Source organism: Bradyrhizobium sp. 26S5 (assembly GCF_036923295.1).
Lineage (GTDB): Bacteria > Pseudomonadota > Alphaproteobacteria > Rhizobiales > Xanthobacteraceae > Bradyrhizobium > Bradyrhizobium septentrionale.
Map to the genome: position 1 here is coordinate 227,960 of NZ_CP145948.1, position 56,310 is coordinate 284,269.

General features: G+C 64.7%; 56 protein-coding genes and 1 pseudogene (2 of these 57 only partly in view). 30 read left to right on the plus strand and 27 right to left on the minus strand.

Annotated elements, in window-relative coordinates; all coding sequences use genetic code 11:
• Window positions 1-211 carry the 3' end of an MFS transporter gene (locus tag V5279_RS01060; protein WP_338701772.1) on the plus strand. 1,055 nt of this gene lie to the left of the window's left edge, so the window shows 211 of its 1,266 coding nt (coding positions 1,056-1,266); its start codon lies off the left edge, out of view; the stop codon is at window positions 209-211.
• 101 nt (window positions 212-312) lie between these two features.
• Here the strand turns inward: V5279_RS01060 and V5279_RS01065 are convergent, their stop codons facing one another.
• Window positions 313-1,917, minus strand: coding sequence for a diguanylate cyclase (locus tag V5279_RS01065; protein WP_338694327.1), 1,605 nt, complete (start codon window positions 1,915-1,917; stop codon window positions 313-315).
• Window positions 1,918-2,107: 190 nt separating this feature from the next.
• Window positions 2,108-3,001 carry an amino acid ABC transporter substrate-binding protein gene (locus tag V5279_RS01070; protein ID WP_338694328.1) on the minus strand — a complete coding sequence of 298 codons (894 nt, stop codon included), beginning with the start codon at window positions 2,999-3,001 and terminating at the stop codon, window positions 2,108-2,110.
• A gap of 206 nt (window positions 3,002-3,207) precedes the next feature.
• Between V5279_RS01070 and V5279_RS01075 the strand changes: the two genes are divergently transcribed.
• Together V5279_RS01075 and V5279_RS01080 are read left to right on the plus strand one after the other, a co-directional pair.
• On the plus strand, window positions 3,208-3,846 hold the full coding sequence (locus tag V5279_RS01075) for a GntR family transcriptional regulator (RefSeq protein WP_338694329.1): 639 nt from the start codon (window positions 3,208-3,210) through the stop codon (window positions 3,844-3,846).
• A 57-nt stretch (window positions 3,847-3,903) separates the two neighbouring features.
• On the plus strand, window positions 3,904-5,274 hold the full coding sequence (locus V5279_RS01080) for an FAD-dependent oxidoreductase (protein WP_338694330.1): 1,371 nt from the start codon (window positions 3,904-3,906) through the stop codon (window positions 5,272-5,274).
• A 106-nt stretch (window positions 5,275-5,380) separates the two neighbouring features.
• On the opposite strand, the gene V5279_RS01085 is transcribed toward V5279_RS01080, so the two are convergent.
• The 5 genes from V5279_RS01085 to V5279_RS01105 all read right to left on the minus strand — a co-directional run bounded on the left by V5279_RS01085 (window position 5,381) and on the right by V5279_RS01105 (window position 10,801).
• Window positions 5,381-6,625 carry a hypothetical protein gene (locus V5279_RS01085; protein WP_338694331.1) on the minus strand — a complete coding sequence of 415 codons (1,245 nt, stop codon included), beginning with the start codon at window positions 6,623-6,625 and terminating at the stop codon, window positions 5,381-5,383.
• A gap of 135 nt (window positions 6,626-6,760) precedes the next feature.
• On the minus strand, window positions 6,761-7,576 hold the full coding sequence (locus tag V5279_RS01090; RefSeq protein ID WP_338694333.1) for a hypothetical protein: 816 nt from the start codon (window positions 7,574-7,576) through the stop codon (window positions 6,761-6,763).
• A gap of 241 nt (window positions 7,577-7,817) precedes the next feature.
• Window positions 7,818-8,612 (minus strand): crotonase/enoyl-CoA hydratase family protein, encoded by a 795-nt coding sequence (locus tag V5279_RS01095; RefSeq protein WP_338694335.1) that lies wholly within the window; start codon window positions 8,610-8,612, stop codon window positions 7,818-7,820.
• Between the two features lie 274 nt (window positions 8,613-8,886).
• Window positions 8,887-9,801, minus strand: a complete 915-nt coding sequence (locus tag V5279_RS01100; RefSeq protein WP_338694337.1) for a phosphoribosylaminoimidazolesuccinocarboxamide synthase — start codon at window positions 9,799-9,801, stop codon at window positions 8,887-8,889.
• An 82-nt stretch (window positions 9,802-9,883) separates the two neighbouring features.
• Window positions 9,884-10,801 carry a pirin family protein gene (locus tag V5279_RS01105; RefSeq protein WP_166212595.1) on the minus strand — a complete coding sequence of 306 codons (918 nt, stop codon included), beginning with the start codon at window positions 10,799-10,801 and terminating at the stop codon, window positions 9,884-9,886.
• 289 nt (window positions 10,802-11,090) lie between these two features.
• On the opposite strand from V5279_RS01105, the gene V5279_RS01110 reads away from it, so the two are divergent.
• The 4 genes from V5279_RS01110 to V5279_RS01125 all read left to right on the plus strand — a co-directional run bounded on the left by V5279_RS01110 (window position 11,091) and on the right by V5279_RS01125 (window position 15,009).
• Window positions 11,091-11,666 carry a GNAT family N-acetyltransferase gene (locus tag V5279_RS01110; RefSeq protein WP_338694341.1) on the plus strand — a complete coding sequence of 192 codons (576 nt, stop codon included), beginning with the start codon at window positions 11,091-11,093 and terminating at the stop codon, window positions 11,664-11,666.
• 31 nt (window positions 11,667-11,697) lie between these two features.
• Complete coding sequence (locus V5279_RS01115) at window positions 11,698-12,756, plus strand: helix-turn-helix domain-containing protein (RefSeq protein WP_338694342.1); 1,059 nt, start codon at window positions 11,698-11,700, stop codon at window positions 12,754-12,756.
• A 308-nt stretch (window positions 12,757-13,064) separates the two neighbouring features.
• Window positions 13,065-14,492 carry a serine hydrolase gene (locus V5279_RS01120; protein WP_338694344.1) on the plus strand — a complete coding sequence of 476 codons (1,428 nt, stop codon included), beginning with the start codon at window positions 13,065-13,067 and terminating at the stop codon, window positions 14,490-14,492.
• A 226-nt stretch (window positions 14,493-14,718) separates the two neighbouring features.
• Entirely contained in the window at window positions 14,719-15,009 is a 291-nt protein-coding gene (locus V5279_RS01125) for a DUF1330 domain-containing protein (RefSeq protein WP_338694346.1), read from the plus strand.
• A gap of 955 nt (window positions 15,010-15,964) precedes the next feature.
• Here the strand turns inward: V5279_RS01125 and V5279_RS01130 are convergent.
• Entirely contained in the window at window positions 15,965-17,335 is a 1,371-nt protein-coding gene (locus tag V5279_RS01130; protein ID WP_338694348.1) for an MmgE/PrpD family protein, read from the minus strand.
• Window positions 17,336-17,482: 147 nt separating this feature from the next.
• Between V5279_RS01130 and V5279_RS01135 the strand changes: the two genes are divergently transcribed.
• A complete protein-coding gene (locus tag V5279_RS01135; protein WP_165126966.1) occupies window positions 17,483-18,622 on the plus strand; it encodes an FUSC family protein in 1,140 nt (379 codons plus the stop codon).
• Between the two features lie 7 nt (window positions 18,623-18,629).
• Here V5279_RS01135 and V5279_RS01140 read toward each other — a convergent pair whose 3' ends face one another.
• The 10 genes from V5279_RS01140 to rpsT all read right to left on the minus strand — a co-directional run bounded on the left by V5279_RS01140 (window position 18,630) and on the right by rpsT (window position 31,543).
• On the minus strand, window positions 18,630-19,286 hold the full coding sequence (locus V5279_RS01140; RefSeq protein WP_338694353.1) for a 2-hydroxychromene-2-carboxylate isomerase: 657 nt from the start codon (window positions 19,284-19,286) through the stop codon (window positions 18,630-18,632).
• A 3-nt stretch (window positions 19,287-19,289) separates the two neighbouring features.
• Window positions 19,290-19,763: a DUF2867 domain-containing protein gene (locus tag V5279_RS01145; protein ID WP_338694355.1), complete on the minus strand. Its 474-nt coding sequence runs from the start codon at window positions 19,761-19,763 to the stop codon at window positions 19,290-19,292.
• Window positions 19,764-19,773: 10 nt separating this feature from the next.
• Window positions 19,774-21,171: an MATE family efflux transporter gene (locus tag V5279_RS01150; RefSeq protein ID WP_338694357.1), complete on the minus strand. Its 1,398-nt coding sequence runs from the start codon at window positions 21,169-21,171 to the stop codon at window positions 19,774-19,776.
• A 150-nt stretch (window positions 21,172-21,321) separates the two neighbouring features.
• A complete protein-coding gene (murA, locus tag V5279_RS01155; RefSeq protein ID WP_166300917.1) occupies window positions 21,322-22,614 on the minus strand; it encodes a UDP-N-acetylglucosamine 1-carboxyvinyltransferase in 1,293 nt (430 codons plus the stop codon).
• Between the two features lie 186 nt (window positions 22,615-22,800).
• Complete coding sequence (gene gyrB, locus V5279_RS01160; protein WP_166300920.1) at window positions 22,801-25,236, minus strand: DNA topoisomerase (ATP-hydrolyzing) subunit B; 2,436 nt, start codon at window positions 25,234-25,236, stop codon at window positions 22,801-22,803.
• Window positions 25,237-25,465: 229 nt separating this feature from the next.
• Window positions 25,466-26,602: a DNA replication/repair protein RecF gene (gene recF / locus V5279_RS01165; RefSeq protein WP_338694363.1), complete on the minus strand. Its 1,137-nt coding sequence runs from the start codon at window positions 26,600-26,602 to the stop codon at window positions 25,466-25,468.
• Window positions 26,603-26,675: 73 nt separating this feature from the next.
• Window positions 26,676-27,041 (minus strand): endonuclease domain-containing protein, encoded by a 366-nt coding sequence (locus V5279_RS01170; protein ID WP_338701774.1) that lies wholly within the window; start codon window positions 27,039-27,041, stop codon window positions 26,676-26,678.
• 78 nt (window positions 27,042-27,119) lie between these two features.
• A complete protein-coding gene (gene dnaN, locus V5279_RS01175; protein WP_338694365.1) occupies window positions 27,120-28,238 on the minus strand; it encodes a DNA polymerase III subunit beta in 1,119 nt (372 codons plus the stop codon).
• A 365-nt stretch (window positions 28,239-28,603) separates the two neighbouring features.
• Window positions 28,604-30,034: a chromosomal replication initiator protein DnaA gene (dnaA, locus tag V5279_RS01180; protein WP_029079416.1), complete on the minus strand. Its 1,431-nt coding sequence runs from the start codon at window positions 30,032-30,034 to the stop codon at window positions 28,604-28,606.
• A gap of 1,242 nt (window positions 30,035-31,276) precedes the next feature.
• A complete protein-coding gene (gene rpsT, locus V5279_RS01185) occupies window positions 31,277-31,543 on the minus strand; it encodes a 30S ribosomal protein S20 (protein ID WP_229183203.1) in 267 nt (88 codons plus the stop codon).
• Window positions 31,544-31,901: 358 nt separating this feature from the next.
• Between rpsT and V5279_RS01190 the strand changes: the two genes are divergently transcribed.
• From V5279_RS01190 to V5279_RS01200, 3 genes are all read left to right on the plus strand, one after another.
• Entirely contained in the window at window positions 31,902-32,219 is a 318-nt protein-coding gene (locus V5279_RS01190; RefSeq protein WP_029079418.1) for a hypothetical protein, read from the plus strand.
• A gap of 131 nt (window positions 32,220-32,350) precedes the next feature.
• Window positions 32,351-33,010: a peptide-methionine (S)-S-oxide reductase MsrA gene (msrA, locus tag V5279_RS01195; protein WP_338694372.1), complete on the plus strand. Its 660-nt coding sequence runs from the start codon at window positions 32,351-32,353 to the stop codon at window positions 33,008-33,010.
• Window positions 33,011-33,138: 128 nt separating this feature from the next.
• On the plus strand, window positions 33,139-33,888 hold the full coding sequence (locus V5279_RS01200; protein WP_166212553.1) for a polysaccharide biosynthesis/export family protein: 750 nt from the start codon (window positions 33,139-33,141) through the stop codon (window positions 33,886-33,888).
• Window positions 33,889-34,005: 117 nt separating this feature from the next.
• On the opposite strand, the gene V5279_RS01205 is transcribed toward V5279_RS01200, so the two are convergent.
• From V5279_RS01205 to V5279_RS01215, 3 genes are read right to left on the minus strand one after another with little or no spacing between them, the layout of a single operon-like run.
• Window positions 34,006-34,680, minus strand: coding sequence for a dienelactone hydrolase family protein (locus V5279_RS01205; protein WP_338694374.1), 675 nt, complete (start codon window positions 34,678-34,680; stop codon window positions 34,006-34,008).
• A 57-nt stretch (window positions 34,681-34,737) separates the two neighbouring features.
• Window positions 34,738-35,079, minus strand: coding sequence for a hypothetical protein (locus V5279_RS01210; protein ID WP_338694376.1), 342 nt, complete (start codon window positions 35,077-35,079; stop codon window positions 34,738-34,740).
• Window positions 35,080-35,100: 21 nt separating this feature from the next.
• Window positions 35,101-35,886: an alpha/beta fold hydrolase gene (locus V5279_RS01215; protein ID WP_338694378.1), complete on the minus strand. Its 786-nt coding sequence runs from the start codon at window positions 35,884-35,886 to the stop codon at window positions 35,101-35,103.
• A 287-nt stretch (window positions 35,887-36,173) separates the two neighbouring features.
• Here V5279_RS01215 and V5279_RS01220 point away from each other — a divergent pair, with 287 nt between their 5' ends.
• From V5279_RS01220 to V5279_RS01235, 4 genes are all read left to right on the plus strand, one after another.
• The gene (locus V5279_RS01220) at window positions 36,174-36,665 is read left to right on the plus strand and encodes a (2Fe-2S)-binding protein (protein WP_026192016.1); all 492 of its coding nucleotides are present in this window, start codon (window positions 36,174-36,176) and stop codon (window positions 36,663-36,665) included.
• Entirely contained in the window at window positions 36,662-38,953 is a 2,292-nt protein-coding gene (locus V5279_RS01225) for a xanthine dehydrogenase family protein molybdopterin-binding subunit (protein WP_338694382.1), read from the plus strand. The genes V5279_RS01220 and V5279_RS01225 overlap by 4 nt, the downstream gene beginning before the upstream one ends.
• Before the next feature lie 258 nt (window positions 38,954-39,211).
• Entirely contained in the window at window positions 39,212-40,309 is a 1,098-nt protein-coding gene (locus V5279_RS01230) for an HD-GYP domain-containing protein (RefSeq protein WP_166300954.1), read from the plus strand.
• Between the two features lie 120 nt (window positions 40,310-40,429).
• Entirely contained in the window at window positions 40,430-41,719 is a 1,290-nt protein-coding gene (locus V5279_RS01235; RefSeq protein WP_338694385.1) for a cytochrome P450, read from the plus strand.
• 16 nt (window positions 41,720-41,735) lie between these two features.
• Here the strand turns inward: V5279_RS01235 and V5279_RS01240 are convergent, their stop codons facing one another.
• Both V5279_RS01240 and V5279_RS01245 read right to left on the minus strand, forming a co-directional pair.
• A complete protein-coding gene (locus V5279_RS01240; protein ID WP_338694387.1) occupies window positions 41,736-43,316 on the minus strand; it encodes an AMP-binding protein in 1,581 nt (526 codons plus the stop codon).
• Window positions 43,317-43,491: 175 nt separating this feature from the next.
• Window positions 43,492-43,902 carry a VOC family protein gene (locus V5279_RS01245; protein ID WP_029079428.1) on the minus strand — a complete coding sequence of 137 codons (411 nt, stop codon included), beginning with the start codon at window positions 43,900-43,902 and terminating at the stop codon, window positions 43,492-43,494.
• Between the two features lie 206 nt (window positions 43,903-44,108).
• On the opposite strand from V5279_RS01245, the gene V5279_RS01250 reads away from it, so the two are divergent.
• From V5279_RS01250 to V5279_RS01315, 14 genes and pseudogenes are all read left to right on the plus strand, one after another.
• Entirely contained in the window at window positions 44,109-45,080 is a 972-nt protein-coding gene (locus tag V5279_RS01250; RefSeq protein WP_338694391.1) for a tripartite tricarboxylate transporter substrate binding protein, read from the plus strand.
• 102 nt (window positions 45,081-45,182) lie between these two features.
• The gene (locus V5279_RS01255; RefSeq protein WP_029079430.1) at window positions 45,183-45,473 is read left to right on the plus strand and encodes a DUF3551 domain-containing protein; all 291 of its coding nucleotides are present in this window, start codon (window positions 45,183-45,185) and stop codon (window positions 45,471-45,473) included.
• Window positions 45,474-45,580: 107 nt separating this feature from the next.
• Window positions 45,581-46,048 (plus strand): metalloregulator ArsR/SmtB family transcription factor, encoded by a 468-nt coding sequence (locus V5279_RS01260; protein WP_338694392.1) that lies wholly within the window; start codon window positions 45,581-45,583, stop codon window positions 46,046-46,048.
• Window positions 46,033-46,395 (plus strand): annotated as a pseudogene (locus V5279_RS01265) (SRPBCC family protein); the annotation flags it as partial. The gene V5279_RS01260 and the pseudogene V5279_RS01265, both read left to right, overlap by 16 nt.
• Window positions 46,396-46,421: 26 nt before the next feature.
• A complete protein-coding gene (locus V5279_RS01270) occupies window positions 46,422-47,159 on the plus strand; it encodes a thioredoxin family protein (RefSeq protein WP_338694393.1) in 738 nt (245 codons plus the stop codon).
• A gap of 174 nt (window positions 47,160-47,333) precedes the next feature.
• A complete protein-coding gene (locus V5279_RS01275) occupies window positions 47,334-47,690 on the plus strand; it encodes a DUF1428 domain-containing protein (RefSeq protein WP_338694394.1) in 357 nt (118 codons plus the stop codon).
• A 128-nt stretch (window positions 47,691-47,818) separates the two neighbouring features.
• Complete coding sequence (locus tag V5279_RS01280) at window positions 47,819-48,436, plus strand: hypothetical protein (protein ID WP_166212509.1); 618 nt, start codon at window positions 47,819-47,821, stop codon at window positions 48,434-48,436.
• Window positions 48,423-48,803, plus strand: a complete 381-nt coding sequence (locus tag V5279_RS01285) for a transcriptional regulator (RefSeq protein WP_166300974.1) — start codon at window positions 48,423-48,425, stop codon at window positions 48,801-48,803. Before V5279_RS01280 ends, V5279_RS01285 begins: the two co-directional genes overlap by 14 nt.
• A 30-nt stretch (window positions 48,804-48,833) precedes the next feature.
• Complete coding sequence (locus V5279_RS01290; RefSeq protein ID WP_338694397.1) at window positions 48,834-49,574, plus strand: di-trans,poly-cis-decaprenylcistransferase; 741 nt, start codon at window positions 48,834-48,836, stop codon at window positions 49,572-49,574.
• 113 nt (window positions 49,575-49,687) lie between these two features.
• Window positions 49,688-51,214 carry a magnesium-protoporphyrin IX monomethyl ester anaerobic oxidative cyclase gene (gene bchE, locus V5279_RS01295; protein WP_338694399.1) on the plus strand — a complete coding sequence of 509 codons (1,527 nt, stop codon included), beginning with the start codon at window positions 49,688-49,690 and terminating at the stop codon, window positions 51,212-51,214.
• Window positions 51,215-51,337: 123 nt separating this feature from the next.
• A complete protein-coding gene (locus tag V5279_RS01300; RefSeq protein WP_338694401.1) occupies window positions 51,338-51,748 on the plus strand; it encodes an aminoacyl-tRNA deacylase in 411 nt (136 codons plus the stop codon).
• A gap of 54 nt (window positions 51,749-51,802) precedes the next feature.
• Window positions 51,803-51,958 carry a response regulator gene (locus tag V5279_RS01305; RefSeq protein WP_166300983.1) on the plus strand — a complete coding sequence of 52 codons (156 nt, stop codon included), beginning with the start codon at window positions 51,803-51,805 and terminating at the stop codon, window positions 51,956-51,958.
• Between the two features lie 155 nt (window positions 51,959-52,113).
• Window positions 52,114-52,275: a hypothetical protein gene (locus V5279_RS01310; protein WP_338694405.1), complete on the plus strand. Its 162-nt coding sequence runs from the start codon at window positions 52,114-52,116 to the stop codon at window positions 52,273-52,275.
• A 66-nt stretch (window positions 52,276-52,341) separates the two neighbouring features.
• Window positions 52,342-53,580 (plus strand): threonine ammonia-lyase, encoded by a 1,239-nt coding sequence (locus V5279_RS01315; RefSeq protein WP_338694407.1) that lies wholly within the window; start codon window positions 52,342-52,344, stop codon window positions 53,578-53,580.
• Between the two features lie 155 nt (window positions 53,581-53,735).
• On the opposite strand, the gene V5279_RS01320 is transcribed toward V5279_RS01315, so the two are convergent.
• The 3 genes from V5279_RS01320 to V5279_RS01330 are packed head-to-tail and all read right to left on the minus strand — an operon-like array spanning window position 53,736 to window position 55,263.
• Complete coding sequence (locus V5279_RS01320) at window positions 53,736-54,248, minus strand: DUF1697 domain-containing protein (protein WP_338694409.1); 513 nt, start codon at window positions 54,246-54,248, stop codon at window positions 53,736-53,738.
• 7 nt (window positions 54,249-54,255) lie between these two features.
• Window positions 54,256-54,897, minus strand: a complete 642-nt coding sequence (locus V5279_RS01325; RefSeq protein ID WP_338694411.1) for a glutathione S-transferase — start codon at window positions 54,895-54,897, stop codon at window positions 54,256-54,258.
• Between the two features lie 12 nt (window positions 54,898-54,909).
• Entirely contained in the window at window positions 54,910-55,263 is a 354-nt protein-coding gene (locus V5279_RS01330; RefSeq protein WP_166300995.1) for a hypothetical protein, read from the minus strand.
• Between the two features lie 232 nt (window positions 55,264-55,495).
• On the opposite strand from V5279_RS01330, the gene V5279_RS01335 reads away from it, so the two are divergent.
• The gene (locus V5279_RS01335; protein WP_338694414.1) at window positions 55,496-56,263 is read left to right on the plus strand and encodes a dienelactone hydrolase family protein; all 768 of its coding nucleotides are present in this window, start codon (window positions 55,496-55,498) and stop codon (window positions 56,261-56,263) included.
• 15 nt (window positions 56,264-56,278) lie between these two features.
• Here the strand turns inward: V5279_RS01335 and V5279_RS01340 are convergent, their stop codons facing one another.
• Window positions 56,279-56,310, minus strand: the 3' end of a protein-coding gene (locus V5279_RS01340; protein WP_338694418.1) for a helix-turn-helix transcriptional regulator. The gene runs 1,081 nt beyond the window's last position; only the last 32 of its 1,113 coding nucleotides appear in the window; its start codon lies beyond the right edge, outside the window; the stop codon is at window positions 56,279-56,281.

The following is a 56,310-nucleotide window of genomic DNA, read 5'->3' on the forward strand; positions in this document are numbered from 1 at the left end:
CGAGATCTTTCCGGCCAGGATGCGTACGAGCGGTCTTGCGCTCAGCTACAATCTCGGCGTGGCCATCTTTGGCGGATCTACGCCCTTCGTGCTGACGGGCCTGAGTTCGATAAGCGGTGACCCGCTTTCGCCAAGCTACTACGTCATGTTTGGCGCGCTGGTCAGCGGAGCGGCGATCTGGGTTGTCCGAGTTCGCTTCGCGTTGCGGTAAGTCTTTTAAAACAGGCGCGGTAGCATCGGTCGTCCGGCGATTGCCGAGCGACGGAACTTCGACGTGATCGCGACCCTCGCCGACGATCTCCGGACGCCATGCTACTCCGCGGCCAGCGGCGTCGGCGACGGCGGCGACCAGCACACGCAGCAATTCCGCCCCTGCGCTTTCGCCTGATACAGCGCCTGGTCGGCGGCGCTCATCAGGGCTTCCGTGCCAGCCATGCTGAGCGAGGCTTCGGCGATCCCGATACTCGCCGTGATCTGGAACGGTGCATCACGCACGCGCAGCGTCTGGGAGGCAATGCGCTTGCGGACGCGCTCCGCAACGATCCTGGCGCGCGACAGATTCGTCTCCGGCAGCACGATGGCGAACTCCTCGCCGCCGACCCGGCCGACAATGTCGGATTTCCGCTTGCCGTGCAGGCAGGCGCCAACCATGGCCTTGATCGCCTCGTCGCCGATGGCGTGGCCATAGCGGTCGTTGACGTTCTTGAAGTGATCGATGTCCACCATCAGAACCGACATCGCGCGGTGGTAGCGCTGGAAGCGGCTCCACTCGGCATCCAGCGTGAATAGGAAGTGCCGCCGGTTGAAGAGACCGGTCAGCGGATCGGTGGTCGCGAGCCGCTCGAGCTGCTCCGCATTCCGGATCAGATCGGTGACGTCGTAATAGGTGATCATGCGGCCGCCACCGGCCATGGTGGTGCAATGCGCCCGGAGGCGGCGGCCGTCGGGGGTCCGCAACTCGCGGACATGATCGCCCGCCTTGACCTCGGCGATCCGTTTGCTGGCAAAGCCCATGAGCTCCTTCGGCGATGCATGCGGATCGACCGCCCGCCGCGCGCGGGTGATCAACGAGGCATAGGTCGGACGTGTCGCCACCTCCTGTTCGTCGATCTCCCAGAACAGCCGTACTTTTTGATTCATGAATGTCGCCCTGAGCTCGCTGTCGAGCAGCAGCACGCCGTCCTGCACGGTTTCCAGCGCGTCGCGCAGTGCCTTCAGCTCATCCGACTGACGGACGATATCGGTGACCTCCATGTAACTCAGCATCCGGCCGCCGTCGGGCAGCGGCGTGCATTGCATGCGGATGACGTCGCCCTTGCTGCGACGCAGATCGAGCTGAAAACTCTCGTTCCGCGCGACGCGCTCGATGCGCTCGGCGACATAGGCTTCGATCCGGTCTGCCGGAATGTCATAGGCGCCGGTATCGCGCCCGTGGAAGATCAGCTCCGCAAAGGATGGATGCCGGTCGGCGACCGCGTCGGACAACGCCCACATCCGCCGGAACGCCTGGTTGATGAAACGGGCATTCAGCCTCGGGTCGAGCAGAACGATGCCGAGCGGCACCTGATCGAGCGCCGCCCGCAGGGCCAGCATCTGGCGGCGCACGACCTGATCTCCACCATGCTCGCCTGACGCCTTCTCATTCGACGCGGCGGTGTCGGCGACCTGCTGCAGTTCGAAGGTGACCCCGATCTGCTTTTCGGATTGCCAGGTCCGCCTGCAAGCAAGCACCGCGCTTTCGCTGGCGATCGAGAGCTGGAAGTGCTCGGGAATCCCGAGCCCGCTTTCCAGTTCGATGGTCGCGCCATCGTCGGTGATCCGGCGCACCACGCAATCGATCGCGGATTGGCCGAAGTTGAAGATGACCTTGGCGGCGAGCAGCGTGCGGCCGCGGATTTTGAGATTGGGTACTGACATGGCGGCGTTTCCCAATGAAGAGCCGCTATTCGAAACTCACAGACGTTACAATGGCCCGAGGTTTCTTCTTGGGAGTTCGGTTCCTGCCTAACATGCGGTTGACGGGAACCGGCCACTTTGCCGCAAGAACGGTGCGTTGTGGTGCGGGGGCCTCGCCGGATTGATCCGGCAACCGCGCGGATCAGTCCTGTCACACGCCCTTGTCGTTCGGATTGGCCACCGCGTCCTTCAGCGGCGCGGTCATCGGGAAGTTCAGGTTCACGTTCTTCGGCGGGATCGGCCGCGTGAACCATTTTGCGTAGAGCTCCTGGAATTCGTTGCTCTTCATCATGGCGACCAGCGTCTTGTCGACCAGCGCCTTGAACTCCGGATCGCCCTTGCGGATGATCAGCCCGTAAGGCTCGGTGCGCAGGCTGTCGTCGATGATGCGCCAGTTCGCGGGGTTGGGGCTGCCCGCGATCAGGCTGGCGAGCAGGATGTCGTCCATCACGAAGGCATCGCTGCGCCCGGTGGTCAGCGCCAGGAACGAGGCGGCATGATCCGGCGTAAGGATGTTCTTGGTCTGAAAGTTGTTGGCCTGGGCGCGTGCGCTCAACAGGCCGATCGAGGTCGAGCCTGAGGTCAGCGAGACCGGCCGGCCGGCGAGATCCTCGAAGCTCTTGATCGGCGCGTCCTTCTGCACCACCGCGCGGATGCTCGACACGAAGATCGTGGTGCTGAAGGCCACCACCTTCTGCCGCTCCAGCGTGTTGGTGGCAGGACCGCAGACGATGTCGATGGTGCCGTTCTCGATCAGCGGAATCTGGGTGGAGAGCTGGATCGGCTGCAGCCTGGTCTGCAGCGCGGGCAGCTTGAGCTCGCCCTTCACCGCGTCGACGATCCGCGCGCAGAGGTCCATGGCGAAGCCGACCGGCTTCTGGTTGTCGTCGAGATAGGAGAACGGGACCGAGACGTCGCGGTGCCCGAGCCGGATCTCGCCGGCGTCGCGGATCTTGGCCAGCGTGCCGCCGGGCGATTGGGCCAGTGCCGACGTCGCAATCGAAAGAAAGGTTATACAAATCAACTGCTTGAGAGGCTGGTTCATCGGATGATGCTCGGTGGTCGGCAGAATTGGATATGATGAGATTAGATTTTATACACAGCATTGCATAATCGACAAAGTGATTTTATACAATCGTTACCTAGTCGGATATCTTCCCCCAGGTCACCCAGCGAGAGAGCAGTCAGATGGAACCTGCAACCGCAACAAGCCCTCGAGCGGCCGGACCCCACGGTTCCGCGCCGGATGCCGTGCGCGAAGCGCTGCGGGCTGCGATCAGCTCGGGCGAGCTCGCGCCCGGATTGCAGCTGCGTCAGGACGAGCTCGCCGCGCGGTTCGGGACCAGCCGCATCCCCGTGCGCGAGGCGTTGCGCCAGCTCGAGGCCGAGGGCTTTGTCACGTTCCTGCCCAACCGCGGCGCGGTCGTCTCCGACCTGTCGATCGACGAGGTGATCGAGCTGCTCGAGATCCGGATCGCGCTCGAATGTCATGCGTTGCGCTTGGCGATCCCCGCCATGGGCGAGATCGATCTCGAGGAAGCGACGAAAATCCTGCGCGCCTACGACGCTGAGCCTGATCCGGCGCAATGGGGCGCCTTCAATTGGAAATTCCACGCCACGCTCTACGCGCCGTGCAATCGCCCGCGGCTGCTCAGCATGATCGAGGCGAATTACGGCCATGTCGGCCGCTTCACGCGGGCGCTGGTGTCGCAAGCGACCGGCAAGGAACGTCCGCAACGCGAGCATTACAAGTTGCTCGAATTCTGCCGCGACGGCGAGGCCAAGAAGGCGGTCCGGCTGCTGCGCGAGCATATCGAGGAAACGCAGAAGACGCTGCGATCGGCACAGCGTCAGGCGTTACGCGATGCCGGCGAGGGGCGCCCGGTCTGATCGCTCGAACAATGTGAATCATCGCAGGTCCCGCTGCGGGCCTTTGGGAGACTACGCGTGAAGATCAATGACGTCGAAATCCTGGTGATCGGTGCGGGCATCGTCGGCATCGCCACGGCCTATTACCTCGCGGTCCAGCACAAGCGCGCGCGTCTCTTGATCGTCGACGAGGGCCAGCCGATGGCATTGACCTCGGCGCAGTCGGGCGAGAACTATCGCAACTGGTGGCCGCACCCGACGATGGCCAATTTCACCAACCATTCCACCGACCTGATGGAGGAGATCGCGCGCCGCAGCGACAACCGCATCCACATGACGCGGCGCGGATATCTCCTGGTCACGCGCGAGGAGCGACCGGACGACCTGTTGCAGCAACTCTACGCCGGCTATGGCGAGCAGGCTGCGAAACTGATCCGCCTGCATGAGGGCGCAAGCCGCGGCTATCGGCCGCCGCATTCGGCGGACTGGCAGAGCGCGCCCGACGGTGTCGACGTCCTGCTCGGCCGCGATCTGATCGCGGCGCATTACCCGACCTTCGACAAGGAGGTTGCGACCGCGCTGCACATCCGCCGCGCCGGCGATATCAGCGGGCAGCAGCTCGGCCAGTACATGCTGGAGACCATGCGACCTCTGGGTGCGCAATTCCAGCAGGCAAAAGTCGTCGGCATCGCGAAGACCGATCGCTTCACCGTCGATGTGCTGGCCGATGGCGCGAGACAGACCATCAATGCCGACATCATCATCAATGCCGCGGGCCCATTTGCCGCGCATGTGGCTGCGATGCATGGCGAGCGGCTTCCGATCGTCAACGTGCTGCAGCAGAAGATCGCCTTCGCCGACCGCAACCGGGCGGTCGATCGCAAAATGCCGTTTGCGATCGATCTCGACGGCCAGACCCTGGCCTGGTCCGATGACGAGCGCGAGGCGCTGTCCGCGGCGCCGGAATTTTCGCGCCTGCTGCAGCCGATGCCGGGCAGCATCCATTGCCGGCCCGATGGCGGAGATCATGGCGAGTGGATCAAGCTCGGCTGGGCCTTCAACGCCGAGCAGACCACGGAGCCGGTCCGCGAGCCGGAGCTGAATCCTTATTTCCCCGAAGTGGTGCTGCGCGCCGCGAGCCGGCTGCAGCCGCGGCTCGCGCACTATCTCGGCGCGCTGCCGCGCGACCGCGTGCATTACGGCGGCTATTATCCGATGACGAAAGAGAACTGGCCGCTGATCGGGGCGGCGAAGACATCAGGCGTGTTCCTTGCCACCGCGCTGTCCGGCTACGGCACCATGGGCGCCTGCGCCACCGGCGATCTCTGTGCCCGCACGGTCGTCGGCGCGCCCGTGCCGGCCTTCGCCCGCAGCCTTTCGCTCGCGCGCTATCAGGACAAGGCGCTGATGGACGAGCTCGCGGCGAGCGAAAGCCGCGGATTGCTGTAGCTTAAACCGACCTTCGTAGCCCGGATGCAGCGAAGCCAAATCCGGGATTGTAACCGCGGACGCTCCCGGACGCGCTCGGCTTCATCCGCGCCCGTCGCGCGCGCACTCAGTGGCTATCATTGCCGATGAGCGCCCTGATGCGCCTTGCCGGGGGCCCGAACAAGCTGGCCAAGGGCGTTCTCACCCGTTCCGGCAGCTTCAGCCAGAGGTCGCGGGCCTTGCCCGAGATGAGCGGATGCGGTTGTGGCGACCGCAGCTCAATTGGTGCGGTAAGAGGCAGGTGCGGTGTCAGTGCCGACCAGCTCTCTTGTTGCGCATCGATACGCACCAGCGCGAATGTCGGCCGCCGCTCGCGCGGTGGACCAAGCGTGCTGGCTTGCTCGATCGCCTCGTCGATGTCGCTGACAAATCGGTGGTAGCCATACGCGCCGCCTAGAATGACGTCGCGATAGGCGCGATCGACCATTTTTTGCAGGCTGGGTACGTCGGCGAGCCGCTTCAGCACGTCATCCAGATTCCTGTAGTCCTTTCGGAGCGGAATGTAGTGTTCGTCGGGTCGGATCACATCGGAGTAGGAACCTTCGAACAACACCAGCCCGGTCTTCAGTCCAATCGCCTCGAAGATCTTCGGGCTCATCTGGCCCATGCTGACATTGTTTTCATGCGGAGCGACGACGCGCCGGTAAAGCTCGTCATCGCTGAGATCCGGCTGCTCCTTCGCCATCGCCAGGACAGCGTTGCGAATATCGCCCCATGCGTCGAGGACATTGGCGCCGCTCTCGGTGCCAAGCATCGCTCTCGTATCCGTCATGAAAGAGAACCAGGCGGAGCCGTTGACCCGCTTGTCTTCCTCCCATTCGATGTCGTGGGGGACATTGCGAGCGGCGCATTCGGCCTTCATCCGCTGCGCGATGGTGGATTTCTCGAATCCCAATTGCCCGTACCAGATGGGGAGCTTTCTTCCACGGTAAGCGAGCCAGAGGCGTCGTTCCGCCAGCGGCGTGGCCAACTCGAACGGCAGTTCGTCGGGAACATAGCCCGTCAGGCAGGATCTGAACTTCACGTTCGGCAGTTCGGCGGACGGATAGAACTTTTCGACAAACGGCTTGGGCACGGTCGTGAAGATCGTGTCGACGCCGAGCTTCCTGATCAAGGCGCATGCCTTCCGCGGCATGTCGTATTCGTCCTGGATCAGCAGCACCTTGGGTCCGCTGAACCTGGACACAAGCTCCACGAACGAGGGCGACATCGTTTCGAACGGCATGCGCACCGAGAAATGAATGACAAGCGCATCGAACAATTCGAGAGGAAAATCGGCCTTGCAATCGAACGTCGCGGCGGCATAGGCCACGTCATGCCTCGAATGGCGCTGGATCGCCATCAGGTGCTGACGGACGAATTCGGTGGCCAGGGCATTCGGGTCGTAGAGAACGAGAATGCTGTGCGATCTGGTCTGAATGACGCTGTGCATCGGCTGGCGGCTGCTTCAACGATCTCCGGAATGCCGGTCTCGCAGGATGGAAATGGCCGGCGTCGGCCAATCGAACGGGTTGCCGTACCGCGTGAGATAGTCCTCGACGGTCGGGAAATAGTACAGGAGATCGGATGGTCGGAATTGCCCCTCCAGCAGTGCCGTAATGAAGACAACTCTTGAAGCGTTGAGTTGTTCCGTCGCGCCGATGATCGCGATCGCATCAGCCGGAACCGGCTTGCCCGATGCGATATCGTCAAAGCTCGCGATGCAGGCGATGCCCAGGGTCGGATCGATTGCCAGATGCGGCGTCTTGCCGGGTTCGCTCAGGAACAGCATCTGATGATTTCCGACGGCGCCTCCGTCCCATCCGACAAGGGAGAGCGGCCTGCGATCTGCTTCGCTGAGGAGAAGACGCGAGAAGTAATAGGTCAGCAGGCCGTAGTTCGAGCAGTCGAGATGCTCCGAGCGCAGCAGCTCACTGTAGTCCTGCGACGAGCATCCTTTGCCGTAGGGCTTGAGATTATGCGCCGCAGTTGAGGCAAACACGTATAAAAGATCCGCGCGGGTCAGCCCCGACCAGGATTGCGGCAAACAGCGCTGCATGTGTTCCAGCGCCGTCGCTGAAACATCCCGCAGAACATCCGGTCGCTCGGACATCGCATCGCCGGTGATTGCGCCGAGGCGAGGCAATTCGACGATCTTGATCTGAGATAGTGCGCGCGTTGTCCGTAGCGAAGATATTTTTTTTGCGAAACGAAGAAACATTTTGAAATTGAAGGCTGGCGAAAATATTTCGCTCCGCCTTCTTACTTCAATAAGCCGCTCCATGACAGTCGCCGCCCCGGGATTGTGTCATCTCAACGATGCAATTCGGCGAGCGGGTTGTCAGGTTAAAAATCGGCAAAGCTTCTCATGGCAGCATGTGATCTTGTCCTACGGCGTGGTCACACTTCCCGCGCGCGCGGCGCAACGTGCTGATCGCTCGGCTGAATCGGCTTCACGCCCGCGGCAGGCGCTGCGGCCTCTGCTGCGTGGAGAGGCCGCCTCGCATCCGTCGGAACAGATGATCTTATTCCTTGCCGAAGGCGCCGTGACGACCGACGCCGGAGGCGAAGCGCGTTGCGCCCGACAGGGTCTCGCCCGAGGCGATCACATCGAGCCCGCCGCGCATCTCGTTTCTGATCGCCTCTTCCTCGTCGAGGTCCCACTGCCGCAGCGCCGACAAGCGGTCGGCGCGCATGCAGTTTTGCGGAAAGCGGGCGATGTCATTGGCAAGCGCGATCGCGTGCGCGCGCGTCTCGCCCTTCGGCACCAATCGGTTGGCGAGGCCCATGCGATGCGCCTCCGCGCCGCCGACCGGGCGTCCGGTGAGGATCAGATCGATCGCCTGCGAATGGCCGATCAGCCGCGGTAGGCGGATGGTGCCGAGATCGATCAGCGGCACGCCGAAGCGGCGGCAGAACACGCCGAAGGTTGCGTCCTCGGCAACCACGCGCATGTCGGCCCACAGCGCGAGCTCCATGCCGCCGGCGACCGCAAAACCCTCGATCGCGGCGATCACGGGTTTCGAAAGCCGCAGCCGGCTCGGTCCCATCGGCGCGATCGTGTTGTGGCCGCCGACCTCGCGCTTCTTGTTGGGATCGCCTGCCGCCACTGCCTTCAGATCGGCGCCGGCGCAAAAATAGCCGCCGGTGCCGGTGAACACCGCGACCGATGCGCTCGCATCGGCATCGAAGGCTGTGAACGCGTCATACAGTTTGCGCGCGGTGGCGCCGTCGACGGCGTTGCGGTTGTGCGGACGGTTGATAGAGACGATGGTGACCGGACCATCGCGCTCGACGAGCACGGTATCGGCATCGGACATGGGGCGCTCCCTGGGCTGTTCTTGTTGTGTCCGGAGAGTGACATCAGTGGCGAGGTGCGCGCAATCCCGTGACAGACAGCACAATTCCGTAGGGTGGACGTCGCGGCGCACGCCGTTCTTTCCCCGTCATCCTGAGGTGCGAGCGGAGCGAGCCTCGAAGGATGCACTGCCTCGCTGGTGGCCGTCGACCCTTCGAGGCTCGCTTTCGCGAGCACCTCAGGGTGACGGTGATAGATCAAAAGTGACGGTGATAGATCGAATATGAGGACGGTAGCTAAACCTTCAGCTCGGTCCCCGTGACGCGGCGATATGCCTCAAGGTAGCGCTTGCTGGTCGCGTCCACCACGCTGGCCGGCAGCGGCGGGGCGGGCGCGTCGCCGTTCCAGCGGCCGGCGCGGCGCTCGACATCGAGATGGTCGCGCAGCGGCTGCTTGTCGAAGCTCGGCTGCGGCTGGCCCGGCTTGTAGGCGTCGACCGCCCAGAAGCGCGACGAATCCGGCGTCATCACCTCGTCGATCAGGATGATGCGGCCATCCTTGTCGCGCCCGAACTCGAATTTCGTATCCGCGATGATGATGCCGCGGGCGCGGCTGGTCTGCTCGCCATAGCCGTAGACGTCGCGCGCCATCTTCTCGAGCGTCGCGGCAACCTCGAGGCCTACGATCTCGCGCACCCGCGCCACCGTGATGTTCTCGTCATGGCCAGCCTCGGCCTTGGTCGCCGGGCTGAAGATCGAAGGCTCAAGCTTCTGGCTTTCGACCAGGCCGGCCGGCAATTTCTCGCCCGCAAGCGTGCCGTCGGCCGCGTATTCCTTCCACGCCGAGCCGGAGATGTAGCCGCGGATCACGCATTCGATCGGGAACACGGTAGTGCGCTTGCACAGCATCGCGCGCCCCAGGATGTCGGCGCGATGGTTCTTGAGCTCAGGCACCGCGCGGATGATCTCGTCGGCGTCGGCGCTGATCATGTGATGCGGCACGGTGCCTTCGAGCTGCCGGAACCACCAGGCGCTGATCTGGGTCAGCACCGCGCCTTTCATCGGAATGGTTTCCGACATCACGACGTCGAACGCCGAGATGCGGTCGGTGGTGAGCAGCAGCACCCGATCATCGCCGACGGCGTAGATATCGCGCACCTTGCCGCGGCCGATCCGGGGCAGGGGCAAATCGCTTGAGGGCATCGCAGACATCGGCTTGGTCTTTCTAGGTGGCTTGCAAAGACGTGCGCCCGCACGAGACGTGCGGGCGCCAGAGACTATCACAGGAAATAGCTCACTCCGGCAGCGGAATGAACTCGTGTTCGTGCGGAACCTGCGCGAAACGCCCGGTTTTCCAGTCCTGTTTGGCCTGCTCGATCCGCTCCTTCGAGGAGGAGACGAAATTCCACCAGATGTGGCGCGGCCCTTCCAGGGCGTCGCCGCCCAAGAACATCATGCGGGTCGGCCGCAGCGTCTTCACGGTGATGCGGTCGCCGGGCCGGAAGATCAGGAGCCGCGGTCCCTCATGGCGGTCGCCCGCGATCTCGACCTCGCCGTCGACCAGGTAGATCGCGCGCTCCTCGTGATCGGGGTCGAGCGGCACCGAGGTGCCGGCCTGGGCGGTCACCTCGGTGTAGAACCATGGCGAGACCATGCTGACCGGCGAGGTGATGCCGAAGGCAGAGCCCGCGATGACGCGCGCGGTGAAGTCGCGCTCGGAGATCATCGGCAGGTCGCCCGCGCCATAATGCTGGAACGACGGCGCGATCTCTTCCTTGCCCGCAGGCAGCGCGATCCAGCTTTGCAGCCCGAGCATCTTCTGGCCGTCGCGGCGCTGCACGTCGGGGGTGCGCTCGGAATGCGCGATGCCACGGCCCGCGGTCATCAGGTTCATCGCGCCGGGCTGGATCTCCTGGATGTTGCCCTCGCTGTCGCGATGCATGATGCTGCCGTCGAATAGATAGGTGACGGTGGCAAGCCCGATATGCGGATGCGGCCGCACGTCCATGCCCTTGCCGGCGAGGAATTGCACCGGCCCGAAATGGTCGAAGAAGATGAAGGGCCCGACCATCTGCCGCTTGCCATGCGGCAGCGCGCGGCGCACGGCAAAGCCGTCGCCGAGATCGCGGGTGCGCGGCACGATGATCAGATCCAGCGCGTCGCAGGTCTGGGGATCGCCGAGTTCGGGATCGGTCGAGGGCTGCCAGCTCATGGAAAGTCTCCTTCTCTTTAGCCGCGATCATACTCCAATCGTCGTCCCGGCCAAGCCAACGGGTCGGCGAGAAGCGCCGCCCGATGACAGGCTCCGCGCGAGCCGGGACCCATAACCACAAATGGATGTTGGTACGCAAAGCTAGGGCCCCAGCCTTCGCTTGCAACACGCATCAGTGGTTATGGGTCCCTGCTCCCGTACGCAATCGCGCACTAGGCAGGGACGACGAAGTACTTCTGACGCGTGAGCGCGCGTGATAACAGCGTAAACTTGGAAACTGGAGGAGGCCATGGTTTCTCTGATCAGGCCGGGCGCAAAGCTGTTGCAGGTCGACGGTCCCGTGATCGAGACGGAACGGCTGTTGCTGCGGCCGTGGCGGGCGTCCGACATCGCTGACAACACGAAAATGCTGTCCGATCCCGAGACGGCGCGCTTCATCACGCCGGATCATCAGCCGGTCACCTCGGAGCTGAAGGGCTGGCGCAACGCCGCCGTCATCTCGGGCCATTGGGCGCTGCATGGCTTCGGCATGTTCGCGGTCGAGGAGAAATCCTCAAGCCGCTACATCGGCCGCGTTGGCCCGTATTACCCGCCGGAATGGCCGGGCTTCGAGGTCGGCTGGGGCATCGCCAAGGCACATCGCGGCAAGGGCTATGCGGTGGAAGCCGCGCGCGCCGCGATCGACTTTGTGTTCGCCAATTTCACCGTCGACCGCATCATCCATTGTATCGATCCGGCCAATATCGCCTCGCAGGCCGTGGCGCGGCGGCTCGGTGCTGTCAACGAGGGGCCGGGCCAGCTCGAGGGCGATGTGGTCGATATCTGGGTGACGACACGTCAGCGCTGGCAGCACGAGCCATCTTGAAAAACCTCGTTCAACCGACGATTGTTCGGCGATGAAATCGGCCGCACTTGAACTCTGCCTGCGCAGCGCCAGCGTGGCGCTGCTGCTGGTGCTTGCCGCCTTGCTGCTCACTGATTTTCGCAAGGTGCTGTCCGGGCGCCTTGCGGCCGCCTTCGCGTTGGGTTCGGCCGCGCATGCGGTGACCGCGTCGATTGGTGCCGGGCCGCCGGTCTCGGACTGGCATGCGCCACTAATCGCGCTCTCGACCGGCGATATCGTGGTGTTCTGGCTGTTCACGCGTGCGCTGTTCGATGATGCGTTTCAGCTGCGCTGGTGGCACGGCCTGATCTGGGCCGCGGTCGTGGCCTACAGCTTCGTCAATTGCACGTGGATTGCACCCGCCGGTCACGCGCGGATCGCGATCATCATGGTCAATTCGCTCACGCTCGTCTTCGTTGCGCTCGCGGTGGCGCAAACCATCGGATCGTGGTCGGCAGATCTGGTCGAGCGCCGCCGCCGTGTCCGCGTCTTCATCGTCGCCGCATCTGCGCTGTACGGCGGTATGAACGCGCTGCTTCAGATCGCCTATGCCGGCAGCCGCGTGACCGTGGAATGGGCCAATTTGCTGAACGCGGCCGTGCTCACCGCCATCGTGGCCGCAATCACCTGGGCGATGATGCGCGTCGACGGCGCCGAGTTGTTCACGGTGCCGGCGGAGGCCGTCGTGCTGACGAAGCCGGCCGCGGTCGAGGAGGCGGCGGACCAGAGACTGGTCGATGCCCTGATGCGGCTGATGGCGGACGAGCGCATCTACCGCCACGACAACATCACCATCGGCACCTTGGCGACCCGACTGAAAATCCCCGAATATCGTCTCCGGCGGCTGCTCAACCAGCGGCTCGGCTACCGCAATTTCAACGTCTTCCTCAACAACCACCGCATCGAGGAAGCCAAGGCCGCGCTCGCCGATCCCTCGCAGGCTGAAGTCCCCGTCATCACCATTGCGATGGACGCCGGATTCCAGTCGCTCGGCCCCTTCAACCGCGCCTTCAAGGCGACCACCGGCGTGACCCCGACGGAGTACCGGAAGGTGAAGGCGGGTGTGGTGTGAGGGTTGCCGCCGGCTCCGCTGCACCCTCTCCCCTTGTGGGAGAGGGTGGCGCCGAAGGCGCCGGGTGAGGGGTCTCTCTCCGCGGATAGAGACCCCTCATCCGGCGCGGATTGCATCCGCGCCACCTTCTCCCACAAGGGGAGAAGGGAAGGGACGTCACCGCAGCTGTCTGTAATCACAACACAATTCCAGAATCGGCGAGCCGCCGCCAATCCTCGACTAGCCGCATTTCCAAATCCGGCGAGCGTTTCCCGGCGTCCCGCGGCCTGATCCCGGCCACGCCCATCGCGTCATTGCCGGAGGATCCCGTGACCCGTCGAAAGCTCTTTCTTGTTCTCGCCGCCGCCACCGCTTTCGGTGCGTTGGCGCTGTCTGCCGCCCGCGCCCGCGACGTGCCCAGGGTCGCGACCGGTTTTGTTGCGAACATCGTCTGCTCGGAGACCTTCGTCAGCGGGCTCGACCCGAAGCGAAACCTGGCCGAGACCACGGACGCGATGCCGGGGACCTGCCTGATCACCTGGGCGATGGACACCGAGGTCGACCTTGATCGCAAGGACGTCACCGTGACGCTGTTCGGGCTTGGCCGCAGCCACGCAGTCTATCGCGAGGGGGTCGGCTGCACGCTCGACCACGGCGCGGTGCTTGCCGATGGCCCGCTGCCGCCCTCGAGGCCGCAAGCCGCGTTGCTGCCCGAGATCGCCGGTCCCGCGATCGTTGCACCACAGACCCCGCAGCTTGCGGCCGCGCTGGATCGCGCCTTTGCGGAACCGGCCGAGCCGCCGTTCCGCCGCACCCGCGCGGTCGTCGTCATGAAGGATGGCCGCATCGTCGCCGAGCGCTATGCCGACGGCATCGGGATCGACACGCCGCTGCTCGGCTTCTCCGCAACCAAATCGGTGATCTCGGCCCTGATCGGAATTCTGGTGCGCGACGGCAAGCTTGCGGTCGACCAGCCGGTGCCGATCGCCGCCTGGCAGGATCCGAAGGATCCGCGCCACGCGATCACGGTCGATCAGCTCCTGCGCCACACCGCGGGCCTCGCGCTCGGCAGCTCGCTGCAGGCCTCGCTGGCCTCCGCGCTCGAGCCGGTCAACCGGATGAAGTTTATGGAGCCGGACATGGCCGCGTACGCCGAGAGCATTCCGCTCGAGACGGCGCCGGGCAAGGCGTGGAATTACCACGACGGCAATTTCATCATCCTCTCGCATCTGATCCGCAACGCGGCCGGTGGCCACGCCGCCGATGTGATACGGTTCGCGCGGGCTGAATTGTTCGGTCCGCTCGGCATGCGCAATGTCGTGATGCAGTTCGATGCTGCGGGCACGCCGGAAGGATCGGGCGCGATGATGGCGAGCGCACGCGACTGGGCGCGTCTCGGCCAGCTCTATCTCAATGACGGTGTCGTCGGGGGAAAACGCATCCTGCCCGAAGGCTGGGTGAGGTATTCGGCCGCGCCGACGGCGAATGCCTGGGTCGGCATCGGCGCGGGCTTCTGGACCAATCTCGGCGACAGCTTTGGCGCCAATTATCGTGTCGCGCACGGCATGCCGCGCGACGCCTTCTTCGCCAAGGGCACGATCGGACAGTATGTCGTGATCGTGCCGTCGCAGCGGCTCGTCATCGTCCGCCTCGGCCGCTCGCCGAACATGCCGCCCGCGGCGGACGGCGTGTTCGACCTGGTCCGTGACGTCGTCACAGCGACGTCCACCAGCGCGCGGCTCGCGGGCGGCAATTGACTAGAGCGTTTTCCAGCGAAGTGGATACCCGTTCGCGTGAAGAAAACGCGTCAAAACAAGAATCTAGAGCTCCGTTCCGATTCCATCGGAACGGAAATAGCTCTAGCACGTCACACACCCGCGCGATCGTGATTTGAATCTCCGCGTGAGGAATTTTCTGATGCCGCGGCGCATCTCGCACCAGATGCGCCGCAGTTCCCTCAGATTGCCTCAGCCGGAGACCATCATGCCGAAAGCCTACTGGATCGTGCACGTCACGGTTCACGACGAAGCCCGCTATCCCGAATATCTCGCTGCCGCGATGCCGGTGTTCGCGAAATACGGCGCCAACTTCATCGTGCGCAACGGTCCCTATGAGCTGATGGAAGGCGCGACCCGCCAGCGCAACTTCGTCATCGAGTTCAAGGATCGCGCTACCGCGATGGAATGCTACACCTGCCCCGAATATCAGGCCGCGAAAGCGATCCGGCAGAAATATTCGGATGGGGATTTTGTGATCATCGATGGCGCGGAGTAGGCGAGCCTCGCACGCTCGGACATTGCAGTGAGGTGAGCACACCTCTCAGGCTCCCTCCTCCCTTGCGGGGGAGGGTTGGGGAGAGGGGTAAGCCGCGGGCTCAGATGTTCGATGAACGCATCGCCCTCGCAAATGCTTTTGTCTCTCGTCACAAAAGATACGGAGAGCGCACGCCGTGTGACACCCCTCTCGCTAACCCTCCCCCGCAAGGGGGGAGTGAACCCTTCCATCTGTGGCTCCCTTACGCGCTCAATCACTGAGTTGCCCGACGGGTCAAGCCCGGACGGTAAAAATACTTCGCTTTATCAGAAATATAACCCGGTGTATGGTTTGCCCGTCTCACCCGATCGAGGGGCGCTTCGCGGTCGTCACGAACGCGGTGTGAGATGCGGTGGACGCTGATCATGCGAGCGACGAACGCATGTGACGCGGACGGTGAAGTCGTGTGGTCCTGACGCCCTAGTGGCCGGTGTCCCAAGCAAAGCGCGAAAGCGTCTTGCGAAGGCGGTGACAAACAAGCCCAGTCTCGCCGGGGAGAGCACGAAATAAGCCGTAACCCATCGCGCAGGGAAAGCCGGATTGCTCCGGTTACACCTGTGGTCCTACCCCCGTGCTTTCTACCTTTTGCTCGGGGCCCACGGGTGCGATCGGCACCCGGCTTTCCCTGCGCCCTCTGCAAGAGAGAGGGCGGAACGAAAGAGCAAAGCTCGGACGATTCATGTCGCGAGAACGCGGAGGTTTGACTCACAACCCGCGCCGCATATTCGGTGTCGTCCCGGCCTAGTGCGCAATTGCGCACGGGGGCCGGGACCCATTACCACAAATGCGCCAATTGTTGCGTGACGCTGGGGCCACGGCCTGTTTCCAACAACTCAACCCTGTGGCTATGGGTCCCGGCCTTCGCCGGGACGACAGCGGTGGGTGTGGCGCTTGCGCCGCGACGACGAGCGCAGCCCTACTGCCGTCCCAACTGCGTCGCCTTCTCAACGCGATCGAACCGCTCCAGCGTCAGGATCGCGTCGGCGAGCTGGTCGGCGCGCTTGTCGAGCACCGGGCGGGCCAGCGTCAGGAATTTCTGCTGCATCGCCTGCGCATCGGGGAACGAGGTCGGCTCGCCCGAGGGATCGGCATAGAGGCGCTCATGCACGCCGTCGTCGGTGGTGATCGAGACGCGGGCGCCGAATGGGTGGGTGCGGCCGACCTCGAGGCGGTCGTCCTGCACCACGTCGAACTTGTCGGCGAGCGCGTCGATTGCCTTATCGCCAAGCCGGCCGTAATCGTCCCAGCCGAAATGGCCCTGGTCGAGCGCGATCGCGCCGGTGAAGAACATCGAGAACTGGCCGCCGACCACCGAGGTCGGATGGCGCTTGGTGGCGACGTCGCCGGTCAGCGTGATGCCGTTGCGGTGCAGGCCGATCTCGACCTTCTTGATCTGGTCCGGGGTCAGATTGTGCTCGCGCCGCATCGCGATCAGTGCGTCGATCGCGGCATGGGTGTAGCGGCAGCTCGGATACGGTTTTACGCCGATCTTCAGCGTCTCGTAGGTGTGGCCCAGGCCCGCCACCGCCTTGTCCGGATGCGCATTGTCGCTGTAGCCGACCAGCAGGCCGTGCTTGCCCTCGACGGCCTCGCTCGAGCCGACGAAGTCGTTGCGCGCAAGCGTCGCGGCGATCACGCCGTTCATCGCGGCGGCGCCGACCTGGTAGCGCTTGTTCCAGGCGCCGTTGACCAGGAACTGCAGCGAGCCCGCGGCCTGGCTGCCGGAGACGCCGAAGGCGGAGATGATCTGCTCCTTCGACAGGGCGAACAGTTTTGCCGCCGCCGCCGCGGCGCCATAGGTGCCGGCGGTCGCGGTCGGGTGGAAGCCGCGGGCGTAATGCGAGGTCGGGTCGAGCGCATTGCCGAGCCGGCAGCACACTTCATAGCCGGCGACGATCGCGGTCAGCACGTCGCGGCCGGAGGCGCCGACCATCTCGCCGACCGCAAACGCAGCGGGCACCACCGGCGCGCTCGGATGCAGCGAGGAATCGGCGTGGGTGTCGTCGAAGTCGAGCGAATGGCCGAGCGCGCCGTTGAGCAGCGCCGCGACCGCCGGCGTCCAGGTCTTGGTGTCGCCGAACACGGTGGCCTCGCCCTTGCCGTCGAGCGCCAGCGCCTCCAGCATCTTCATCAGCGAGGGCGTCGATTCCGCGTCGCGGCGGGCGCGGATCGCGCTGCCCAGGAAGTCCAGCGTCAAAACCTTGGCGCGCTCCAGCACCTCCGGCGGGATGTCGCCATATTTCAGGTCGGCGACGTAGGCGGCGAGCGTTGCGGTTTCGTGGGCCATCGTGTTTCCTCAATTTTGCGGCGCAGGGTAGGCGGGCGGGTTTGTCCTTTCAAGCCACCTTGCCGCCGCGGGCAGCAGCCATGCTCCAACTCGCTTGGCTTCAAATCATGTAACACGGGCCTTTCCATTGATTGCGGATCAGGGTGCATGAGGACCTTCGCAAAACGCATGTACGACCAGCTTTGGACCCGCAAGACCCAGCTGGCGCTGGCGGTCCGGATCGCGTCCGCGGGCGTCGCGGCCTATACCATCGCGCTGGCGCTGAACCTGATGCTACCGCTATGGGCGGTGCTGACCTCGCTGATCGTCACGCAAATGAGCGTCGGCCGCTCGCTGAAGGCGACCCGCGACTACATGCTCGGCACCATCGGCGGCGCGATCTATGGCGGCGCGATCGCGGTTCTGATCCCACATTCCGGCGAGGGCAGCCTGCTGGCGCTCTTGGTGCTGGCGATCGTGCCGCTCGCCTTCATCGCCGCGCTCAATCCCAGCCTGAACTCGGCGACGGTGACGGCGGTGATCGTGCTGCTGCTGCCGACGATGCATCACTCCAACCCGCTGGATTCGGCGATCGACCGCGTCCTCGAGGTCACGGTCGGCGCGCTCACCGGGCTTGCGATCTCGTTCCTGGTGCTGCCGTCGCGCGCGGTCAGCCAGATCAGGGTCAATGCTTCAAAGCTGCTGGAACTGCTATCCGCGGCATTCGCCGAATTGCTCGCCGGCCTGACCCGCGGTCTCGACAACGACGCGCTGCACCGGATCCAGGACGGCATCGGCACCGCGATTACCAATTTGCATGCGACCGGCCTCGAGGCCGAGCGCGAGCGCTCCATGCATCTGTCGTCGGGGCCGGATACCGGGCCGCTGCTGCGCACGATCCAGCGGTTGCGGCATGATGTCGTGATGATCGGGCGGGCCTGTGTGGTGCCGCTGCCGGCCGATATCCAGGCCAGGCTGGCGCGGCCGCTCGCCGACGTCAGCAAGGCGATCGTCAGCTATATGGTGGCGGTCGCGACCGCCTTGCGTGCCGGCAGCGGCCCGGCCGACATGGCGCCGGTCGACGACGCGCTGCACGCCTACACCGAGGAGGTTGGCGCGGTCCGCAGGGATGGCCTGATCCGCGGCCTGCCGGTCGATGCCGCCGAACGCTTCTACGCGCTCGGCTTCTCGCTCGAGCAGATGCGGCAGAACCTCAACGATCTCAAGCGCTGTCACGGCAATTGGTGCACGAGCGAGGAAGCTTCCGAGAAGATCGTCGCTGATACACCGGAGAAGAGCGCGGCATGATCGCGGACTACGCTGTGCGGCGCGTCAGGCCCTTGCTCTCCATGCGCCAGATCAGGAGGTCGATACGGTCCTGACCGAAGAACGGTTCGTTCTCGAACACAAAGGTCGGCACGCCCCAATGGCCGGACGCGGCGTGCGCGTGCTCGTTGCCCTTGATGACCTCTTCATAGCGATCGGGATCGGCCACGATGGCCGCGTCCATCGCGGCGAGATCGAAGCCGGCAGCGGTCGCGGCCACTGCCAGATGATCGCCCTCGTTCCAGCCCTTCACCGAGCCGTCCCAAAGCACCCGGCTGATCGCGGCAGTGAAGGCAAGCGAGCGCCCCTCGAGCTGGGCTGCGGCGCCGAGCCGGGTCAGCCGATGGATGTAGGGCTGGTGTTCGGCGACGTCGAGCGTCGTCATGTCCTGCACGATCGGGTCCGGGCGCGGAAAGCGGAACGGGATGTTCTCGTGCTTGGCGACCCGGCTGGAATCGAGCACGACATAGCGGGCGAAGCGCGGATCGGTCTTCTTGAAGAAGCCGGGCACCCGCACCGCGAGCGGATAGACCGGCCGCAAATTCACCGCGACGTCATAGTCGGCGACCATCTGCAGCGTCTTCGGCAGCGCCAGATAGCTGTACGGGCTGCGGAACGAGAAGAACAGGTCGACCGACAGGGTCATGCGCTAGCCTCCGGCCTTGCGCAGCATCGCCGGCACGATCAGGCGATGGAACGGCAGGATCACCGCGAGATAGGCGCGCCCGATCCTGTTGTGGGTGAGCACCAGCGTGGTCGCGGTGATGCTGCGCGCGGGTCCTTCGGGCGCGACGTCGACGACGAGCCGGAAGTCGAGATGCTTGTCGTTGAAGCCCGCGACCAGCCGCTCCGGCGTTTCGCTGACCACCGGGAATATCCCGATCATGTCGCGCGCCACGCCGTCGGCTGCGCCCGAGGTCTTCAGGCCGAGCGGCGCGACCAGGAGATTGCGCAGAGCGATCAGCCACTCGATCCAGCGCGGCTGCCGCGCCACCATGGCCTCAGCGGCGTGCCGGGCATCGAGATCGCGATGCGTGGTCGCGATCCTGAACGCATCGATGAATTGCGCGCCGGCGAGCAGCGCGGCGGGATCCACGTTCGGCGTGACCTCGTCAACCTTCATCGGGCAACCTTCATCCAACCAGTCTGCGTGCCAGCAGGCGGAAACGCAAGATCAGGAGGGTCGCATAGACAGCAGTCCCGAGCGACAGCCCGATCCAGACGCCGGCGGCGTCGAGCTTCGCCCAGAAGGCAAGCGCGGAGGCCGATGCGAATCCCACCAGCCAATAGCTGATGACGGCGAACAGCAGCGGCACCTGGGTGTCGTTCATGCCGCGCAGCGCGCCGGCGGTGGTGGTCTGCACACCGTCGGCAATGAAGAAGGTGGCGCCGATCAGGAGCAGCGCCGCGGTGAGCTGCGCGGTGGCGTCGGAGGCCTCGCCGAGAAACAGCGCCGCGATCTCGAAGCGGGCCAGGATCACCGCGAGCGTCATGACGCTCATGAACACGCCGGCGAGCGCGACCGCGACAAAGCCGGCGCGTTGCACCGCCTCGGTGTCGCGGCGGCCGACGGCCTGGCCGACCCGCACCGTGGCGGCCATGCTGACGCCGAACGGCACCATGAACAGGATCGCCGCGATCTGCAGCGCGATCTGGTGTGCGGCCAGCGCCGTGGTGCTGATCAGCCCCATCAACAGGCCGGCCGCACCGAACAGGCCGTACTCCAGCAGGAAGGCGATCGAGATCGGCGCGCCGACCGCGACCAGCTTGCCCATCAACGGCCAGTCGATGCGCCAGACGCGGCTGAAGACGTGGTACCTGCGGAACGGGCGGCGGCGCGCCGCGAACCACACGCCGGCGAGGAAGGTGGCGAGATTGACGATCGTGGTCGCAAGTCCGGCGCCGAACATGCCGAGCTCGGGCATGCCCCATTTGCCGTAGAGCAACAGGTAGACCATCAGCGCGTTGGCCGGGATCGCGGCGAGCGTGATCCACAGCACCGGCTCGGGCCGGTTCACCGCGCTCATGAAGCCGCGGAGCGCGATGAACCACAGCGCCGGCAGGATGCCCCAGGCCAGCCCGAACAGATATTGCTGCGCCAGATGCGCGGTGGCCGGGCTCTGGCCGAGCGCGAGCAGGATGCGCTCGCCCTGGAACGGCAGCGCCATCAGCGGCAGCACCATGAAGAAGGCGGCCCACAGCCCGACCCGCAGCGCGCGCCGCATCACGCGTGGGTTGCGCGCGCCGAACGCCTGCGCCGCCAGCGGCGAGACCGCCGACATCATGCCCATGCCGATGGTGAAGCTGACGAAGTACACGGTGTGCGCCAGCGCCGCGGCGGCGACGTTCTCGCTGCCGAGCCGCCCGATGAAGGCGAGGTCGGTCGTCATCATCGCGATCTGCCCAAGCTGCGTCAGCGCAAGCGGCACCGCGAGCTTCAGCGTTTCCGCGAGCTCGGCCGTGAGCAGCTTGCGAGAGGGGACGACGGCCGCGCGCGACGCGGCCGGGTCGATCTTGTCGATGCAGGTCATGATGGCACGCCTAGCACGGCAAACCGGCCGGAAGGATGGCCAAGCTGCCCAAACGCGACGATCTCACGCAGAGGTCGTCGTGCCCTGAGTTGTTGTTGGAGCATGATCCGACCGGAAAACCGCTTTGCGCGTTTCCGGATCGTGCCCGGATCACGAGCGTGCCGGGATCCGCTTGATCCTGGCGCCGAGCGCGTTGAGCCGCTCCTCGATCCGCTCATAACCGCGCTCGATCTGGTCGGCGTTGTTGATGGTGGAGGTGCCCTCGGCACAAACCGCGGCAAGCAGCATCGCCATGCCGGCGCGGATGTCGGGCGAGCTCATCGGCGCGCCGCGCAGCCGGCTGGGGCCGGCGACGATCGCGCGATGCGGGTCGCACAATACGATGCGGCCGCCCATCGCGATCAGATTGTCGACGAAGAACATCCGCGACTCGAACATCTTCTCGTGCATCAGGATGACGCCGTCGCACTGCGTCGCGGTGACGATCGCGATCGACATCAGATCGGCCGGGAACGCCGGCCAGGGCTGGTCCTCGAGCTTCGGCACATGGCCGCCGAAATCATCTTGGATCTTCATGGTCTGGTTCGACGGCACGACGAGGTCGTCGCCCTCGACGCCGCAGACGATGCCGAGCCGCTCAAAGCCCATCCGGATCGAGCGCAGATGCTCGACACCGGCGCGCGCGATGCGCAGCGGCGAGCGGGTCACCGCGGCAAGCCCGATCAGCGAGCCGACCTCGATATGGTCGGGCTGGATCGCGTAGGTCGTGCCGCCGAGCGTCGCCGACCCGTGCACGGTGATGGTGTTGGTGCCGATGCCTTCGATCTTGGCGCCGAGCGCGACCAGGAAATTCGCGAGGTCCTGCACATGCGGCTCGGAGGCCGCGTTGCGCAGATAGGTGGTGCCGCGGGCGGCGACGGCGGCGACCAGCGCGTTCTCCGTCGCGGTGACGCTGGGCTCGTCGAGGAACACATCGGCGCCCTTCAGCCGCGAGGCGCGGAATTCGAGCCGGTGCGTCGCGGTCACGGTGGCACCGAGCTGCTCGAAGGCCAAAAAGTGCGTGTCGAGCCGGCGGCGGCCGATCACGTCGCCGCCGGGCGGCGGCAGTGCGACCTCACCGCAACGGGCGAGCAGCGGACCCGCGAGCAGGATCGAGGCGCGGATGCGCGCGCACAGCGCCGGGTCGAGATCGGCGGCGCGGATCTCCTTGGCGTGGATCTGCAGCGTGTTGCGCTCGGTCCATTCGGCGGCGGCGCCGACCGAACGGCACAGCTCGACCAGCGTTTCGGTATCGCGGATGCGCGGCACGTTGGTCAGCGTGACCGGGTGCTCGGTCAACAGCGCCGCGGCGATGATCGGCAGCGCGGAATTCTTGTTGCCCGACGGCTCAATGGTGCCCGAAAGGCGGCGGCCGCCTTCGACGATGTATTGGATCGGCGGCACGCGGAATGTCCCCTAACGCATCATGCAGACTTGGATTCGGACTCGGCCATTCAAAATTCCACAACGGAATCAATGGCAGTTCGGCACCGTAACACAGTTTCCGATGCAGCATCCACCCGAAAGGTAGCCGTGCGACAGTGCCGATCGCGCTGTCACGGATGCGTCATTTGGTCGGGGCGCAGGCCTTTAGATGTCGATGGTGGCGCTGAGCGAATTGTCCTGGATGAACTCGCGGCGCGGTTCGACCACGTCGCCCATCAGCTTGGTGAAGATATCGTCGGCCTCGTCGACTTCCTTGATCTTCACCTGCAGGAGCGAGCGCGCCTCCTTGTCCAGCGTGGTCTCCCAGAGCTGCTCTGGATTCATTTCGCCAAGGCCTTTGTAGCGCTGCAGCGAGACGCCTTTGCGGGCGGCATCGGTCACGGCCTCGAACAGGTCGATCGGGCCGTGGATGATTTGCTCGATATCCTTGCGCCGGAGCTTGCCCGCCCGCACGTAAATCTCTTGCAGCCTGGTCGCATATTCGTCGAGCTTGCGTGCATCCGCCGAGCCGAGAAAGGCGTCGTCGATCACGGCCACTTCCTTGACGCCGCGCACGGTGCGCTCGAACTGGAAGCCCTGGCCTTCGGTGAAGGTGCCGACCCAGCCGCGCTCCACTTCGTCGGCAACTGCGTCGAGCCGCTTGGCGATGTAATCAGCCGCGGAGTTGGCGGTCTCGATATCGCCGGTGATCCTGGGGGTCAGCACGCCCGCGATCGCGGCCTGCTCGATCACCGCGCGATTGTAGCGGCTGTGCAGGTTGCGCAGCACCGAGCGGATCACCCTTGCGTCCTCGACCAGCGACCGCAGGTCGCGGCCCGAGCGGTCGTCGCCGGAGGCCGGCTTGAAGACGCATTCGTCGAGCCCGGTCGCGATCAGATAATCCTCCAGCGCGCGCTCGTCCTTCAGATATTGCTCGGACTTGCCGCGCGAGACCTTATAGAGCGGCGGCTGGGCGATATAGAGATAGCCGCCATCGATGATCGAGCGCATCTGGCGATAGAAGAAAGTCAGCAGCAGCGTGCGGATATGGGCGCCGTCGACGTCGGCGTCGGTCATCACGATGATCTTGTGATAGCGCAGCTTGTCGACCGAGAAATCGTCGCTGATGCCGGTGCCGAGCGCGGTGATCAGCGTGCCGATCTGCTCGGACGACAGCATCTTGTCGGGACGCACGCGCTCGACATTGAGGATCTTGCCGCGCAGCGGCAGCACCGCCTGGAATTCGCGGTTGCGGCCCTGCTTGGCGCTGCCGCCTGCCGAGTCACCCTCGACGATGAACAGTTCGGATTTGGCCGGATCCTTCTCCTGGCAGTCGGCGAGCTTGCCGGGCAGCGAGGAGACGCTGAGCGGGCTCTTGCGCGTCAGCTCGCGGGCTTTTCGCGCAGCCTCGCGGGCCGCGGCGGCCTGGATCACCTTGCCGACGATTTCCTTGGCTTCCTTCGGATTCTCCTCGAACCAGGCGGCAAGCGCCTCGTTCAGGACGTTCTCGACCACCGGTCGAACCTCCGAGGACACCAGCTTGTCCTTGGTCTGCGACGAGAATTTCGGATCGGGCACCTTCACCGACAGCACCGCGGTGAGGCCTTCGCGGCAATCGTCGCCGGTCAGCGCAATCTTTTCCTTCTTCGCATTGGCCTCGGCATAGCCGTTGACCTGGCGCGTCAGCGCGCCGCGGAAGCCGGCCAGATGGGTGCCGCCGTCGCGCTGCGGGATGTTGTTGGTGAAGCACAGCACGTTCTCGTGGTAGCTGTCGTTCCACCACAGCGCGGCTTCGACGCCGATGCCGTTGGCTTCCGAGCGCACCATGATCGGCGCCGGCACGATCGCCTTCTTGTTGCGATCGAGATATTTGACGAATTCCTCGACGCCGCCGGAATAGTGCATCTCCTCGCGCTTCTCGACGGCGTGACGCATGTCGGAGAGCACGATGTTGACGCCGGAATTGAGGAAGGCGAGCTCGCGCAGCCGGTGCTCGAGCGTCGCGAAATCATATTCGATGTTCTTGAAGGTCTCGGGGGAGGCGAGGAAAGTGACCTCGGTGCCGCGCTTGCCCGGGGCATCGCCGACCACCTTGAGCGGCGCCACGGCATCACCGTGCGCGAATTCGATGTAGTGCTCCTTGTCGTCGCGCCAGATCCGCAAGCCCAGCTTGCTGGAGAGCGCGTTGACGACGGAGACGCCGACGCCGTGCAGGCCGCCGGACACCTTGTAGGAATTCTGGTCGAATTTTCCGCCGGCATGGAGCTGGGTCATGATGACCTCGGCCGCCGAGACGCCTTCGCCCTTGTGGATGTCGACCGGAATGCCGCGGCCGTCGTCGTATACGGTGACGGAATTGTCGGCGTTGAGAGTGACCAGGACGCGGCTGGCATGGCCCGCGAGTGCTTCGTCGATCGCGTTGTCGACGACCTCGTAGACCATGTGGTGCAGGCCGGACCCGTCGTCGGTATCGCCGATATACATGCCGGGCCGCTTGCGGACGGCGTCGAGGCCCTTCAGCACCCGGATCGATTCCGCGCCGTATTCGGCCGGAATGGGATGCTCAGATTCGGCAGGGGTCTGCCGGGCAGGTTCTGTCATGTGAGGCCTTCGAGGATGTCCCGAATCAGCGGCGCAATATGGGGCGCTGATCCTGCTATTTGTGCCATGAAAGAGGAGTTGCGCCTAGCGCAAAGTCTCTGTCCACAAACTATTGAATAGATAGGATTTTTTAGGCCTTTTTCAAGGTCTTCAAAGGCCGATTCCGGAGGCTCTGAAAAGCCCGATTCGGCGGCAGATTCGGACCCTTCATGGAGGCTGATTCGACGCCTCAGCCGCGCGGTGTGGCGCGGCCGGATTCGACGTCGAAAATCTCCCCTCGGGGGCCGATGTCGGTGAAGGCGGCCGGATCCGCGCCGGTCATCCAGACCTGCGCGCCAAGCTTGGCGAGCTCGTCGAATAACGCCTTGCGCCTGTTGGGATCGAGATGGGCGACGACCTCGTCGAGCAAGAGCAACGGCACGATGCCGGTCATCTCCGCGACCATCGTGGCATGCGCCAGCACCAGCCCGATCAGCAGCGCCTTCTGCTCGCCGGTCGAGGCATCGCGGGCCGGCATGTTCTTCGGCGCGTAGACCACCTGCAGATCGGTCAGATGCGGGCCGTCGAGCGTGCGTCCGGCGGCGGCGTCGCGCGACCGGCTGGCGCGCAGGATCTCGCGGTAGCGGTCCTCGACCGCTGTTGCAGGCTCCTGCAGCAGCGCATTCTCCATCCAGCCGTCGAGCATGATTTCGGCGGACGGGAAGGCCGAGGCTGCGCCGCGCTCGCGCAGCATCACAGCGAGCTTGGCGGCGGTCTGGCCGCGCGATGCGGCGACCGCGACCGCAAGCTCCGCGGTCTCGCGCTCGATCGCGTCACACCAATGGTCGTCGTAGTTGCGCACCTCGAGCAGCCGGTTGCGCGAGCGCAGCGAGCGCTCCAGCGCCGAGACGCGGCTGGAATGCTCGGAATCGATCGCCAGCACCAGGCGGTCGAAGAAGCGCCGCCGCTCGGACGCGGCGCCCATGAACAGGCCGTCCATCGCGGGCGTCAGCCACACCATGCGCAGATGATCGCCGAACGCGGTTGCGGAACCCACCGGTTCGCGATCGATCCGGCAGCGCCGTGTGTTGCTCGCCTCGGCGGTCGGCGGATCGATGCCGGTGCCGAGCGTGGCGAGGCCCAGTGCGCCCTCGACCTCGGCCGAGACCGCCCAGGAGCCGTCGCCCTGATTGTCGGCGATGTCCTCCAGCGTCGCGCGGCGCAGCCCGCGGCCCGGTGACAGGAACGAGATCGCCTCCATGCAATTGGTCTTGCCGGCGCCGTTCGGGCCGACCAGCACCACCATGTCGCCCGCGACCTGCAGCGTCGCCGTCCCGTAATTGCGGAAATGCGTCAGCGACAGGCGATGAATGCGGGACGGGGTCATCTATCTTCCTTCCCCTCTCCCCCTGTGGGAGAGGGTGGCGCCTCACGAAGTGAGGCGACGGGTGAGGGGTATCTCACAGCTCGGCAAGCTTGGCGACAATGTCTTCCAGCACTGCCCCGGGCGCCCGCAATACGTCATTGTTCCAGTAGCGCAAGACCTGAAAGCCTTCCGCCGCGAGGGCGTCAGTCCTGGATGCATCTCGTTGCGACGAAGCGTGCTGACCTCCGTCGATTTCGATGATGACGCGCTTTTCGAAGCACGCGAAGTCGAGAATGTAGTTCTGAAAGGGTACCTGTCTTCGAAACTTCAGGTGCGAGAGCCGGCGATCGCGCAGCAGGCGCCACATCTTGGCCTCTGCGTCGGTCGGCTCACGACGCATCCTCCTTGCGAAACTGCGGAGGCGTTCATCGGTCGGGCGATGGTGCGGCGTTCGCGGCACCAACCCCTCACCCGGCGCCTTCGGCGCCACCCTCTTCCACAAGGGGAGAGGGTGCAGTTGTCCGCGTGGTGAGCAAAATCACACCCGCATCGGCATCAGCACGTAGAGTGCGCCCTTGCTGTCCTTGTCCTGCACCAGGGTCGGCGAGCCGGGATCGGCGAGCTTGAGCACCGCGACTTCGCCCTCGATCTGGGCCGCGATGTCGAGCAGGTAGCGCGAGTTGAAGCCGATATCGAGCGCGTCGGAGGCGTATTCGACCTCGAGCTCCTCGGTGGCGCTGCCGGAATCCGGATTGGTCACCGAGAGCACCAGCTTGCCGGCGGACAAAGCGAGCTTCACGGCGCGGCCGCGTTCGCTGGAAATGGTCGAGACGCGGTCGACCGCGGCCTCGAAATCCTTCTTGTCGACGACCAGTTCCTTGTCGTTGTTCTGCGGAATGACGCGGCCATAGTCCGGGAAGGTGCCGTCGATCAGCTTCGAGGTCAGCACCACATTGCCGAGCGTGAAGCGGATCTTACCGTCCGACAGCTCGATCGAGATCTCGGCGTCGTCGCCCTCGATCAGCCGCTGCACCTCGCCGACCGTCTTGCGCGGAACGATCACGCCCGGCATGCCGGTCGCGCCATTGGGCAGCGCGAGGTCGATCTGGGCCAGGCGATGCCCGTCGGTCGCAACCCCGCGCAGCGTCGCCGCCTTGGCGCTGCCGGCCGCGTGCAGATAGATGCCGTTGAGGTAGTAGCGGGTCTCTTCGGTCGAGATCGCAAACTGCGTGCGGTCGATCAGGCGCTTGATGTCGGAGGCCGGCAGCGAGAACGAGTGCGTCATGTCGCCGGCGGCAAGGCCGGGGAAGTCGCTCTCGGGCAGCGTCTGCAGCGTGAAGCGCGAGCGCCCGGCCTTCACCGCGAGCACCGAGCGGTCGCCGTCGGCTTCCAGCACGATCTGCGAGCCGTCGGGCAGTTTGCGCACGATGTCGTAGAACATGTGCGCCGGCACCGTGGTCGAGCCCGCGGTTCCAGTCTCGGCGGCCAGCGTTTCCGTTACCTCGAGGTCGAGGTCGGTCGCCTTCAGCGACAATTTGGCGCCCTCGGCGCGGATCAACACGTTGCCGAGGATCGGGATGGTGTTGCGGCGCTCGACCACGCGGTGAACGTGACCCAGCGATTTCAGCAGTTGCGCGCGCTCGACGGTGACCTTCATTGCAATACCCGCCAGATCCCTCAGATGGAAAAGCCGGGCGGCCGTTCAGGGCAGCACCGCGGCGTTGGAAACCCGAAAAGCCCGATCAATACCGGATTTGATCAAACCCACGGGGGGACCGCAAGGTGGCGCGGATGGGCGGCCGGTGCAAGGGAAACGGGCGCCAAACGGGCCCCGTTCCCCACGTTTTGGGCCGGAAAAAAGTTTAGCCCTCCCCCTTGAAAAGGAGAGGGCTATGGAACGAACCAGAGCCTTCTCCGTTCCGATTAATCGGAACGCGGCTCTTGATTCTGGTTTTGACGCGTTTTCTTGACGCGAACCGGTACCCACTTCGCTCGAAAACGCTTCAGCCTGACGCGACGGCCTTATTCCTGCAGCTGCCGCTTCAGCGATTCGACTTCCTCCGACAGCGTCGTGTCCTTGGCGACCAGTGCCTCAATCTTGCGCACGGCGTGTAGCACCGTGGTGTGGTCGCGGCCGCCGAAGCGCCGGCCGATCTCCGGCAGCGAACGCAACGTCAGCGTCTTCGCCAGATACATCGCAACCTGACGCGGGCGCACTACATTGGCGGTACGGCGGGACGACAAGAGGTCGGAGCGGCTGACATTGTACTGCCGGGCGACCACGCGCTGGATGTCCTCGATCTTGATCCGCTTCGGCTCCTGCGGGCGGATCAGATCGCGCACCTCGCGCTCGGCCATCTCAAGCGTCACCGGCTGGTTGTTGAGCTTGGAGTGCGCCAGCAGGCGGTTGATCGCGCCTTCGAGGTCGCGGCCATTATGGGTGATGGTGCGCGCCAGATAGTCCAGCACTTCCTCCGGCACCTCGAAGCTTGCGTGGTGGACGCGGGCCGCGGCGACGCGCGACTTGAGGATGCCGAGCCGCAGTTCCTCGCCGAGCGAAGCCATCTCGACCACCAGACCACCGGCGAGCCGCGAGCGCACGCGGTCGTCGAGGCTTTCCAGATCCGACGGCGGACGGTCGGCCGCGATCACGACCTGGCGGCCGGCATCGATCAGCGCGTTCAGCGTGTGGCAGAACTCGGCCTGCGTCGATTTGCCCTGCAGGAACTGCAGATCGTCGATGACAAGCACGTCGATGCCGCGCAGCGCTTCCTTGAACGCCAGCGCCGTCTGCGTCTTCAGCGCCGCGACGAAGCCGTACATGAACTTCTCGGCGGTGAGATACAGCACCTTGCGCTCGCCGCCGGAATTGCCGGCCCAGGTCACCGCCTGCAGCAGATGCGTCTTGCCGAGGCCGACGCCGGCATGGATGTAGAGCGGGTTGAACATCACCGGATCGCCGCGGCGTCCTTCCGCGACCTGGCGCGCCGCCGCGTGGGCCAGCGTGTTGGACCGGCCGACGACGAAGCTTGCAAAGGTCAGGCGCGGATCGAGCGGCGAGCCGCCGAGCGCGTCATGGCTAGCGGACACCGGCGCGGTCGCGAACGAGCGCAGTTCAGGCGCCGGACGGCCATCGGTGCGTTCGACACGGCGCGCTTCGACGGGCGCAACCGGCTCCTTCGCCGGGGCCATCGCACGGATCGCGGAGCGCACGGTGAGGTCGATCTTGTGCACTTCCGGCATCTCGGCCTGCCAGCACGAGAGCACGCGATCGGCGTAATGCGCCTGGATCCAGCTCTTGAGGAACCGGGTCGGAACCGACAGGTGCACGCTCTCGTCGTGCACGCTCTCCAGATCCATCCGTGCGAACCAGCTCGTGTAAACGTCCTCGCCAACGCTCGTCCGCAGACGTCCCTTCACCCGCGACCAGCGATCCTGTTCCGTATTCGTCATAGCCTTCGTACTTCCAAGTCTGAGAGAAAATTGTTGCGAAAACGCCGTGCAGGTTTCCTGCAACGACGCGACCTCCAGCGGGCGCGGTCTGCTCCGGACAAAGCTCTCCCGTGTGGCGACCATGCGCCACCGGACAGATCAGCTGTTTGGAGAAGATGCGTCCCGCGAGGTCAGCGCGTACTCGACGGTCTCTTGGGGTGAGAGCTGGCGTCCGAGGGGTTGATTACGGCACCACTGGAGATCTGCGCTTCGGCTGTCGTTGGTTCGACTGCAGTGATGATACCGTAAGGCATAAGTCCTCCCCCTCCTGCCGCGACGTATCGCGGCAAGTTGTCAGCTTGCTAGTGTCTTAGTTTCGAACTGCCGCTACCGAACACTAAAAATGCCCGGCGCTTCGCCGCCGCGTGTCGCCGTCAATCCGTTCACTTGCTTCGCGTTCCCGCTGCCGGATTCCGACGACTGTCCTGGTCTCTCTTGTTCGATCCCCCAAATTGCCGGGGACATCGCGGGAGAAATTTTGACACAGGCCAACCGTCCTCATATTGCTATGAGTTGTCAATCTAGCTTCGCTTGGAAAGCGTCGCTAACGCGCACACCGCCGCCGATTTGCACGTCCGCCCTTGGGTCTCAAACCGCGCTGATCTGGAGAGCCGTGGGCGTCGCGAACAACAAATAAATACACCAAGCGCATTTTCTGACAATCCGTGGATTCGACGGGGATCGTGACTCTTCGCGACTGTTGAGGCGTTGCGGATGCAGAGTTGCGAAAGCAAGGTTTTGAATCAGCGTACAGAATCGCGCGCGTCACAAATGACGGTGCAATACCAAAAATTTTTCATAGAAAATTTACATTTGGTCTCGCACCGGTCATTTTTCCAATCGCTGCTCAGCGCTATGTGCATAAGTAACTCGCGAGACGTCATTTTTCTCGATTACTTTTGCAGGGTAACCCCGCTCGCATTTTCAACGCGCGATGCTGCGCGCTATTCCATTTATCGCGCTTAGCGTCGAACAATCTGCGCGAGTGCGATGCGTTAAGCATACCGAGCCGGTAGAACTACGGACACGACGAAACATGACACGCAGTTCGTTGCGCAGCAATGCGCATTGTTCTCGCGCTATGAAACTTCCACGACAAAAGTCGAGACAAAAACAAAAAGCCCGGCGTGAGCCGGGCTTCGTGACAAATGTGTTCTTCAGTCAGCTTGCTTCGTCAGCTCGCTGGTCGTCTCACTCGTCAGCTCACTTGGCGAGCTTGGCGATGCTCTGCGTGAGACGCGACACCTTACGGCTCGCGAGGTTCTTGTGAATGATGTTGCGCTGCGCTGCCTTCATCAGTTCGGGCTCGGCCTTGCTCATCGCCTTCAGTGCCGCCTCGCGGTCGCCGCTCTTGATCGCTTCCTCGACGGTGCGCACCGCGCCACGCATCTGCGTGCGACGCGACTTGTTGATGATGGTGCGGCGGGCAATCTTGCGGGTCGCCTTCTTGGCGGAAGTGGTGTTGGCCATGGTTCTCTAACTGTCCTTCGGCGGTGATCGCTCGTGGTCGGGCTTGCGCGCACCGGCCGGTTCAAATCTCAACTCTGATGTATTTGTCCAAGGTGTCCTTGAGGCGGCCATGCCAAGGCGCATAATGCTGCCCCCGCATGCGGCACTGTCCAAAGAACAGCGGCGGCAGGATTGCGCCCGCCGCCATCGGCCGGTCTTATAGATGGCGCAGGCTCAAGCGTCAACGCTTTCGGAGCCCAAAAAGGGCCGGAAATCGGGCCTGCGGGGGGCGGATAAGCCGCTGAAGAGGTTGAATTTCCGGGGAGCGCCCGGTAAGGCCTGACGGCGCGCCGGGCGCGACAGGGAGTTAGGGTGACGCATGATCCGCGGTTTTTTCCGTCTGATCGGCCTATTGCTGCTGGCTGGCAGCTTCATCTTCATGGTCTATGACGGGGCGCGCTACGTCGCCGACCAGAGCCTGCGGTTCACCCAGTTCGGCCAGTTCTGGAACGATATCCATCAGTCGAGCCAGCAGGCGTTTCATGCCTGGGTGGATCGCTTCGGACCCTGGATCTGGAACGACGTGATCCGCCTGCTTCTGGAGCAGCCAGTGTTCGCGGTGCTCGGCATTGCCGGCATCCTGCTGATGATCCTGTTCCGGCCGCGCAAGCCCTTGATCGGCTACGCGCGGGACTGACTGGGCTGTAGCCCCCTCTTGGCCGCAGCCCTCAGTAACGGGGCTGCCATCATCTGCGTAAGGACATATATAGGTGACAGCCGGCCCGCAGGCCGTTGCCGCGTCGGCCGATGTCCCGCCCGGAGGTATCCATGTTGTTCATGCGCAAGACCACCGCGTTGCCGAGCGCCACCGAGGCGCTGCCGGGCCGCGCGACGCCGATCCCGACCGCGACCACCCATTTCGTCAATGGCAGCAAGTTGACGCCGCCCTATCCGCAAGGCCTCGAACAGGCGGTGTTCGGGCTCGGCTGCTTCTGGGGCGCGGAGCGCAAGTTCTGGGAACTCGGCGACGGCATCTACACCACCGCGGTCGGCTATGCCGGCGGTCACACGCCGAACCCGACCTATGAGGAGGTGTGCTCGGGGCGCACCGGCCACACCGAAGGGGTGCTGGTGGTGTTCGACCCGAACAAGATCTCCTACGCGAAGCTCTTGAAGACGTTCTGGGAGAACCACAACCCGACGCAGGGCATGCGCCAGGGCAACGACATCGGCACGCAGTATCGCTCCGCGATCTACACGTTCAGCGACGCGCAGCGCAAAGCGGCTGACGAGTCGCAGGCGATGTATCAGAAGGCGCTTGCCGCCAAGGGCCTCGGCGCGATCACCACCGAAATCGCGCCATCAGGCGAATTCTACTTCGCCGAGGACTATCACCAGCAGTATCTCGCCAAGAATCCGGCGGGCTATTGCGGGCTCGGCGGCACCGGCGTGTCCTGCCCGATCGGCGTCGGCGTCAGCGCCGCCTGAGCGCGGTCCTGATGCTGCAAATCGATGGGAGGCCGGGTTTTCCGGCTTCCCGTTCGATCCTCGAAAACCCTTTATTAACCATAAGTGGTGCAAGACTAGGCTTGTCTCGCCGTTGAGGGATAAGTCCGGTGCCGGTTGCACGCGCGTTACGATTGCCGATCACTGCCGTTATGGCTGCGCTCGCGTTGTCCGGCTGCATGAGCACGTCCGGACCGGTTGCGGTCGGCCCGCAAGGTGTCGATGCCGTCAGCTACGGCCCGGCCCACGCACCCGCTCCGGTTGCCGATGCTGGCGGCGGCGGGGCGATCAGCGCATTGCGCTCGGCCTTCGCCAGCGCTCCCCCCGCTTATGGATATGCCGCGCCGGTCGCCGCCCCGATCGTCTTGGCCGCCGCACCGGGTGAGCCCGCCGGTTACGACAATGGCTATCATCTCGGCCCGGGCGACAAGCTCCGCGTCGTGGTCTATGGCCAGGAAGGCCTGACCAACTCCTATGCGATCGGCGCCGCGGGCGCGATCACCATGCCGCTGATCGGCTCGGTGCCGGCGCGCGGCCGCACGCCCGCCGGTCTCGCCGGTGAGATCTCGGCGCGGTTGCGCAACGGCTTCATCCGCGAGCCGTCGGTGGCGGTCGAGATCGAGTCCTATCGGCCGTTCTTCATCCTCGGCGAAGTCGCAGCGCCCGGCCAGTATCCCTATGTGCCGAACATGACCGTCGAAAGCGCGGTCGCGATTGCCGGCGGCTTCTCGCCGCGCGCCCGCCGCGACAGCGTGACGCTGACGCATACGGATGCGTCCGGCTCCGGCCGCTTCGTGGTGCCGCTGGGCACGCCGATGGGCCCGGGCGACACGGTGTTCGTCGGCGAACGCTGGTTCTGACGAAAGGACAACGTCCTTCGTCATTCCGGGGCGATGCGCAGCATCGAACCCGGAATCTCAAGATTCCGGGCTCGCACTTCGCGCGCCCCGGAATGACGGGGCGGAAAGAGCTGCGGCCTATTTCCGCAAATGCTTCGCGAAAAATTCCATGCTGCGCGGCCAGGCGATGTCGGCGCTCGCCTTGTCGTAGCTCGCGCGTTCGTCGCAATGGAAGCCGTGCTGCGCGCCCGGATAGATGAAGATTTCGACCTCGGGGCGCTTCGACTTGATGGTCTCGACATCGCTCAAGGGAATGCCGGCATCCTTCTCGCCGAAATGCAGCTGCGTCGGCACGGTCGGCTTGTCGTCGGCGAAGCGCACGACCGCGCCGCCGTAATAGCCGATCGCGGCCGAGAGGCCGGTCAGCTTGGTGGCGGCGGCATAGGCGATGCTGCCGCCGAGGCAGAAGCCGATGATGCCGACCGGTCCGACCGGTTTCACCGCATCGATCGCCGCCTGGCTGTCGCGCAGCATCGCGGCAAAGTCCGGGTTGGCGACGAATTTGCGCGCTTCGGCGACCTCATCGGCGGAATATCCGCTCTGGAAGTTCGGCGTGATGCGGTCGAAGATCGACGGCGCGACCGCGACATAGCCTTCCTTCGCCAGCCGGTCGCAGACCGAGCGGATGTGGTGATTGACGCCAAAAATCTCCTGGATCACGACGATCGCGCCTGTCGGCGCGCCGGCCGGATCGGCGCGATAGGCGCCGAGTTCAAATCCGTCTGACGCTTTCAGTTTGATATCTTGTCCCATGGTCCATCCTTGTCATGTTGGGGGTTGCATGAAGGTCTTGGTGACGCGTTCGAAGCTCTAGCGCCACATCCAGTTCTCGCCCCAGTCGCCTTTCCAACCGGCGAGCCGGCCCTTGCGGAATTGCAGATAGAGACGGTCATGGTGCGGGAACAGTCCGCTGCCGCCGATATCGCGGAAGGTCAGGAAAATCTCGTTGCCGGGCCGTCCGCGGACATAGGTGAAGGGGGTGCCGAGCGCGCGTTGCGCGTCCGCGACGCCCATGCCGAACACCAGCGGTGTGGTGTTCGATAGTGTCGCGGTGAAGGTCGGCGTGGCCGGGCCGCCGAACGGCGGCAGCTTCTCGGCGCTCGCGTCGGTTGCGGCCGCCACGAGCAGCAGGGCGATGGCGATCGATTTCATGGCTTGTCCTTCACAGGTTCTTCACGTGGCCTTTCCCGGCACGCCGGCCTCAAGGCTATCCAGGAACGGCAACACCGCGGCAATGAAGGCCTGCGGCTGGTCGATGTTGACGGCGTGGCCGGCATTCGGAATCACCGCCTTCTGCGCGCCAGGGATTTTCGCCGCCATGTAGTCGGAGGCGGCCAGGAACGGCGTGTCGTCGGCGCCGACCACGACCAGCGAAGGCACCTTGATCCCGGGCAATGATTCGATCACCCGCGCATCGCGCTGTGCCAGCATGCCGCGCGCGGCGAGTGCGAGGCCCCGGGCGTTGCGATGCGTGACCAAGGCGCGCTCGGCGCTCAGCGATTTCAGCACCTCGAGCCCTTCGCGATCGAAGCGGTCGCCGGTGTCGCGGGCGCGCTGGTTCCAGACCTCGCGGGCGTCGTCCTTCTTGAATCCAGGGCCGGTGTCGATGATCAATAGCGCGCCCACCCGCTCCGGATGGGCGCGATGAAAGGCCAGCGACATGTAGCCGCCGAGCGACAGGCCGCCGACGATCGCCTTATCGGCGCCGGCGGCGTCGAGCAGGGCGGCGATGTCGCCGACTGTCGCCGCCTCGCTGTAGGCATCCGGATTGTCAGGATAGTCTGATAGCCCGTGCCCGCGCATGTCCCACAATATGAGCTTGTGCCGCTTGGACAGCGCCTCGATCTGGCCCTGCCACATTGCCGAGGTCGACGAATACCCGTGGGTGAGGATCAGGGGCGGGCCGCTACCGTGGATCTCGTAATAGATATCGAGGCCGCTGCGGTTGAGTTTGGCCATTGACGGGCTCCTTCTGTTGTCGATCTCAGGTCCGGCAGCGCTACCGACCTTGGTAGGAGGCATCGATAGGGCATCAATACTGGCATTTCAAAAGCTTCATGCCGTTGCCGCATTGCACAACAGGCAGCTTTCGATATTTATTCTTTTCGATCAATTCCAAATTGGATTGCCTCCAGCCGGGAACCGGATCATTGTTTCGGCAACTGTCGCTTACCCGGTGGGCGCCAGGCGTGACCCAACAGTGAGTAGCCGCCGTAAGCGGCTTCCGACACCGGAAGGGGAGAGAGATGCCAAATCTCAATATCAACGGACGGAATATGTCCGTCGAAGCGGCCAATGACACGCCGCTGCTTTGGGTCATCCGCGAGCAATTGCAGATGACGGGCACCAAATTCGGTTGCGGCGCCGGTCTCTGTGGCGCCTGCACGGTCCACGTCAACGGCGAAGCGGTGCGGTCCTGCCAGACCTCCGTCGCCGACGCCGTCGGCAAGAAGATCACCACCATCGAAGGACTCTCCGCCAAGGGCGATCATCCCTTGCAGAAGGCCTGGGTCGCCGAGCAGGTGCCGCAATGCGGCTACTGCCAGTCCGGGCAGATCATGCAGGCGGCGGCGCTGCTGTCGAAGAACACCAATCCGACGAAAGAGGAAGTGGTCGCGCATATGGACGGCAATCTCTGCCGTTGCATGACCTATTCACGAATCCAGAAGGCGATCATGCGTGCTGCGTCCGACATGCGCACCGCATCGGCCACCGGATCCGAGCGGAGGGCCACATGAACAAGCACGTGAAAAGCCTCGCTCCCGAGACGACCGATCTCAGCCGCCGCTCCTTCCTGGTCGGCACCGCTGCAACCGGCCTCGTGCTCGGCTACTCCGCCGTGCCCGGCATCGACCACGCGCTCGCGGCGCCCGCACCCGCCAATTTCGAGCCGAGCGTCTGGTACGCGATCGCGCCGGACGGTCTCGTCACCGTGACCTGCGGCAAGGCCGATATGGGCCAGCACGTCGCCTCGACCATGGCGCAGATCGTGGCCGAAGAGCTCGGCGCGAACTGGAAGGACATGCGGGTCCAGCTCGCCTCCAACGATCCGAAGTTCAACGATCCCGTGCTGGGCGCGCAGATCACCGGCGGCAGCTGGTCGACGATGATGAACTTCGACGCCATGAGCCGCGCCGGCGCAGCCGGCCGGATCGCATTGACCGAGGCGGCGGCGGCCGCGATGGGCGTGCCGGCCAGCGAGCTGGTGGTGCGCGCGTCCACGATCAGCCATCCGAAGTCGAAGAAGTCGATGTCGTTTGCCGACGTGGTGAAGAGCGGCAAGGCGACCAAGACCTTCACGGCGGATGACCTGAAGGCGCTCAAGCTGAAGACGCCCGATCAGTACACCATGATCGGCGTCTCGGTGCCGCAGATCGACATTCCGTTGAAGGTCAACGGCGCGGCCAAATACGGCATCGACGTGATGGTGCCGGGCATGGTCTACGGCGCGCTGGTCACTCCGCCGGTGCGTTACGGTGCCACCGTGAAGTCGGTCGACGATAGCGCGGCCAAGAAACTGCCGGGCTTCATCAAGGCCGTCACCCTCGACGACAAGACCGCAACCACGACCGGCTGGGTCGTCGCGGTCGCCAATACCTTCGCGCAGGCGAAGAAGGCGGCCGAGGCGCTGAAGATCAGCTATGACAGCGGCCCGAACGCAAAACTGTCGAGCGAATCGTTGTTCACCGAGGCCAAGCGGCTGCAGGGACTGAGCGATTCCGGCGAGTTCTTCGTCAAGGACGGCGATCCGAACGCGGCGTTCGGCACGGCGGCCAAGGTGCTGGAGGCGGAATACACCACCAACATCAACATCCACGCGCCGATGGAGCCAATGAACGCCACCGCGGAGTTCAAGGGCGACATCCTGCATATCTATTCCGGCAACCAGTTCGCGACGCGCTCCGGTGCGATCGCAGCCGGCGCCGCCGGGATCGATCCGAAGTTCGTGGTGATGCACCAGATGTGGCTGGGCGGCGGCTTCGGCCGGCGTCTCGACGCCGACATGATGGTGCCGGCGGTGCAGGCGGCCAAGGCCGTCGGCAAGCCGGTCAAGGTCATCTACTCGCGCGAGAACGACATGACGATGGACTTCTCGCGTCCGCTGACCTTGCAGAAGATAAAGGCCGGCATGGACGGCGACGGCAAGATCGTCGCGCTGAGCCATGACGTGGTCTCGGCCTGGCCGACCCAGCGTTGGGGAATCCCCGATTTCCTCACGCCCTCGGTCGACAAGAAGGGCCCGCTCGACTCGTTCACCGTGAACGGGGCGGACTTCTTCTACACCGTGCCCAACCACTATGTGCGGGCGATCAAGAACGAGATGGCGCACAACGCCACCCCGTCGGGTCAGCTCCGTTCGGTGGCGCCGGGCTGGACGTTCTGGGCGGTCGAAAGCATGATCGACGAGATCGCGCATGCGACCGGCAAGGACCCGGCACAGCTGCGCATCTCGTTGCTCGACGGCAAGGGCAAGAATGACGGCGGCGCGCAGCGTCTCCGCAACACCTTGCTCGCTGCGATGGGACTTGCCGGCTACGGCACCAAGCAGCTGCCGAAGGGTGAAGGCATGGGCGTGGCCTGCGTGTCGTCGCAGGAGCGCGCCACGGCAAGCTGGACCGCCTGCGTCGCCCATGTCGCGGTTGCGCCATCGGGCGAGGTGACGGTGAAGAAGCTGACGGTGGCGACCGACGTTGGTACGCAGGTGAATCCCGATGGCATCCGCGCCCAGGTCGAGGGCGCGGCGCTGTGGGGCATGTCGCTTGCGCTGTTCGAGAAGGCGACGTTGAAGGACGGCGGCATCGAGCAGACCAACTTCGACACCTACACGCCGCTTCGGATGAGCCAGCTGCCGGAAGTCGCGGTCAACGTCATCGCCAATGGCGAGAAGGCGACCGGCGTCGGCGAGCCTGCGGTGACGGTGGTGGCGCCGGCGATCGGCAACGCCGTCTTTAACGCGGTCGGCGCCCGCGTCCGCGGTCTGCCGATCACCGCGGAGGCCGTGAAGTCTGCGATGAAGAAGGCTTGATGGCCTGAACGAATGAAGGCGCCGGAGAGCGCGACAGCTCTCCGGCGTTTTTTTGCGCCCGACGCCGCAAAAATTCACGATCCGCCGGTGGTACTCCCGGCTGGCTTCATTTCCGGCCGGCCTGATTTCGCTGGCGGATCTTGCGGTCGCTCAAATTGTATCCATTGTGCTTAGCCGCCGTTCAGCATCCCCATTAAGTCGGAGGGAACGCATCGTCAGGTAGCGTCCGGCGTCGGTCGTTACCGCGACGGGGATGTCATGACTGCCTTGGCCAATAACCAGACTTCGAAGCGCCGTCTCCTGCTGGCGTCAGATCGAAGCGATCAGAGCAACGAACTCGCCAGCATCCTGCGCTCGGTGGGCGAGGTCGATACCGTTCCGACCTCTGATATTCCCGAGCAGCCGGCCCGCGATCTCTCCGGCATCGTCGTCGATATCAACCTGCGATCGCCCGAAGCCGTGCAGCTGGTTCGCGCCAAGCTGCAGGCCGACGCCTATCGCGAGATGCCGCGGCTGTTCGTGCTGGCGGATGCGCTGCATCACGCCTCGATGCAGGCCTGGGCGCTCGGCGCCACCGACACGATCTCGCGGCCGTTCGATGCGCGCGGCATCCTGCAGCGCATCCGCGCCGCATTCCCCGACAACGGCGGCTATGACGAGACCGACCGCGGCAAGGCGCTCAACCGCGGCGTCGAGGCGGCGCACGGCGTGATGGTCAAGATGTTCGAGCGGATGCGCGCCGGCGAGCCGCTCAAGTTCGAGGACATCGTTGCCGCCGAGAACAAGATCCTCAAGGCGATCAAGCACAATTCGCTGCGCGAATGGCTGACGACGGTCGGCTGCCACCACCAGGAGACCTATCGCCATTGCCTGTTCGTGACCGGCTTTGCGGTGGCGTTCTCGCAGCATCTCGGCATGCGCGAGGACGACCAGCGCCGGCTCGCCCGCGCCGCGCTGCTGCACGATGTCGGCAAGGCCTTCGTTCCGGTTGCGCTGCTCGACAAGCCAAGCGCGCTGACGGTCGAGGAAATGGCCGAGATGCGCGAGCATCCGCGCCGCGGCTATGAAGCGCTGTCCGCGCAGGGCGGCTTCCCGCCGGAAATGCTCGACGTGATCCTGCACCATCACGAGTTCCTCGACGGCACCGGCTATCCCAACGGCCTCAGCGGCAACCAGATCAGCGACATCGTCCGCGTCACCACGATCGTCGATGTCTATGCCGCCCTGGTCGAGAAGCGCGCCTACCGGCTGCAGTTCACCCACGCCAAGGCGTTCTCCATGATGGAGGAGATGGGCGGCAAGCTCGACCAGCAATTGCTGCAGGCTTTCCGCCCGGTGGCGTTCGGGCATTATTGAGCGCCGCCGTCATTGCGTCCGCAGGGCATTTAGCCAATCAACGCAAGTCCTCGTCCTTACCTCCGCCTAGATTCCGGTGATCATCGGCGCGACAGATGCTTTGGCGGGTGAGGACGATTCATGGATACGGCAACGACCGGGGATCTCGACATCCCCGCAGACATCGCGGCAACCCTCGTCGATCCGGTCGCCTATGCCGACGATCGCATCCACGACGCCTATCGCTGGCTGCGCGCCAACAATCCGCTCGGCATCGCCCGGCCGGAGAAATTTGATCCGTTCTGGGTGGTGACCAAGCACGCCCATATCCAGGCGGTCAGCCGCCAGAACGACCTGTTCCACAATGCCGACCGGCCGACCACGCTGACCAACCAGGCGCTCGAGGAACGCGTTCGCAAGATCACCGGCGGGCCCAATCTGGTGCGTTCGCTGGTGCAGATGGATGCGCCCGACCATCCGAAATACCGCGCGCTGACGCAGGGCTGGTTCATGCCGGCCAATCTCGGCAAGTTCGAAGGCCGCGTCCGCGAGATCGCGCGGGCCACGGTGCAGCGCATGCTCGACCGCGGCGGCGCCTGCGATTTCGTCGAGGACGTCGCGCTCGGCTATCCGCTGCACGTCATCATGGAGATCCTCGGCGTGCCCGAGGCGGACGAGCCGCGCATGCTCAAGCTGACGCAGGAGTTGTTCGGCCCGCAGGATCCCGACACCGCGCGCGTCCGCGACGCGCTGAGCGCGGAACAAGTCTCCGTGATGTTGCAGGCGATCATCGCCGACTTCTCAGCTTACTTCCGCACGATCACCGAAAATCGCCGCCAGAATCCGCGCGAAGATCTCGCCACCGTCATCGCCAACGCGAAGATCGGCGGCGACTACATGCCCGAGCACGATCAGACCAGCTATTACATGATCGTCGCGACGGCGGGCCACGACACCACCTCATCGTCGACCGCGGGCGCGATCTGGGCGCTGGCGAACGATCCCGCGGAATTCGCCAGGGTGAAGGCCAATCCGGAATTGATTCCGGGCCTGGTCGACGAGGCGATCCGCTGGATGACGCCGGTCAAGCACTTCATGCGCTCGGCCACCGCCGACACCGAGCTCGGCGGCCGCAAGATCGCAAAAGGCGACTGGCTGATGCTGTGCTACGCCTCGGGCAATCGCGACGAGGAGGTGTTCGAGGAACCCTATCGCTTCCGCAGCGACCGCAAACCCAACCGCCATGTCGCTTTCGGCTATGGCGCACATCTCTGCCTCGGCCAGTATCTCGCCAAGCTCGAGATGCGCATCCTGTTCGAGGAGCTGCTGCCGCATCTGAAATCGCTGTCGCTCGACGGCGAGGTGAAGATGACGCAGGCCTATTTTGTCAACGGCCCGAAGAAGCTGCCGATCCGGTTCGAGGTGAAGTGACGCGGCGAAGGCCGGGTCACTCCAGCATCTTCCTCAGCTCAGCCTTCGCGACCTTCTCCAGCGTCGAGCGCGGCATCTCGTCGACGAAGCGGATTTCCCGGGGCAGCTTGAAGTCGGCGAGCGCCGCGCGGCACGCGGCCATCACCTTGTCGTGCAGGTTGGCGGGTAGCGCCGCGACGCCGGCCTGCGGGATGATGAAGGCGACCGGCACCTCGTCCAGCATCGGGTGCTTCTTCGCCACGACAGCGGCTTCGCGCACGCCCGGTACCACGGCGATCACCTGCTCGATCTCGGAGGCCGCGACATTCTCGCCGCCGACCTTCAGCATGTCCTTGGAGCGGTCGCCGAATCTGATGTAGCCGCGCTTGAGCAGCGTGACGCGGTCGCCGGTGACGAAATAGCCGTGCTCGTCAAAGCTCTCGCGCGTCGCCTTCTCGTTGTGCAGATATTCGGTGAACAGCGACAGGCCGGGAATGCCCTTGATCAGCAGATTGCCGGTCTCGCCGACGCCGGTCGGCGTGCCGTCATCATTGGTGATGCGGATTTCGTATTCGGGTGCAGCGCGGCCGATCGACATCGGCGTGTTCGGTTGGTCGACCTCGCCGATGATGCCGTGGGTGATAGTCTCGGTCATGCCCCACCAGCCGATGATCTTGACGCCGAACACCGCGAATGCGGGTGGCTCGTTCACCGCGGTGCCCCAGAGCCTGAACTTGTGATTCTTGGGGACCTCCTGCTCGAGCAGCGCCTTCATGCAGAACGGGATCGTCGAGGTCCAGGTCGCGCCGTGCTTGAGCGCCACCGGCCAGAACCGGCTCGCCGAGAAGCGCGGCTGGATCACGCAGGTCGAGCCGACCCACAGGCTCGCCAGCATCGAATAGGCCAGCGCGTTGGTGTGAAACAGCGGCAGGTAGGTCTGGTGCACGTCAAAGGCGTGCAGGTCCTGATGCGCGGCATTGATCTTGGCGCCCCACAAAGCGTTGGCATGGGTCCACAGCACCGCCTTCGGCCGCGATGTGGTGCCGGAGGTGTATTGCACGCTGCAGGGTGCGAGCGGATCGGTCGGGCGCAGCGGCCGGTCGGCGCTGTCGGCGAACAGCGCTTCAAAGCTGTCGCCGCGCGCGGGCGCCTGTGCCGGCGCTTGCCCCGCATCATGCGAGGTCACCGCGATCCAGCGCAGGTCCTTGCAGTTCGTGGCAATCAGTTCGGCATAGGCCGGCTGGGTGATCGCAGCGACCGCGCCGCAATGGCCGGCAAAATACTCGATCTCGGCCGGGGCCGAGCGGGTGTTGGTGGTGACGGCGATGGCACCGAGCTCGACGCAGGCGAACCACGACATGATCGCCTCGATGCAGTTGTCGAGATGGATCAGGACATAATCGCCCTGCCGGATGCCGCGCCTGGCAAGGCCCGCGGCCAGCGCGCCGACGCGCTCATGGAATTCGCCGTAGCTCCAGCGCCGCGCCGGCGCATCGAACGGGGCCCAGATCAGGAACGGATGATCGCGGCGCACCTCAGCGCGCATCCTGAGCAGCCACGGCACATCGAGCCCTGCAAACGGTCCCACGACGCCCGGCACTGGCTTTGCATTGGTCATATGTCCTCCCGCGCGCCGCTTCAGCGGCTGCTTGCTTGCTCTTGTCGGGTGCCCTTGTGACATTGGATGGCGTGGTAGGCAAATAGTCGGCCGTCATTCCGGGGCGATGCGAAGCATCGAACCCGGAATCTCGAGATTCCGGGTTCGCGCTGTTGCGCGCCCCGGAATGACGCGATCAATCCTGATACGACGAGATCTCGATCAGGCTGCCGTCGGGGTCGCGGCAATAGACCGAGCGGAGCGTGCCGCGCGCGCCCTGCTTGGCCACCGGGCCTTCCTCGATCTTGACGCCATTGGCCTTCAGATGCGCGACCACTTCCTCCGGCGTGCTTGAGGTCAGGAAGCAGAGATCGTCGCTGCCCGCGGCTTCATGATCGGCGGTGAACCAGTCCACCTTGTCGGCATCGCGCGGCCGCACATTGATCTTCTGGTTGCCGAACACCAGCGAGGTGCGCGGTGTCTTGCCGTTGCCGGGGTCGAACACCTTCACCTCCATGCCGAGGATCCTGCTGTACCAGGCAACCGAGCGCACGACATCGGTGACATTGATCACGAGATGGTCGAGCCCATTCACCTTGACGGACATGCGCGATCCTTTTCGGTCCAGAGTCTCAATACAAGCATTCAGCGCTTCGGTTCTGATGCAATCAGAGCCGAAGCTTAGCCTTTCGTCGCGGTCGGTGGCGCACGTGTCGCACTGGCCGCTTCAGACATTGTTTGTTAAAACCGCGCCGCACGCAACGCAACAGAAACGGGCAGGGCGCCAAACCCTGCTGGATCGGGAGAAACTTCATGATTTCACGCCGTACCGCGCTGGGCCTGATCGGGTCGGGGATTTCGACATTCGCGATCGGCCGCGCGTCCGCCGCCGACTATCCGGCGCGGCCGGTGCGCTGGATCGTGGGTTATCCGCCCGGCGGCGCCACCGACATTATCGCGCGGCTGGTCGGGCAGCGGCTGTCGGAAAAGCTCGGCCAGCAATTCGTGATCGAGAACAAGCCGGGCGCCGGCAACAATATCGGCACCGAGGCTGCGATCAACGCCGAGCCGGACGGCTACACGGTGCTGCTGGTCAATCCGGCGAACTACATCAACGCCTCGCTCTACGCCAATCTGAAGTTCAACTTCGTGCGCGACGTCGCGCCGGTCGCTTCCTTCAACCGCGTGCCGAACGTGATGACTGTCAACAAGGACGTGCCGGCGAAGAACGTCGCCGAATTCATCGAATACGTGAAGGCCAATCCCGGAAAGGTCAACATGGCCTCGTCCGGCAACGGCACCTCGGTGCATCTGTCCGGCGAGATGTTCATGTCGATGACCGGCTGCAAGATGCAGCACGTGCCGTACCGGGGCGCCGCGCCCGCGATCACCGACATGCTCGGCGGCCAGGTGCAGGTGATCTTCGACAACATGCCCTCGATCATCCAGCACATCCGCTCCGGCTCGCTGCGCGCGCTTGGCGTGACGACGACCGAGCGCTCCTCGCAACTGCCCGACGTGCCGGCGATTGCCGACACCGTGAAGGGCTACGAGGCGAGCGCGCTGTTCGGCATGGGTGCGCCGAAGAACACGCCGAAGGAACTGATCGCCAAGCTCAACAGCGAGATCAACGCCGTTCTCGCCGAACCCGACATGCGCAAGCGTCTGGTCGAGCTCGGCGGCGATTCGCTGATCCAGGCGCCGGACGCCTTTGGCAACGACATCAAGGCCGAGACCGACAAGTGGAAGAAGGTGGTCGAGTTCGCCGGCCTCAAGGTCGAATAGGCCTCGCACGCCCGGAGGCGCTAGGATTTCGTTGAGGACGCTTGCCCGAGACGCCGCACTTCACTAACTGCGGCATCTCGGGAAGTCGGAGTGATTCGGATCATGCGCAGATCGCAATTGGCAGTGCTTGTCCTTGCAACGATGACGCTTGCCGGCGCGGCGAGCGTCACGCCTGCCTCCGCCGATCCCTATGACTATCCGTGGTGCGCGCAGGGCCCGAGCCTCGGCTATCCCGGCGAATGCGCCTATCAGACCTATGATCAGTGCCTCGCGAGCGTCTCCGGACGCTATCTCGCCTGCGGAGAAAATCCGCGCTTCCTGTTTCGCCCGCAATTGCAAGCGGAGCCGCGGCCGCACCGTCGCTGGCACCGGCATCGGCACCATCGGCAATAGCCGTCTGATCCGAGGGCGCAGCCACCTCGCGTGATGATGCCCCGGCCTTGACGCGATCGTGAAGGCGGGCGCTTGACGCCGCGCCGTTTGCGTCTATACTAAACCACATGGTTAAGTTTCAAGACGAAACGCTGGACCGCACCTTCGCAGCGCTTTCCGATCCCACCCGCCGGGCGCTGCTGGCGCGGCTTGGCGAGCAGGACAGCCTGTCGGTGAGCGAACTGGCGCAGCCATTCGCGATGTCATTGCCGGCGATCATGAAGCATCTCGACGTGCTCACGGATGCAGGCCTGGTCGCGCGCGAAAAGACCGGCCGCACGGTAGCCTGCCGGCTCACCGCAAGGCCGATGGAGCAGGCGATGAACTGGCTCAATCGCTATGCGCAATTCTGGTCCGATAATCTCGATCGCCTTGCCGCTTTTGTGGAGGAAGACCCATGGTCAATCAATCGGCCAACAAGTCCGCAGTCGCCGCCGACGCCGGCCTTGCCGCGCGTCCAAGCCTCACTCTCACGCGGCGGCTCCGCGCGCGGCCGGAAAAAGTCTACGCCGCGTGGACCGAGCCGGAAAACCTAGCGCGGTGGTTCGGTCCGGGGCAGGTCAAGCCCGGAACGACCCAAGCCGAGCTCGATGTCCGCGTCGGCGGGCGCTACAGGATCAAGTTCACCGGTACGAATGGGGAATATCACGAGGTCGGCGGCGTCTATCGCGAGGTGGTGCCGAACGAGAAGCTGGTGTTCAGCTGGGCCTGGCATTCGACGCCGGAGCGCGAGTCGGAGGTGACAGTGTCGATCAAGCCCGATGCCGGCGGCACCTTGCTTACCTTCCATCACGCGCAGTTCGTCGATGAGACCGCCCGCGACAACCACCAGCGCGGCTGGACCGAATTCCTCGGCAATCTCGAACACTTCGTCGACGCCTGAACAGGGAGCATCCCAAGGAGAACCCCATGCAACAGCACAACATCGTGTCGCGCGAGGAATGGATTGCGGCCCGCAAGGCGCTGATGGCGCGCGAGAAGGAGCTGACGCAAGCCCGCGAAGCGCTGAGCCGGCAGCGCCGCGAACTGCCCTGGGTCAAGGTCGACAAGGACTATGTGTTCGACGGACCCGATGGCAAGGTGACGCTCGGCGATCTCTTCAAGGGCAGGCCGCAGCTCGTGGTGCAGCACGTGATGTTCGCGCCGGACTGGGACGAAGCGTGCAAGAGCTGCTCGTTCTGGGTCGATGGCTTCGAGCGCATGGTTCCGCATCTGGCCGCGCGCGACACCACGATGATCGCGATCTCGCTGGCGCCGCTCGCCAAGCTCGAGGCGTTCAAGAAGCGGATGGGCTGGACCTTCGACTGGATATCGTCCGGCGACAATGATTTCAACTATGACTATGGCGTATCGTTCACGCAGCCGCAGATCGATGCAGGGAACGCACAATACAATTATGGCACGACCCCGCTCTACGGGCCCGAGCTGCCGGGAATCAGCGTCTTCTTCCGCGACGAGACCGGCGCCGTCTTCCACACCTACTCCACCTTCGCGCGCGGCCTCGACATGATGAATGCGGCCTATCACTATCTCGACCTCACGCCGCTCGGCCGTCATGAGGAGGGCTTGCCCTATCCGATGGATTGGGTGCGGCTACGTGACCAGTACCAACCGGCGCCGGTTCAGGCATCCTGCTGTCATAGCTGACGAACGCTGACGCGCAGCGTTGGCGTTCGTCATCCCGGGGCGATGCGAAGCATCGAACCTCAGATGCGCAATTGCGCATCGGGGGATCTCGAGAATCCCCGGCGCGCAGTTGCGCGCCTGAGGTTCACACTCCGCGTGCCCCGGAATGACGACAGCAAACAGCAGGAAGCGCCAATGCCCTACGTCGATGGTTTCGTCGTCGCCGTGCCGAAGAAGAAACTCAAAGCCTATGCGCAGCTCTCGAAGAAGGCCGGCAAGGTCTGGCGCGAATATGGTGCACTGGACTATCGCGAATGGGTCGCCGATGACGTCAAGCCCGGCAAATGGACGTCGTTTCCGCAGAGCGTGAAACTGAAGACCGGCGAAACCGTCGTGTTCGCCTGGATCACCTACAAGTCGCGCGCCCAGCGCGACAGGATCAACGCCAAGGTGATGGCTGATCCCCGCCTGGCGTCGATGGGCAAGGGCGATGTGCCGTTCGATGCCAAGCGGATGATCTATGGCGGCTTTGCGAGCCTCGTGAAGGTGTGAGGCGGCGCACATTCGCCGCAATCTGTGCGGTAACCGGCCGTTAAACATGCCGATCGGCAGGCGGCGCGATGCCGCTTGCGTTTACTTGGTGATCCCGTATACTTTGCAATACAAAGTTCGGGCGAATCATGCGCGACCTCGACAAGGCCTTGGCCGACATTCTCGCGATCCGCAACCAGATTGCGGCCGGAACCGCATTCCGCGGCTACGGGCCGGCGACGGTTGCGGCCACCAGTGGCATCGCGCTCGTCACGGCGCTTGCGCAATATCTCTGGCTCGACGATCCGACCGGGCATCCGATCGCGTTCCTCGCGGGCTGGGCGGCGGCCGCGCTGCTGTCCGCGGGGTTGATCTGGACCGAGATGCAGGCGCGCTCGCGGCGGCATCATTCCGGCCTCGCCGACGCGATGGTGCAGCAGGCGATCGAGCAGTTCGTTCCGGCGGCGATTGCCGGCGTGCTGCTCGCGATCCTGCAATGGAAATTCGCGCCCGAGACGCTGTGGATGCTGCCCGGCCTGTGGCAGGTGCTGGTCAGCCTCGGCGTGTTCGCCTCGGTCCGCCTGCTGCCGCGCACCATAGCGTTCGGCGGCGCCTGGTATTTCCTGTCCGGCTTCACGGTGCTGCTGATCGCAAGCCAGAGCCACGCGCTGTCGCCCTGGACCATGGGACTGCCCTTCGCGATCGGCCAGTTGCTGATCGCAGCACTGTTGTATTTCGCTTCCGGAGGCCATGATGCCGAAGACTGACATGACCAGCGCGCCATTCGCCTATGATGGCCTCGACCGCGTCATCCACGAGAAGGCGCGGCTCGGCTTGCTGACCTCGCTGATGGCGCATCCGAAAGGGCTCGCCTTTGCCGATCTCAAGCAGCTCTGCGGCCTGACCGACGGCAATCTCAGCCGGCATCTGCAGGTGCTGCAGGAGGCCGGCCTCGTCGACGTCATCAAGGGCTATGAAGGCAATCGCCCGCACACCACCTGCCGCCTGACCAGGAGCGGCCGCCGCCGCTTCCTCGATTATCTCGCCGTGCTCGAGCAGTTGGTGCGCGATGCGGCCAAGGCCGCCGGCAAGGACGAAGGCGCGTCTGGCCGCCTCGGTATCCAGCCGGTTTGATCATCCCATTTTTTGCCCGGAGACTTTGTAATGCGAAGCAACGTCGCGCTCGAGCCGGAGGTAGCCATGCGGCTCCACGTCGGCATCATCATGGACGGCAACGGCCGCTGGGCGACGCGGCGCGGCCTGTCGCGGCTGCGCGGACATGAGGCAGGCGTCGAGGCGATCCGCCGCATTGTCGAGGCCGCGCCGGACCAGGGCGTCGGCACGCTGACGCTCTATGCCTTCTCGAGCGACAATTGGCGCCGTCCGAAGGCTGAAGTCACGGCGCTGATGGGGCTGTTGCGGTTCTACCTCGCCAATGAGATCGCCGCCCTGGTGCGCAACGGCGTCCGCCTCACCGTGATCGGCCGCCGTGACCGGCTGCCCGACGGCATCGCGACCGCGATCACGCGCGCCGAGGCCGCAACCTCCGACGGCACCACGCTGCATTTGCGCATCGCCATCGACTATTCGGCACGCGATGCGATCCTGAACGCGGCCGCGCGCGCGGCCGGCGTCGGTCAGCTGAACCGCGAGACTTTTGCCGATCTCATCACCGGCGAAGCCGGCCTGCGCGACGTCGACCTGATCATCCGCACCTCGGGCGAGAAGCGGCTGTCGGACTTCCTGCTCTGGGAAGGCGCCTATGCCGAGCTGCACTTCACCGAGCGGATGTGGCCCGAATTCGACGCCGACGATCTCGCCGACGCGCTCGCCTCCTTCCATCGCCGCGAGCGCCGCTTCGGCGGGCTGACCGCGATCGCGCCGGCGGAGGTGCCGAACCTCTAGCGCGTCAAGCGGCGCCTGCTGCTCTCTTCTCAAGCCTGGCCGGGGGGTTGGGCTCTCCTATCACAAGATGCGGGGACGAACGATCACGCCAACCAAAGCGGGAGCGATCATCCATGCGCATTCTTCTCGTCAACGTGCCTCACCCTGCGATCGGCAGCCGGATTCCGGACGACCATCTGCCGCCGCTCGGCCTGCTATCGATCGGCGGGCCGCTGATCGACGACGGACACGATGTCCGTCTGCTCGATGCCGAGTTCGGGCCGATGCGAACCGAAGCCATCGTGATGGAGGCATCGCGGTTTTCGCCGGATGCCGTCCTGTTCGGTCATTCCGGCTCGACGTCGGGCCATCCTGTGATCGCCGAGGTCGCGCAGGCCGTCGTCAAGGCCATGCCCCATGTGCGGATCGTCTATGGCGGGGTGTTTCCGACCTATCATTGGCGCGAGATCCTGCGCGAGGAGCGCTACGTCACCGCGATCGTGCGCGGCGAGGGCGAGGAGACCGCGCGGCGTCTGATGCGGGCGCTGGAGACCGGCGGCGATCTGCGCATCATCAACGGCATCGCATGCCGCGATGACTATGGGCCGCGCGTGACGCCGCCTGCGCCTGTGATCCGCGATCTCGACGCCTATCGCGTCGGCTGGGAGTTGATCGATCATAACAGCTACAGTTATTGGGGCGGCCTGCGCGCCGTCGTCGTGCAGTTCTCGCGCGGCTGTCCGCATCTCTGCAATTATTGCGGTCAGCGCGGCTTCTGGACGCGATGGCGCCATCGCGATCCCGTGCGCTTCGCCAAGGAGCTGGCGCGGCTCCATCGCGAGCACGGCGTCAAGGTGATCAACTTCGCCGACGAGAATCCGACCGTCTCGAAGAAGGCCTGGCGGACCTTCCTCGAGGCCCTGATCGCGGAGAATGTCGACCTGATCCTGGTCGGCTCGACCCGCGCCGACGACATCGTGCGCGATGCCGACATCCTGCATCTCTACAAGAAGGCGGGCTGGCAGCGCTTCCTGCTCGGCATGGAGAACACCGACGAGAAGACGCTGGAGCTGATCCGCAAGGGCGCGACCACCACGATCGATCGCGAGGCGATCCGCCTGATGCGCCAGCACGGCATCCTGTCGATGGCAACCTGGGTGGTCGGCTTCGAGGAGGAGACCGATTGCGATCATTGGCGCGGGCTGCGGCAGCTTCTATCCTACGACCCCGATCAGATCCAGATGCTCTACGTCACGCCGCATCGCTGGACGCCGTACTTCCGTCTCGCGGCCGAGCGGCGCGTGATTCAGACCGATCGCCGGCTCTGGGATTACAAGCATCAGGTGCTTGCGACACGGCACATGCCGCCGTGGCGCGTGCTGCTCTGGTTCAAGTTCACCGAGATGGTGCTGCAAAGCCGCCCGAAGGCCCTGCTCCGCGTGCTGTTTCACCGCGACGCCGGACTTCGCCATGCGATGCGCTGGTACACGCAGATGGGACGCCGGGTCTGGCCGCACGAAATTCTCGGCTTCCTGCGCGACAAAAGGCTGAAGAAAGGGCCGACGGTGCAGGAATTTTGGGGCGCGCCACAGGATATGGAAGAGGAATCGATGTTGTCGCAGCGGCCCGAGCGCCGCGTCGGGACATCGTGCGCAGCGTAAGTCGATACCGTTGCGCCGGGTCTGGATAACTGGCGCTGATGACTGGACCTTGGAGTCATCAGCGCGATAGTTTCCGGATCGGCTGCGCAGAACAAAAAGAACCGTGGCGGTCGAGGCGTCGAGTTGAGCATCCAGGTTGCGATTCTGAAAATATTGGCCAGTCACGTCAGCGGCAGGGCCACACTCGATTCACTCAAGCACGACCTCGCCATTCTCTCGTCAAGCGGCGACGATTGGCATGCGCGGATCAAGCGGCTGGCGTCACGGGTTCCCGAGCTCGATATCTTCAGCAGCTTCTATGTGCTGCATGACGTCGAAGGCTGGCAGATCACATCGGCCGGACGCGAGTTCCTGCAGGCGCTGGAGGCCGTGACGCAAGACAATCTGTCGCCCACGCCGACGGACGAGAGCGCGATCCGCGCCGAGGGCGAGCTCATCGTGGTCGGTCATCGCTTCAAGAATCGAATGCGAACGCCGCGCGATCCCGAGCAGGGCGTATCGCCACGCTGCCGGCCGTTCCGCGAGCCGCATTGAACCTCGCCGCGTTGCGCGCGACCTAATCTCGGGGCGTGGCTCTGGAGATCGCAAATGACTGCTTTGGCTCAATCGATTGCTCGCGCGTTTGCGGCCAATTCGCTTCGGAGCAGCATTGCCCGGCATGCTCTGCTGTTCGTCTTGGCGGTGTTGTTCGTCGCGGCGCTGCGGGCAAGCTATGGCCTCGATCTCAGCGCGGGGTTCTTCTGAAGCATGATCCGGAAAAGTGTGAAGCAGTTTTCCGAGGAGATCATGCTCAAAAAGGCCGCGCGACGAATTTTCCGGCGGCAACGTCATATTGGGTTAACCGGATCGGGATAGCTAAGCGCACGCTTTCCTTGCATCTCGAGCCGGGCCGATCTTCCATGGACAAGCCGATGCGCTGCCAGTGCGGCAGGACGCGCACCATCGTGCTCGACAGGCATTTCGGCACTGCGCTGGTATGCCTGAAATGCGACGAGATCGAGCTGGCTGGGTCGGCCAGGCCGGAGCAAGAGCCGCAGGAACAAATGTCGACCGCACGATAGCGCGGTCGTTTTCGGCGCCGAAACCCGCTAGGTTCCGTCTGACGAAACGGACCAAAGCGAAACCCGATGCCGCATCCTTCCGATACCACCGCCGCAACCGGCGCCAGCGTAACTTTTGCCGACGTGCGCCGCGCCGCCGAAACCATCAAGGGCGCGGTTATGGTCACGGCGTGCAACGAGAGCCGCACGCTGGGCGAAATCTGCGGCTGCCGCCTGTTCCTCAAATTCGAGAATTTGCAGTTCACCGCGACCTTCAAGGAGCGCGGTGCGCTCAATCGCCTGCACGCGCTTTCGCCAGAGGAGCGCAAGCGCGGCGTGATCGCGATGTCGGCCGGCAATCATGCCCAGGGCGTGGCGTATCACGCCAAGCGGCTCGGCATTCCCGCCACCATTGTGATGCCGATTGGCACGCCGATGGTGAAGATCGAGAACACCAGGCGGCACGGCGCCGAGGTCATCATCACCGGACAGACGCTGGAAGAATGCTTTGCGTTCGTCAGCGCGCATGCCGCGCAGCACGGCCTCATCCTGGTCCACCCCTATGACGATCCCCTGATCATTGCCGGCCAGGGCACGATCGGGCTCGAAATGCTCGCGGCGGTGCCGGAGCTCGATATCCTGGTGGTGCCGATCGGCGGCGGCGGGCTGATCTCGGGCATCGCCACGGCCGCCAAGGCGCTGAAGCCGTCGGTGCAGATCGTCGGTGTGCAGGCGCAGCTCTATCCATCGATGTATAATGCCGTCAAAGGCGAGCAGTTGCCGATGCGCGGCGACACGCTCGCCGAGGGCATCGCGGTCAAGTCGCCCGGGCAGATCACCACCAAAATCGTCCGCGAGCTCGTCGACGACATCATCCTGGTCAGCGAGGACCAGATCGAGCGCGCGGTCGCGACCCTGATCTCGATCGAGAAGACGGTGGTCGAGGGCGCCGGCGCCGCCGGCCTCGCGGCGGTGCTCTCTGCACCGGAGCGCTTCGCCGGCCGCTCAGTCGGCCTCGTGCTGACCGGCGGCAATATTGACACCAGGCTGATCGCCTCGGTCCTGACCCGCGAACTCGCCCGCGAGGGACGGCTGACGCAACTGGCGCTCGACATCGTCGACCGGCCCGGCCAGCTGGCGGCGGTGTCGATCCTGCTTGCGGACGCCGGCGCCAACATCATCGAGGTCTCGCACCAGCGCACCTTCTCCGATCTGCCGGCCAAGGCGACGCTGCTCGAGCTCGTGATCGAAACCCGCGACCGCGCCCATCTGGAAGAGGTGCTGGCAAGGCTCAGCGCCGAAGGATTCGCGGTGCGGGAGAGCTAGCGACGCGATACCCATCCGCGAGTTTGAAGCACCCAACCCGTCATCCTGAGGTGCGAGCGGAGCGAGCCTCGAAGGATGAATCGGCCACCAGCGGGGCCGTCGATCCTTCGAGACGCGCGCAAGAGCGCGCTCCTCAGGATGACGGTTCTCCTTGACTAGTCCCCCGCTGCCAACTCCGCGAGCTTCGCGATCGTGTTGATATTCCGCGCGGTGCCCTGAACGGCGGCGGGGATCTTCAGCTTCGAGCGGCCCATGCCGCTGCCATAGGCGACATAGATCTCGCGCTTGCCGAGCCGCATCTGTTCGGCCTGCTGGCCCTTGACGTCCTTCAGGGCGTTCCTGGCCGGCGGCTCGTCGAGGAAGATCGCCACCGTATGGTTCGGCGGCTCGTTCGGAAACGGATTGGCCTGCAGCACCGCGGCGATCTCGTCGGCGCTCCGCACCACGACGCCGACCGGCTTGCCGGCATAGGCCTGCAGCCGCTTCTCCAGCGCGGCCTTGACCTTTGCAGCTGCGAGCTTCGAGGAAAACACGACATTGCCGCTGGCGATATAGGTCTGCACGTCGGCAAACCCCGCGTCGACGCACATCGCCTTCAATTCGGTCATCGGCAGCTTGCCGGTGCCGCCGACATTGACTGCGCGCAACAGGGCGACGTAACGCGGCATCACGGCCTCACGTCAGCAGCAGCGCCATGCCGGGATCACCCTTCTGCATCGCGCGCTGATAGGCCGGGCGCGCGGCAATGCGGCCGAGATAGTCCCTGATGTTGGGGCAGCGGCCGAGGTCGTAGGGCAGGAAATAGCGCATGGTCGTGAGCGAGAAGCCGATCATGATGTCGGCCGTCGTGAATTCGTCGCCCGCGAGATAGCGCGCGCCACCGACCCGCGCCTCGATCAGATCGAACGAGCGGTCGACCCGCGCTTTGGTCGCCACCAGCATCGGATTGTCGGCCGCGAGGTTGAGGCGGTTCAGGATCATGCTGCGGCCCATCTGCGCCTGCAGCGTGCCATTGGCGAAGTGAAACCAGTACAGGAACTGCGCAAAATCAGCATGGTCTGATGTCAGCGTCAGCCGCCCATTGCTGTATTTGGCGAGGATGTATTCGACCACCGCGCCGGACTCGGCCAGCACCAGCTCGCCTTCGGTGATGACGGGCGCGGTGCCGATCGGGTGCAACGCCTTGTAGTCGGCCGGCGCCAGCATCGTGACGGGATCGCGCGCGTAGCACTTCAGCTCATAGGGGATCTCCAGCTCTTCGCACAGCCAGACGATCCGTTCCGATTGCGACTTGCCGAGATGATGGACAGTGAGCATGCGTGCTCCTTATCAGGCGGCCGCTTTCTTCTTCGCGGGCTTCTTCTCAGATTTCGCCTCAGATTTGTTCTCAGGCTTCTTCTCGGGCTTCTTGGCCGGCGGCGGCTCTTCCATCGCCTTCTTCATGGCGCGGGCATAGGCGTCGGCTGCGTTCTCCGCCGAATTCTGCAACCGCTTAGCGGTCGCGGTGGCGTTCAGGATCGTGCTCTTGGCGAGGTGGCGGAAGCGCGCCTTGGTCTCCTTGTCCTTGGCCTTGGCCGCGCGCGCGACCCAGACGGCCTGGCGCTTTTTCGCGGCCGCCATCACGGCTTTGGTCTGCGCTCTTGCGGTTTGCCGGATCACGGCGTCGAGGTCGGCTTCGGCCATTCAGATGCACTCATTGACTGGACAGGCGCCGGGCGGGCGCACGGAGGGAGGGGAACCATCACTAGCGCAACCGGCGCCGTTTGAACATCTGGTCCTTTATCGATCGCCGGCGGATGCCGCCACCGTCTGCTGCGACCATGCCGGCATCACCGGCAAGGCTATCGGGCGCGCCGTTCGGCATGATATAGCGGCGCGGCCTGACGAGGGGCGGCGCAGTCCAATCGAGGTTTCGATGCACGCAATCAGCCGAAGGAGCCTGCTTGGCGGCCTTGCCCTGCTGGCCGCATCGCCCTCGCTTCGGGCGGCGCCGGCAGAGACGCTGAGCGTCGATGCCAGTGAAGGCCGCGTCGCGCTCAACCATTTTGCTTCCGGGCGCACCGGCAAGCGGCCGACGGTGCTTGTCCTGCACGGCTCGCGCGGCTTCGATCTCAGGCCGCGGGCCTATGAACGCTATGCCAATGCGCTGACCGCGGACGGCATCGACGCCTATTTCGTTCGCTATTACACGCCGGCCGACGAGCAAGCGTTCGAGACGATGCACACGCACGTGATCCGCGAGGCCTACGAGACCGGGCGCTTCGACGCCTGGGCCGCGCGGGTCTCGTCCGTAGTGACCGCGGTGCTGGCGGGCGCGGACAGTTCCGGCCGGATCGGGCTGCTCGGCTTCTCGCTCGGCGGACACGTTGCCGCGGCAGCGGCGGCCCGCGACGAGCGGGTGGCTGCGCTGGCCGTGCTGTATGGCGGCATGCCCGACAAGGTTGTGCCAGAGGTCAAGCATCTGCCGCCGATGATCGAGTTTCACGGCGAGGCCGACCGCAACGTGCCGCTCGCCAAGGGCGAGGAGCTTGTCGGTCTCGGCAAGTCGGTCGGTGCCGCGGCGGAGATCGTCCGATACCCGGGCAAGGCGCACGGTTTCGACTTTGCGGACAATGATCCAATGACCGCCGACGCAGTGAGCCGTGTTGCCGGCTTCTTCCACGCGCGCCTGAACGTGGCCTGAGGCCTGATGGCCGAGCTAGTCCGCGGACGGACCCGGCGGCACCTTGG

Bases quoted from the DNA above. Each gene is read 5' to 3' on its own strand.
- V5279_RS01330 (WP_166300995.1), bottom strand. From the start codon at position 55,263: ATGGCCGAAGCCGACCTCGACGCCGTGATCCGGCAAACCGCAAGAGCG.
- V5279_RS01095 (WP_338694335.1), bottom strand. From the start codon at position 8,612: ATGTCCGATGCCGATACCGTGCTCGTCGAGCGCGATGGTCCGGTCACC.
- V5279_RS01240 (WP_338694387.1), bottom strand. From the start codon at position 43,316: ATGACCAATGCAAAGCCAGTGCCGGGCGTCGTGGGACCGTTTGCAGGG.
- msrA (WP_338694372.1), top strand. From the start codon at position 32,351: ATGTTGTTCATGCGCAAGACCACCGCGTTGCCGAGCGCCACCGAGGCG.
- V5279_RS01245 (WP_029079428.1), bottom strand. From the start codon at position 43,902: ATGTCCGTCAAGGTGAATGGGCTCGACCATCTCGTGATCAATGTCACC.
- V5279_RS01205 (WP_338694374.1), bottom strand. From the start codon at position 34,680: ATGGGACAAGATATCAAACTGAAAGCGTCAGACGGATTTGAACTCGGC.
- V5279_RS01150 (WP_338694357.1), bottom strand. From the start codon at position 21,171: ATGACCTGCATCGACAAGATCGACCCGGCCGCGTCGCGCGCGGCCGTC.
- V5279_RS01335 (WP_338694414.1), top strand. From the start codon at position 55,496: ATGCACGCAATCAGCCGAAGGAGCCTGCTTGGCGGCCTTGCCCTGCTG.
- V5279_RS01285 (WP_166300974.1), top strand. From the start codon at position 48,423: ATGCCGAAGACTGACATGACCAGCGCGCCATTCGCCTATGATGGCCTC.
- V5279_RS01090 (WP_338694333.1), bottom strand. From the start codon at position 7,576: ATGGAGCGGCTTATTGAAGTAAGAAGGCGGAGCGAAATATTTTCGCCA.
- dnaN (WP_338694365.1), bottom strand. From the start codon at position 28,238: ATGAAGGTCACCGTCGAGCGCGCGCAACTGCTGAAATCGCTGGGTCAC.
- V5279_RS01305 (WP_166300983.1), top strand. From the start codon at position 51,803: ATGACTGCTTTGGCTCAATCGATTGCTCGCGCGTTTGCGGCCAATTCG.
- recF (WP_338694363.1), bottom strand. From the start codon at position 26,602: ATGACCCCGTCCCGCATTCATCGCCTGTCGCTGACGCATTTCCGCAAT.
- V5279_RS01235 (WP_338694385.1), top strand. From the start codon at position 40,430: ATGGATACGGCAACGACCGGGGATCTCGACATCCCCGCAGACATCGCG.
- V5279_RS01255 (WP_029079430.1), top strand. From the start codon at position 45,183: ATGCGCAGATCGCAATTGGCAGTGCTTGTCCTTGCAACGATGACGCTT.
- V5279_RS01105 (WP_166212595.1), bottom strand. From the start codon at position 10,801: ATGAGCTGGCAGCCCTCGACCGATCCCGAACTCGGCGATCCCCAGACC.
- V5279_RS01275 (WP_338694394.1), top strand. From the start codon at position 47,334: ATGCCCTACGTCGATGGTTTCGTCGTCGCCGTGCCGAAGAAGAAACTC.
- V5279_RS01135 (WP_165126966.1), top strand. From the start codon at position 17,483: ATGAGGACCTTCGCAAAACGCATGTACGACCAGCTTTGGACCCGCAAG.
- V5279_RS01210 (WP_338694376.1), bottom strand. From the start codon at position 35,079: ATGAAATCGATCGCCATCGCCCTGCTGCTCGTGGCGGCCGCAACCGAC.
- V5279_RS01110 (WP_338694341.1), top strand. From the start codon at position 11,091: ATGGTTTCTCTGATCAGGCCGGGCGCAAAGCTGTTGCAGGTCGACGGT.
- V5279_RS01100 (WP_338694337.1), bottom strand. From the start codon at position 9,801: ATGTCTGCGATGCCCTCAAGCGATTTGCCCCTGCCCCGGATCGGCCGC.
- V5279_RS01220 (WP_026192016.1), top strand. From the start codon at position 36,174: ATGCCAAATCTCAATATCAACGGACGGAATATGTCCGTCGAAGCGGCC.
- V5279_RS01115 (WP_338694342.1), top strand. From the start codon at position 11,698: ATGAAATCGGCCGCACTTGAACTCTGCCTGCGCAGCGCCAGCGTGGCG.
- V5279_RS01130 (WP_338694348.1), bottom strand. From the start codon at position 17,335: ATGGCCCACGAAACCGCAACGCTCGCCGCCTACGTCGCCGACCTGAAA.
- V5279_RS01280 (WP_166212509.1), top strand. From the start codon at position 47,819: ATGCGCGACCTCGACAAGGCCTTGGCCGACATTCTCGCGATCCGCAAC.
- V5279_RS01070 (WP_338694328.1), bottom strand. From the start codon at position 3,001: ATGAACCAGCCTCTCAAGCAGTTGATTTGTATAACCTTTCTTTCGATT.
- V5279_RS01325 (WP_338694411.1), bottom strand. From the start codon at position 54,897: ATGCTCACTGTCCATCATCTCGGCAAGTCGCAATCGGAACGGATCGTC.
- bchE (WP_338694399.1), top strand. From the start codon at position 49,688: ATGCGCATTCTTCTCGTCAACGTGCCTCACCCTGCGATCGGCAGCCGG.
- V5279_RS01320 (WP_338694409.1), bottom strand. From the start codon at position 54,248: ATGCCGCGTTACGTCGCCCTGTTGCGCGCAGTCAATGTCGGCGGCACC.
- V5279_RS01270 (WP_338694393.1), top strand. From the start codon at position 46,422: ATGCAACAGCACAACATCGTGTCGCGCGAGGAATGGATTGCGGCCCGC.
- V5279_RS01145 (WP_338694355.1), bottom strand. From the start codon at position 19,763: ATGAAGGTTGACGAGGTCACGCCGAACGTGGATCCCGCCGCGCTGCTC.
- dnaA (WP_029079416.1), bottom strand. From the start codon at position 30,034: ATGACGAATACGGAACAGGATCGCTGGTCGCGGGTGAAGGGACGTCTG.
- V5279_RS01290 (WP_338694397.1), top strand. From the start codon at position 48,834: ATGCGAAGCAACGTCGCGCTCGAGCCGGAGGTAGCCATGCGGCTCCAC.
- V5279_RS01125 (WP_338694346.1), top strand. From the start codon at position 14,719: ATGCCGAAAGCCTACTGGATCGTGCACGTCACGGTTCACGACGAAGCC.
- V5279_RS01250 (WP_338694391.1), top strand. From the start codon at position 44,109: ATGATTTCACGCCGTACCGCGCTGGGCCTGATCGGGTCGGGGATTTCG.
- V5279_RS01310 (WP_338694405.1), top strand. From the start codon at position 52,114: ATGGACAAGCCGATGCGCTGCCAGTGCGGCAGGACGCGCACCATCGTG.
- V5279_RS01315 (WP_338694407.1), top strand. From the start codon at position 52,342: ATGCCGCATCCTTCCGATACCACCGCCGCAACCGGCGCCAGCGTAACT.
- rpsT (WP_229183203.1), bottom strand. From the start codon at position 31,543: ATGGCCAACACCACTTCCGCCAAGAAGGCGACCCGCAAGATTGCCCGC.
- V5279_RS01225 (WP_338694382.1), top strand. From the start codon at position 36,662: ATGAACAAGCACGTGAAAAGCCTCGCTCCCGAGACGACCGATCTCAGC.
- V5279_RS01230 (WP_166300954.1), top strand. From the start codon at position 39,212: ATGACTGCCTTGGCCAATAACCAGACTTCGAAGCGCCGTCTCCTGCTG.
- V5279_RS01065 (WP_338694327.1), bottom strand. From the start codon at position 1,917: ATGTCAGTACCCAATCTCAAAATCCGCGGCCGCACGCTGCTCGCCGCC.
- V5279_RS01190 (WP_029079418.1), top strand. From the start codon at position 31,902: ATGATCCGCGGTTTTTTCCGTCTGATCGGCCTATTGCTGCTGGCTGGC.
- V5279_RS01215 (WP_338694378.1), bottom strand. From the start codon at position 35,886: ATGGCCAAACTCAACCGCAGCGGCCTCGATATCTATTACGAGATCCAC.
- V5279_RS01260 (WP_338694392.1), top strand. From the start codon at position 45,581: ATGGTTAAGTTTCAAGACGAAACGCTGGACCGCACCTTCGCAGCGCTT.
- V5279_RS01140 (WP_338694353.1), bottom strand. From the start codon at position 19,286: ATGACCCTGTCGGTCGACCTGTTCTTCTCGTTCCGCAGCCCGTACAGC.
- gyrB (WP_166300920.1), bottom strand. From the start codon at position 25,236: ATGACAGAACCTGCCCGGCAGACCCCTGCCGAATCTGAGCATCCCATT.